This is a genomic window from Curtobacterium sp. MCBA15_001 (genome assembly GCF_001864835.1).
Lineage (GTDB): Bacteria > Actinomycetota > Actinomycetes > Actinomycetales > Microbacteriaceae > Curtobacterium.
Map to the genome: position 1 here is coordinate 40,981 of NZ_MJGI01000022.1, position 54,670 is coordinate 95,650.

Consider the following 54,670-nt stretch of genomic DNA (forward strand, 5'->3'; position numbering starts at 1 on the left):
GACGGCGTGCCAGCCACCGGCCCCGGACCGACGGCGTGCCAGGATCGCAGGCGTGACCACCTCGCCGTACGAGCTGAGCGCCGCGCCCGACGTCCTCGCCCGGCTGCACCCCCGGCTGCGGACGTACTTCGGCCCGGTCCCGCCAGGTCACGTCGGCCGCGGCGAGGGCGTCTTCTCCGTGGTCGGCACCCCGCGCCGCTGGCTGTGGCCCGTCCTGGCGTGCTTCGCCCGCGACGCGGTGATGTTCCCGGTCTGGGAACGGGACGTCTCCTTCACCGTGGAGAACCGCCCGGTGACGGTCCGACGCGGTCGTACCGGACAGGAGGCCCACCCCGCCGTCCGCGCGCACCGCACCTTCCACTTCCGCGCCGGTGACCGCACGATGGTCGACGCCATCACGGCCGAACCGACCGGGCTGGTCGACCACCTCGGTCGCCACGGGCGCGTCAGCGCCCAGCTGCGGGTCGCCGTCGACGCGAGCGGTCCCGATGCCGGCGCACTGCGTCTGGTCTCCACGCACGTGTCGTTCCGGGCGCTGGGACGTGGTCCGGGCTCGCAGGCTCGCCCGGCGCGGCCCGCGCGCCGCTGGCGCGTCGCCGCTGAGCGGGCCGCGCCCGGGCCTGATCGCACCGCGTGTGACGCTCACAGAACGATTCGATGACGAAGCCGACGTGCAACGCGTGTCCCTGGTGCTCATCGCGCCCGTCATCGGCACGCTGTACCGGTACGAGGGGGCGTTCCGGTACGAGGTCGCGCCGGACACAGGACGGGGACGACGATGAACGAGGACAGCACCACCGCGACGAAGGGTCGAGCGGTCATCGCGGGTGCGAGCGGCTTCGTGGGCCGGTACCTGCAGGACGCGTTCCGCGACGAGGGCTACGAGGTCGTGACCATCGGCCGCACCGGCGACGCCGTCTGGGGCAACACGCTCCGCATCCGCGAACTCGTGGACGGCGCCGCGATCGTCGTGAACATGGCCGGCAAGAGCGTCAACTGCCGCTACGGCCGGCGCAACCGTGCGGAGATCCTCCGCTCCCGCGTGGACACCACACTCGAGCTCGCCGAGGCCATCCGCACGGCCGAGCACCCACCGCCGCTGTGGATGAACGCCTCGACCGCGACGATCTACCGGCACGCCACCGACCGCGCGCAGGACGAGGCGACCGGTGAGTTCGGCGAGGGCTTCTCCGTCGGCATCGCCCGCGCGTGGGAGGACGCCCTGTTCGCTGCTGACCTGCCCGGCACCCGCCGGGTCGCGCTGCGGATGGCGATCGTGTTCGGCGACGGCAGTGCCCTCGTGCCGCTGCTCCGGCTCGCGCAGGCGGGACTCGGCGGACCGCAGTACGACGGACCGTGGTTCCCGACGCGCTCCCGGCTGGCCGCCGGCACGTACCACCACGACCGGCACACGCACGGGCGGCAGCGCTTCAGCTGGATCCACATCGAGGACGTCCTCGGCGCGATCCGGTTCATCCGCGACCACGAGGACCTCGACGGCCCGGTGAACCTGTCCAGCCCGAACCCGTCGGACAACCGCACGGTGATGGCCACCATCCGCGACGCGGTCGGGCGTCGCTTCGGCCTGCCGACCTGGCGGTGGATGCTCGAGATCGGGTCGTTCGCCATCCGCACCGAGACCGAACTCGTGCTGAAGAGCCGGTGGGTGGTGCCGACGCGGCTGACCGAGGCGGGCTACCGGTTCCGCCACCCGCTGCTGCGCGGGGCCCTGGCGCAGATCATCGCCGAGCGACGCGAGCACCGGGGCTGAGCTCCGGCGCCGCCGCGCTGGGCGCCGCGCCGGTCGCCGCAGCGGGTGCCGCAGTGCTGGCCGCCGCAGTGCCGACCGACGCCGTGCTGGACAGCGCCGTCCCCCCGGACCGCGACGCCCACAGCACCCCGCCGACGACGACCGCACCCGCCAGCACCTCGACCAGGTCCGGCACCTCGCCGAAGGCCACCCACGACGCCAGCACGCCGACGACCGGCACGAGCATCGAGAACGGGGCGACGGTGCTCGACGGGTAGGTCGCCAACAGCCGCGACCACAGCCCGTACCCGACGAGGGTCGCCACGAGCACGATGTACAGCAGACCCAGGTCGGCGGGGAGCGCGGCCGGGGTGAACACGGTGCCGAGTGCCGACCCGATCCGCGCCGGACCCTCGACCGTGAACGACAGCACGGCGAGCGGGACCGGCGGCACGACCGACCACCACAGCGTCAGGTGCAGCGGGTTCGCAGCACCCGCGCGCCGGGTCGCGACGTTGCCGATCGCCCAACCGAGCGCGCCGCACAGTGCCAGCACGACGGGCAGCAGCGCCGCCGCCTGTGCCCGGTGCACCGCGATGGCCGCCAGTGCCACGACGGCGATCGTGACGCCCGTGACCTGCCGCCCGGTGAGCCGTTCGCGCAGGAACACCCCGGCCAGCACGACGGTGAACGGCGCCGAGGCCTGCAGCACGAGCGAGGCCAGCCCCGAGGGCATGCCGGACGCCATGCTGAGGTACAGGAACGAGAACTGCAGGACCCCGAGCCCGAGGCCGACCAGGACCAGCCGCCCGAACGGGATCTTCGGTCGTGGGACGAACAGCAGCGTCGGGACCGCCAGCAGCGTGAACCGCACGGCTGCCAGCAGGAACGGCGGGAAGTGCTCCAGCGCCAGGGCGGTCGCGGGGAAGTTCAGCCCCCAGACGACGGCGACGAGCAGTGCGAGGAAGCGGTCACGGAGCAGCACCCCTCGATCGTCCCGCGCCGCACGCGGAAGGACCAGCGCACGTTGTTGCAGCGTCGTTGTAGGGTCCCTGCATGATCGGCTTCGACGTCGCCCTGCTGCCCGTCCTGCGCGAGCTGCAGGAACGCGGGTCGGTGACCGCCGTCGCCGCTGCCACCCACCGCACGCCGAGTGCGGTCTCGCAGCAGCTGCAGACCCTGCAGCGCCAGGTCGGTGTGCCGCTGGTCGAACGGGTCGGGCGCGGCGTCCGGCTCACCGACGACGGGGTCGTGCTCGCCGGCCTGGCCTCCGGCGTCGCCACCGCGATCGCGACCGTCGACGCCGCGTGGCAGGAGCACCTCGGCGGTGCCTCCGGGACCGTCGACCTGGCGATCTTCCCCTCGGCGGCGGAGCTGCTCCTGCCGGGCCTGCTGACCCGCATGCGGGACCACCCGGGCATCGACCTCGTGTTGTCGGACGTCGACGTGGACGAGGACGCCTTCGCACCGCTCACGGCCGACCACGACGTCGTCGTCGGCCACCGCCCGGACGGAGCGTCGGCGCCCGACCGGACGACCCTCGACACGGTCGCACTGCTGCGCGAGCCGCTGGACGTCGCCCTGCCGGACGGACACCGGCTGGCCGGGCGGCACCGGGTGCGGGTCGACGAGGTCGTGGACGAGACCTGGATCGGCGTGCCCGAGGGGTACCCGATCGACCGGGTCCTGACCGCGGTCGCTGCGGCGTCCGACGCGCCCCCGCAGGTCGCGTTCCGGACGGTCCACCTGCCCGTGATCGAGAACCTGGTCGCGGCCGGGCACGGCATCGCCCTGGTGCCGCGGTACACGTCGGGCACGCGGGCTCCCGGTCGGTTCCACCTGGCGGAGCTGGCGGACGTTCGCGCCGGTCGGCGCATCGAGGCGCTCGTCCGTCCGGACCGTCGGGTGCGTCCGGTGGTGCGCACCGTCTTGGAGGCGCTGGTCGCCACCGCCGCGGACGTGACCACCTAGGGCGGTGACCTCCGCGGCCGGACCGCGCCGGGCCTCCTGGCCGTCGGTCAGCGGACCTGGAAGGGCGTGCCGAGGGGGAGCGTCTTCGCGAGCGTGGTGATGTCGGCGTTGCGCATCCGGACGCACCCGTGCGAGGCATCGGTCCCGATGCTCGACGCGTCGTCGGTGCCGTGCAGGCCGATCTGACCCGGACCGCCGCCGAAGGAGTTCAGGACGTCGGAGAACGCGGTCGTGCCGTAGGCGTACGGGCCGTACCCGCCGTTCGTCGGCGCGAGCAGCTCCGTGAGCGCGAAGCGACCGGTCGGTGTCGGGGTGCCGCCCGTGCCGGTGGCGACGGCGTACGAGTGCAGCACCGTGCCGTTCCGGTACAGGTCGAGGGTGTTCGTGGCCTCGTCGACCACGATCGCGTACGGCGTCGTCGAGAGCGTGACGGCGCTCGTCGGCACCCACCCGCTGCTGCCGTTCGGACGCTGGGCGAGCTGCACCTGCACCCAGCCGTCGCGCTGGTCGAGCACCCGGAACACCAGGGGCGCTCCGGACGCCTGCGGGTTGGGCAGCTGCTCGGTCCGCGCGCCACCGGGTGTGGCGCTGACCGGCACCGTGGCGCCCTTCGCGGCGGCGACGGTGCTCGACGCCGGCGCATCGACGGGCTCCTGCGGTCCGGACGGCGTCGTGGCCGCGGGGGTCGGCGTCGGCGTGGGGGTGGGCGTCGCCACCGCCGTGCTGGCCGCCGCCACCGGGGTGCGGGAGGGCACAGCGCCGGGGGTCCCCGTCGTGAGCGCCACGGTCGCGATGCCGGCGGCGCACACGACGGCGACGGCAGCGGCGACCAGGGTCGCGCGTCGCCGTCTCGTGGGCTCGTTCGTCGGCACCGGTCAGCCGGTCACGGTGACGTTGCGGGGACGGGGCACGGGCGGGGTCCCTTCGGGATGGCGTTCGGGGAGCATCGTGGTGCGCTCGGGCGGGACGACGACGGTGCCCGGCGGGAGCCGCCGGGCACCGTCGTGGTCCGTGGGGATCAGCCCGTGAAGGTGGCGCGACCCGAGACCGGCACGGCGACCGGAGCCGGTGCCGGCGTCGGCCTCACGACCGGGGTGGTCGGGTCGGCGATGACCGTGACCGGGAACACGACCGCGATGCCCGAGTCCCTGCCGGTGAACGCGATGACGACCTCGCCCTCGGGGACCGCGGTGCCGAACGTCGCCCTGCCGCTGATGGCGCCGTTCGCGTCGGCGGTGAAGGTCTCGCTGGAGGGCAGGACCTCGAGGTCCTGCAGGATCACCACGGGCTGGACGGTCTCGCCGGGCAGGAACCCGGTGGCGTCCACGACGACACCGGTGGTGCCCAGCGACGAGGACGTGGTCGGGTCGGGCACGGAGAGGGTGCCGGAGGCCTCCGGCGTGAAGTAGGTGTCCTCGCCGTTCCACGAGATGCCCACGACCGCGCCTGCGGCGGCCGTCGCGCTGACGCCGTAGCCGTTGATGGTGGCGGCGGGGAACGCAGCCGCGAACTGCGTCTGGAAGTCGGCGAGCGTGGCGGGGGTCCCGGCCGCGATCGTCCCGACCGTCACCGTCGAGACCCAGGTCCCGTCGACGGCCGTCGGGCCGGTCGCCGAGGTCGTCAGGGCTGCGGGCGCGGTGTTGGCCGTCGAGCCCGCGGTGTCGAGGAGCAGCGTGTACCGAGCCGCACCCGATGCGATGAGGTCGGCGGTGCCGAGCCCGAGCCCGTTCTGCGACGCGAGGGCGGTGCTCCGGACGCCGGCCAGGTCGGTCGCGGCGCTCCCGGTCGTGGCGTGTCCGAGCAGCGTGCCGGCGGGCAGCGCGGCGCCGCTCACGCCGAAGGTCGGGGTGCCGCCGACCGAGAACCACGCCGTCGGGTAGGCGCCCGTGGTGTACGCGGTGACGTCAGCAGCACCGACCCACTCGGTGTCGAGGGGAGCGACCGCGGCGCGGGACTGTGCCCCGGTCGGGGTGGCTGCCGTGCTGTGCGGCGAGCTCTGGATGACGGTGGTCTCGGCGGACGCGATGCCGGGCATCGCGATCATGGCTGTGGCGAGGGCTGCCACCGCGGCGGCGGTGACGAGGGTGGGACGGCGCATCGGCTGCTTCCGGGTTCGATCGCCCGACCGGGGCGTGGCGGAGACCCGGTGCTGCTCCGCGGCGCCGCGGTCCCCCCATGGTCCGGGGTCAGCCTAGTGACGAAGCCGACGACTTGTCACCTGAGATCAGACGTCGAGGTGGTCCACCAGCTCGTCCGCCAGCCCCGTGTACGTGGCCGGGGTCAGGTTCGTCAGACGGGCCTTCGCGCCGTCGGAGATGTCCAGCCCGTTGACGAACGCGATGAGGTCCTGCTGGCTGACGCGCTTGCCACGGGTCAGCTCCTTGAGCATCGCGTAGGGGTCCTCGATGTCGGACTGCCCGGCGGTGACCTCGGCGCGGATGACCGTCTGGATGGCCTCGCCGAGCACCTCCCAGTTGCCGTCGAGGTCCTCGGCCAGACGCTGCTCGTTCACGGCGATCTCGCCGAGCCCACGACGCAGGTTGTCGAGCGCGAGCAGCGAGTGCCCCACGGCGACGCCGACGTTGCGCTGCGTGGTGGAGTCCGTCAGGTCGCGCTGCAGGCGGCTCGTGACGAGGGTCTCCGACAGCGTGGAGAACAGCGCCGACGAGATCTCGAGGTTCGCCTCGGCGTTCTCGAACCGGATCGGGTTGATCTTGTGCGGCATGGTCGAGGACCCGGTGGCACCGGCCTGGGGGATCTGCGTGAAGTACCCCATCGAGATGTAGGTCCACACGTCGGTCGCCAGGTTGTGCAGGATGCGGTTGGCGTGCCGGATCCGGTCGTACAGCTCGGCCTGCCAGTCGTGCGACTCGATCTGCGTGGTGAGTGGGTTCCAGGTCAATCCGAGCCCCTCGACGAACTCGCGCGACAGTGTGGGCCAGTCGGCCTCGGGGTCCGCGGCCAGGTGCGCCGAGAAGGTGCCGGTCGCACCGGAGAACTTGCCGAGGTACTCGCTGCCCTCGATCTGCGCCAGGACCCGCTCGAGCCGGTAGACGACCACCGCGAGCTCCTTGCCGAGCGTGGTGGGCGTGGCGGGCTGGCCGTGCGTGTGCGACAGCATCGGCACGGAGCGCAGCTCACCGGCGACCTCGCGCAGGCGGGCGACGACCGCGCGGAAGGCCGGCAGCCACACCTGCTCGGTCGCGTCCTTGATCGTCAGCGCGTAGGACAGGTTGTTGATGTCCTCGCTGGTGCAGGCGAAGTGGGTCAACTCGGCGATCGCGTCAAGCCCCAGGTCGGCCAGACGACGGCGGACGAAGTACTCGACGGCCTTGACGTCGTGCCGGGTCGTGGCCTCGATCTCGGCCAGCTCGGCGATCTGCGCCTGCCCGAAGTCCGTGACGACGGCGCGCAGGGCGGCCTTGTCGTCGACGCTCAGCGGTGACGTGGTGAACATCGCGTGGTCGGTCAGGAAGACCAACCACTCCACCTCGACGGTGATGCGAGCGCGGTTGAGCCCGGCCTCGGAGAGGTGCTCGCCCACCGTGTGCACGACCGGGTAGTACCGCCCGTCGAGCGGGCTGATCGGCTGCGGGGGAAGGGGGGTCATCGTGCTCCCTGGCGGACGGCCGGTTCGATCTGGTGGAAGAGTGCACGGCAGGCCCGCTCGACCGTGGTCAGGACCCGGTCGAACTCGTGTCGGTCCGCGTAGTACGGGTCCGGCACGTCGGCCTGCTCAGGCCAGGCGTCGTCGTACCGCAGCAGGAGCGTCACCTTGGCGGCGTCGTCCATCGTGGGGGCCCACGAGCGCAGGATGCGTTCGTGGGAGCGGTCGAGTGCGACCACCAGGTCGAGGTCCGGGAACCGGTCCGGGTCGAACTGACGGGCGCGATGCCTGGACCCATCGTATCCGCGCGCAGCGAGTGCGGCGATCGTGCGCTCGTCCGCGGGTTCGCCGACGTGCCAGTCGCCGGTGCCGGCGGACTGCACCTGGAAGCGGTCGGACATGCCGGCCTCGTCGACGAAGTGCTGGAACACGATCTCCGCCATCGGGGAGCGGCAGATGTTCCCACTGCACACGAACGAGACTCGGAAGGCCGACGGGGCGCCGGCGTCCGTGGTCATGCCCTCATCATGACGTACGCGCGGGGCTCAGGGGCGCGGGCGGTTCAGCACCGGGCGGACGAACAGCCCGATCACCCACGCTGCGACGGCCAGCACGAAGGCGCCGACGACCCCCCAGCCGAAGGAGTCGACCTGCAGCCCGAAGCCGATCGCGGTCGAGATCCCCGCGACGATGAGCAGCAGGACGGCGTTGACGACGAACGAGATCAAGCCGAGCGTCAGGATGTAGACGGGGAACGCCACGACGCGGATCAGGGTGCCGATGACGGCGTTCACCAGACCGAAGACGAACGCCACCAACAGGTAGGTCAGGACGGTCTCGACGGTGCCGCCGGTCCCGAAGGCCGTGACGGAGACACCGCTGACGATGAGCGTGGTGAGCCACAGCGCGAGTGCGTTGACGACCAGGCGGACGAGGAATCGCATGCGCCCATGATGCCCGGTGTGCCGCTCGGTAGGCTGGGTCGGTGACCGACCAGCCCGTGCGCATCCGTCCCGAGGTGGCCGTCCTGCCTGCCTACAAGCAGGGTCGACAGGCCGCGGCCGACGCCTTCAAGCTCTCCAGCAACGAGAACCCGTTCCCGCCGCTGCCCGGTGTGGTCGAGGCCGTGCAGGCCCAGACCGCGTACAACCGCTACCCCGACGCCTCGGCGATCGCACTGCGGGCCGTCCTGGCGAACCGCTCCGGTGTCACGGTGGACGAGGTCCACGTCGCACCCGGCAGCGTCGCGATCCTGCACGAGCTCGCCCGCGCGGTCAGTGCTCCCGGGGACGAGATCGTGTACGCGTGGCGGTCCTTCGAGGCCTACCCCGGCGTCGTCACCGTCGCGGGTGCGACGAGCGTGCAGGTGCCGAACCGGGCCGACGGCGGGCACGACCTCGACGCGATGGCCGCCGCGGTCACCGAGCGCACCCGCATGGTGCTCGTGTGCTCCCCGAACAACCCCACCGGGCCGACGGTGACCAGCGCTGAGTTCGACGCCTTCATGGCGCAGGTCCCGACGAGCGTCCTGGTCGTGCTGGACGAGGCGTACGCCGAGTTCGTCACCGCTCCCGACGCCGTCCGCGGGGTGCCGCTGCTGGAGCAGTACCCCAACCTCGTCGTGCTCCGGACGTTCTCGAAGGCCTACGGGCTGGCGGGCCTGCGGGTCGGGTACGCGCTCGGCCCGGCATACGTCCTCGACGCGGTCCGTGCCTGCGCCATCCCGCTCAGCGTCACCGCGCAGGGCCAGGCCGCTGCACTGGCGAGCCTGGAGCGCGAGTCCGAACTGCTCGAGCGGGTCGCGCACCTGACCCAGCGCCGCGACCTCGTCGTGAGCGCGCTGCGCGGCCAGGGCTGGGACGTGCCGGACGCCCAGGGCAACTTCGTCTGGCTGCCCACCGGCGACCACACCCCCGTGGCAGCGGAGCAGTTCGAGCGCGCCGGCATCATCGTCCGGGCCTTCGGGACCGAGGGCATCCGCATCTCGATCGGGGAGCACGAGGCTGTCGAGAAGCTCCTCGAAACCGCGCGTGCACTTGTGGAGGGCCTCACAACGGCCGTCCCGACCCGGCCGCTACGCTGACCCGCATGTCCTTCCACGCCGCGGCCCCCGCGACGACCACCGTCCGGCTCCTCGACACCGAGGGCCGGTTCGTGGAGACCGACGAGAACGCCGAGTTCGTCGGCATCGCCAAGGCCCTCCCCGACGAGACGCTGCTCGCCATGCACCGCCAGATGGTGCTCACCCGACGCTTCGACCACGCTGCCGGCAACCTGCAGCGGACCGGTCAGCTCGGCCTGTGGGCACCGAGCCACGGGCAGGAAGCCGCGCAGGTCGGGTCCGCCTTCGCGCTCCGTCCCCAGGACCACCTGTTCCCGTCGTACCGCGAGCACGCCGTCGTCCTGCAGCGCGGCGTCGAGCCGATGGAGATCATCTCGCTCTTCCGCGGCCAGGCCCACGGCAACTGGGACCCGGACGCCCGCGGCAACACGCACGTCTACACGCTCGTGATCGGCGCGCAGACCCTGCACGCCACCGGCTACGCGATGGGCCAGGCCCTCGACGGCGTCGTCGGCACGGGCGACCCCGACGTCGACGAGTGCTCGATCGTGTACTTCGGCGACGGTGCGACCAGCCAGGGCGACGTCAACGAGGCCTACGTCTTCGCCGCGTCGCACAAGGCCCCCGTCGTCTTCTTCCTGCAGAACAACCACTGGGCGATCTCGGTGCCGGTGTCGGTGCAGTCCCCGACGCCGCTGGTCGACCGTCCCCGTGGCTTCGGCATCCCGAGCGTCAAGGTCGACGGCAACGACGTCCTGGCCTCGTACGCGGTGAGCACGGTCGCGACCGAGCACGCCCGCAGCGGCCAGGGCCCGGCGTTCATCGAGGCGGAGACCTACCGCATCGGCGCCCACACCAGCTCGGACGACCCCACGCGCTACCGCGGCGACGACGAGCTCGCTGGCTGGGTCGCCCGTGACCCGATCACCCGGTCCGAGGCGTACCTGCGCAGCCTCGGCGCGACCGACGCGCAGTTCGCCGAGATGGAGGCCGAAGGCGAGCAGATCGCGGCCGACATCCGTGCGAAGACCTCCGCGCTGCAGGCCCCGCCGATGGACGCCATGTTCGACCACGTCTACCGCGAGCCGCACCCGCGCATCGACGAACAGCGCGCCTGGTTGCACGACTACGAGTCCGCCCAGGACGGAGCCCACGCATGAGCACCACCGAGCAGCTCTTCGACTACACCCTCCGCTCCCACCCGGGTGCCGGCGAGGTCCCGACCGACCCGACGCCGAACCTGCCGATGGCCAAGGCGCTCAACGCCGGGCTCGCGGCGGCGATGCAGGCGGACGACAAGGTCCTGCTGATGGGCGAGGACATCGGCCGGCTGGGCGGCGTCTTCCGCATCACCGAGGGCCTGCAGGACCGGTTCGGCGCCGACCGCGTGCGGGACACCCCGCTCGCCGAGTCCGGCATCGTCGGCACCGCGATCGGCCTGGCCCTGCGCGGGTACCGTCCGGTGATCGAGATCCAGTTCGACGGCTTCGTCTGGCCGGCGTTCAACCAGATCACCTCGCAGCTGGCGAAGATGGCGAACCGACTGCCGGCGCACATGTCGCTGCCCGTCGTCATCCGCATCCCCTACGGCGGCCACATCGGCGCGATCGAGCACCACCAGGAGTCCCCCGAGGCGTACTTCGCGCACACCGCGGGCCTGCGCGTGGTCAGCCCGAGCACCCCGAACGACGCCTACTGGATGATCCAAGAGGCAATCGCGTCGAACGACCCCGTCGTCTTCATGGAGCCCAAGTCCCGCTACTGGCCGAAGGGGCAGGTCGACCTGGTCGACGGCCACGTGCCGATGCACACCACGCGCGTGGCCCGCACCGGCACCGAGGTCACCCTCGTCGGACACGGCGCCATGGTCGCGACGCTCATGCAGGCCGCCGACATCGCCGACGCCGAGGGCACGAGCTGCGAGGTCGTCGACCTCCGCTCGATCTCGCCGATCGACTGGGAGCCGCTGCTCGCCTCGGTGCGCAAGACCGGCCGACTGGTCGTCGCGCAGGAAGCCAGCGAGTTCGTCAGCGTCGGCAGCGAGATCGCCGCGACCGTCGCCGAGCGGGCGTTCTACACGATGCAGGCACCCCCGCTGCGGGTCTCCGGGTTCGACATCCCGTTCCCGCAGTCGAAGCTCGAGCACCACCACCTGCCGGACGCCGACCGCGTCCTCGAGGCCGTGGACCGCGCGCTCGCCTACTGACCCGGTCCACCCGGACCATCTCTCCACCGCACGACCGACTGCCGAAGGAGCCGACGTGGCCGTCGCCGAATTCCCCCTCCCCGACGTGGGCGAAGGCCTCAACGAGGCCGAGATCGTCCAGTGGCGCGTCGCGATCGGTGACGACGTCGCGGTCGACCAGGTCCTGGTCGAGATCGAGACCGCCAAGTCGCTCGTCGAGCTGCCGTCCCCGTTCGCGGGCACGGTGACCGGTCTGCTGGTGGCCGAGGGCGACACCGTCGAGGTCGGCCGTCCGATCATCCGGGTCGAGTCCGCCTCGGGTGCTCAGACGGGAGGCCCGGCACCGGTCGCCGACGCCGCCCCCGTCTCGCCTGGGCCCACGCTCGCCGGTACCGGCGCGTCGCGGAGCTTGCGGAGCGACGTGACGGCCGAGCGAGTGGGGAACGTCACCCCCACGGCCCCTGCCGCGGCTGCACCCGTCGCCTCGGCTCCGTCCGTGCCGACGCAGGTCGCCGCGCCCGCGCCGGCCCCCGCTGCGCCGGCCCACGCTGCGCCGGCTCCCGTCGCGGTCGCCCCGGCGCCGGCGCCGGCGCAGGTGCCGGCCTCGCTGCCCGCCGCCGAGGGCGCCGGTGTCGTCGGCACCGACGAGTCCTCCGGCGCCGTGCTCGTGGGCTACGGCTCCGCGACCAGCGCACCCTCGCGCCGCAAGCCGGGCGCCCGCCGGGCCGCAGCGGCCGCGGCGGAGGCGAGCCGGGCCTCCAGTCGGGAGACCGACCTGGACCTGGTCACCGACGACGGCGAGGCGAGCACCGCCGACGCCGTGGCCGCGCAGGGCAAGCGTCCCGCGCGCCCCTCGAGCGTGCCCGCCGCCTCGGCCCTGCCCGTCATCGCGAAGCCGCCGATCCGCAAGCTCGCGAAGGACCTCGGCGTCGACCTGACGACGGTCGAGGCGACCGGACTGGCCGGCGAGGTCACGCGCGACGACGTGATCCGCCACGCCACCCAGGCCACCGTCTTCCGCAACATCGAGACGCCCGAGTGGGGCGACGTCCGCCAGGAGACCATCCCGGTCAAGGGCGTCCGCAAGGCGATCGCGACCGCGATGACCACGTCCGCGTTCACCGCGCCGCACGTGTCGCTCTTCGTCGACGTCGACGCGACCCGCACGATGGAGTTCGTCAAGCGGCTCAAGGCCTCGCCGACGTTCGCCGGGGTGAAGGTCTCGCCGCTGCTCATCATGGCGAAGGCCGTGATCTGGGCGGTCCGCCGCAACCGCTCGGTGAACTCGTCGTGGACCGACCGCGAGATCATCGTCCACCACTTCGTGAACCTCGGCATCGCCGCGGCGACCCCGCGTGGGCTCATCGTGCCGAACATCAAGGACGCGCAGGACATGTCGCTGTTCGAGCTGGCGAAGGCGCTCGAGGCGATGACCCTCACCGCCCGTGACGGCAAGACCAGCCCGGCCGAGATGGCCGACGGCACGATCACCGTGACCAACATCGGTGTCTTCGGTATGGACACCGGCACGCCGATCCTCAACCCCGGGCAGGTCGCCATCGTCGCGATGGGCACCATCAAGCCGAAGCCGTGGGTCGTCGACGGCGAGGTCCGCTCGCGCATGGTGACCACGATCGGTGCTTCGTTCGACCACCGCGTGGTGGACGGCGACGTGGCGTCCCGGTTCGTGCACGACGTGGCCTCGGTCATCGAGGAGCCCGCGCTCCTGCTCGACTGACGGGTCGTCAGTCCTGCGCTCGTGGCTCGAGGGCTGCGCGGAACAACCGGACTGCGAGCACGGCGTCGAGCGCCAGTTCCTCGGCGTCCTGTGCGCTCCCGGCCGCGAGGGCGGTCGTGACGAACGTGGCCGTTCCGTCGCTCATCGCGGTGTCGAAGAGCGAGCAGACCCCGAGGACGGCACCCCAGCGATCCCGATCGACAGCCGGGTCGAGGACGGCCGCGACCGCGGCGGCGGCGCGGCCGGGATCCGCACGCGAGGCGTTGACGAGCACCCAGGCGAAGTCGTAGAGGTCCTTGTCCGCCCGACGCCAGTACGCGGCCGCTCCCTTCGCTGCGACGTACCCACCGATGTCGGCCATCCGGACGCGTTCGCCGAGCACGCTCGCGACATGGGCATCCCGGAGCGCCGGACCGGGACCGCGGAGGTTCTTGACGGTGAGGGTCGTCGTGCCCGGGAGCGCGATCTCCTGGTCGAGGTTGTCCGAGACGTCGGAGAGGAACTCGACGACCACCGGGTAGCCGTCCACGTCGGCGACCCATCGCCACCCGACGTTCGGCGACGCCGGCACGAAGCCGGCGCGGTCGAGTGCACGTTCGAGCCAGCCGTGGTCGTCGTCGTCGCGGTCGTACTCGAGGCCGATGTCGAGGAGGAGGTCGACGTCGTTCGTGCCCTGGTGCGGTTCATCGGCGTCGACGAGGTACTCCGGAACGAGCCCGCCGATGAGCACGAGCTCGGTCGAGTGGTCCGCAGCCGCGTGGAGGAGGGCCGCGAGCGCGCGCTCCGCGAGGCGTCGTGCGTCGCGGTCACGCGGTCGGCCGGACTCCGTCACGCGAACACCGACAGCTCGACCGAGCGGTAGGCGTCGGCGGCTTCCTGGTCGCGTTCGGAACCCGCGAGCAGGTCGGCGTAGACGCGGATCGGCGATGCTTCGCGTCGACCGTCGACGACGCGGCTCGTGTTCGCCACGGCGGACGGCGCGGGGCGGAGACGGATGCTCCCGGCAGGTGCGGGGAGCATCTGGGCGCGTGCGGCCGCGGCATCGAGCGCAGGTCCGTCCATGTCGACGTACGCGGTCACCGGGCGCATGCCCGTCAACATCGGTCGGACACGTTCCGAGACCGCGCTGCCGGTCAGGATCAAGCCCGAGCCGAACAGCGAGGCGAGTTGCTCCTCGATCCGCGTCGGGTTCCGGTCCAGGACGTGGAACGAGGCCCACGTCGACGGCAGCCGGCGTTGCCATCCGCTCCACGAGTCCAGCAGGCCGCTCGGGTCCGCGACTGCGCGGCTCCGTGGCTCGGGCCCCGGTTCAGTCCATCCCGACGTGTCGAGCCCGGCGAGCGTGCCCGAGACGGACCCGAGCGAGCGACCGGAGAGACGGGACAACGTCTCGACATCGGCGACCCGCGGGCGTCCGTCCTGCCATGCGGCACCACCCGCGACGATCTCGAGCAGGACCTCGGCCACGTCGGCTCGCGCCGCCGACCACCGGAAGTCGACGCTCGGGGCGGGCGGCGCGGCGCGGGCGTCTCGTGCCACCCAGATCGTGCCGATGTGGAGGGAGGCTGCACCATCCAGTCCGAACCACGAGACGCCGAGTTCGTCGAGGAGTCGTCGTGAGCCGTCGGACAGTGCCTGTGCGCAGACGACCAGGACCGTGTCGTCCGCCTTGCGGGTGGTCCGGCCGAGTGCTGCTGCGACGTCTCGCGGGAACCCGAGGCCGGCCCAGCGGAGATCGATCCGCGCACGAGACCCGTCCGGGAGCTCTGCGATCGGGAGGCCGAGTGCGTCGTCCGCTTCGACGATCTGAAGGGCTCCGGCCGGTACGGTGCGTCGGAACGCATCGAGGAGCATGGTTTCAGTCATCGGCACCATTTCACTGTACAGTGAAAAAGCCACCCGAGTGAAACAGGTACCGTCGTTCTGCCGAGTCAGCAGGCAGTCGCGTGGTGTTCACGCAGATGTCGGTGGACGGGGCGATGATCGACCCATGGTCCACCAGCTCCTGAGCGCCCTGCAGGAGATCCGAACGGATCGCCTCCTGCTGACCCCCGTCACGCCGACCGACATCGACGCCGTGCACGCGGTGTACGCCGACGCCCGGACCTGGGCCCACCTGCCGAGCGGTCGACACGTCTCGCGCGACCAGACCGTCGACCTGGTGCAGCGGAAGATCGGGGGCCGCGTCCGCCACGGGCTGGGCTCGTGGACGGTCCGCGACGCGGAGACCGGGGCCGTCATCGGCGTCGGCGGGGTCGACATGACCGCCGGCGGGGTGTGGAACCTCGGGTACCGGCTCGCGCCGGAGTCCTGGGGCAACGGGTACGCGACCGAGATCGCCCGCGCGGCGATGACCGCGGCGCACGATGCGGCTCCCGACGTGGCGGTCACCGGTCGGGTGTTGACGAACAACCCGGCGTCGGCGCGGGTGCTCGCGAACGCGGGACTGGCGCTGGTGTGGCAGGGGACGACCGCGGCGCCGACCCCGGACGGCGTGGAGCGCCAGGTGTGGGCCGACCGGGTCCTCAGCGACGCGCAACACGCCTGGCTGGTCGCGAACGCCTGACGCGGTGCGCCTGCAGCGCCGCCGCGCGCTGCGCCGGGCGCAACGCCGCCGCGCGGTGCGCCTGCAGCGCCGCCGCGCGCAGTGCCGGGCGCAACGCCGCCACCCGCTGCGCCGTCAGCGCCGCCCCTCGGCCAGCGCGCCGACCAGCGCCGCAGCGACCGTCGCCAGCCCGAGCACGACCGCGGCCACGACGCACTCGCTGCCCGGACTGAACGACAGGACGGCGACCATCACCAGCACGGTGACGCCGAGCGTGCCGAGCCGGATGAGCTGCGCTGCGTTCGCGTCACTCATCCGCGGGCACTCCCCGGAGCGGTGAGCAGCAGGTCGGCCTCGCGCGGCAGCTCCTGCACGAGCGACCAGTGCACGGTGTTCCAGTCGTGCCCGCTGCCCGGCGCGAAGGCCACCGTGGTGTGGATGCCAGCGCGTTCGGCGGCCTTCCCGATGCGCTGCGCCGACGCGGTGAACGCGTGGTCGGTCGATCCGGCGGTCAACCACAGGGACTTGTCGGTGAACGGGGCGTTCGCTGCCATCAGAGCACTCGGGGCCGCGGCACGCCACCGTGCGAGCGACCCGCCGAAGGCCTCGTCCGCGCTGTTCTGCGGGGAGCGGTCGACGGGGGCCAGCTCGCTCGAGACCGCCAGCGCGGCACCGAAGCGGTCCGGGTACCCGGACAGGAACTGGGTGGCGCAGGTCGCGCCCTGCGAGAACCCGACGAGTCCCCAGCCGCGGTGGTCATCCGTCACGCGCAGGTGGCTCGTGACCCACGCCGGGACGTCCTGGGTGATGTACGTCGCGGCATTGCCGATCATCGAGTCGACGCACATCGTGTTGTGGCCGGGCACGGCGAGCTGGTCGGCGGAGACCACGATCGGCGCGATCCCGTGGTGTGCGGCGGCGTACTGGTCGAGCACGCCCGCGATGCCGCCCGCGGTGAACATGTCGCTCGGCGACCCGGGCTGCCCGGACAGCGAGACGATCACCGGCAGCGTCGGTGGGTCGGCGGTCAGGGCGGCCGGCGGCAGGTACACCACGGCGGGTCGGGCGGGGAAACCCGAGCGCGTGCCCGGGATGCGCACGGTGCCGATCCGACCCACGGCGGGCATGCCGACCGGCGGCGTCCACGCGGGAGCGGGCGCCGGTGTGGCCGCCACGGTCTCGACCCCCGACTCGGACCCGAGGTCGAGCGGCGGGAACGGGTCGGTCTGCACCAGGGCGTTGAGCGTGGGGTAGGCCGCGTAGTCGACGTTGATGCCGAGCGCGGGTGCCAGCAGTGCGAGGGGCACGAGGACGGCAGCGAGGACCCGCCGCCCCCGGCCCCCCTGCACGATGCCGGTCACCGCCAGGGCGACGCCGGCGAAGGCCAGCGCCACCCACATCCGCGTGACGTCGGTCAGGACGACGTCGAAGGCGTTGAGCAGGTCCCCGACGACCCAGCAGGCGAGGTACCCGAGGACGGCGCCGCCCGCGGTCACCGCAGCGCGGAGGCCCGTCCGCCGCCAGCCGCTCCGGCTCGACAACCCGGTCCGGAGCGCCGGCAGCAGCACGGACAACGCCGCGACGCCGAACAGCACGTCGACGGGGACGAGCTTCGTCGGGACCTGCAGCCGGGTCCCCATCAGCCAGTGGAACGGGTCGGTCATCAGCTCCGCGCCTCGGCGGCCGCTCGGTGCGCGCGGCGCAGTTCCCAGAGGTGCCGCGGTCGGAGGCCCGGCAGGTAGGCGCCTGCCAGCGCCCGCGCGACCCGGGGCACGTGCAGCGGCGTCGGGACGACGAGCCAGAGCGGTTCGTGCTGTGCGCCGAACTTCTCCTTGAACCGCTGCAGCGAGCGGAAGCCGTACGCGGGTTCGAGCACGCGGGCGAGCAGTCGTGATCCGCGGTCGAGCACGGCGTGGGACGCGGGGTCGTGCGCGGCGAGCGGCGTACCGGACAGGCTCAGCGTGGACAGGCCGGCTTCGCGCGCACGGATCGCGGTGCGGGCGATCAGGAACTCGACCACGCCGGGCATCCCGCCCTCGCCGCGGCGCATCACGTCGAGCGTGTAGCCCGTCAGCGTGCCGCAGGAGTACACGGGGAGCCAGCTCGTCACCGCGGTCACCCGGCCCGACGCGTCGATCGCCAGCGCGAGGCGCACGTCCGGGTCGTCGAGCTCGCGGAACCCGCCGAGGGTGAACCCCATCTCCGGCAGGCGACGGTCGGCCGCCCAGCGGGTGCAGATCAGTTCCACCTCGGCTCGCTGTCCGGCGTCGAGCTGTCCGAAGCGCGTCCACTCGTCGCGGACCCCCTCGCGGTCGGCACGGTTCGACGCGGTGCGCAGGTCCTGCCGCCGCTTGCCGCGCAGGTCGAAGGTGGTGACGTCGAGCACGGCCTCCACACCGACGGGCAGGGCGGTCCACCCCTCGGGCGCCAGGATGGCGCGGACCGGGTCGTGCACGCTCGTGAAGGCCGGGATCCAGCCGTTCTCGGCGCAGTGCGCGGCGAAGGCCGCGATGACGGCGGCGCGGTCGTCGGCCCCGCAGACCGGGTCCGACACCGTGAGGGCGACGTCGCCGCGCACCCGGTACGCGACGGCCCCGAGGCCGTCCGGGTGCGACCACACCGCGTTGCCGCGCCAGGTGCCCATGTGGCCGAGTGACCCCGCGTCCCCGCCGCGGAGCATCGCGAGCAGGTCGGCGGACCCGGTGGCGGCGCGGAACGGCGCGCGCACGAGTCGTCCCCGCAGGACCAGGATCGCGAGCAGCACGGCAGCGGGCACCAGCCAGGCGCCGAGCAGCGTCACCTGCCACTCGACCTCGTCCAGCCCGAGTCCCTGCCACTGCACGGCGGCGTCGGTCACGGGTTCGATCAGGAACGCGTCTGCCAGCACCGCCGTCAGGACCACGAGCACGCCGACCGCCACCACGATCCCGGCACGGCGACCGCGGTGCACGAGCCACGCCGCGACCAGCAGCAGCACCCCGACCAGCACGACGGCGCGGTCGCTCATCGCGTCGGCGAACGGCGAGAGCACGCCGTCCGGGTCCGGCACGACCAGGGTGACGAGGGAACCGCCGCCCAGGGCGACGAGCGTGGCCACGACGACGGTGCGCGGGGTCAGCTGGTCGCGGGACACCGGACGGGAGGCCCGGTGCACCACGAGCGCACCGGCTGCAGTCCCGAGCAGCGCGGCGAGGGCCCGGGTGACGTCCGACCCGTGCCCGGCGAACAGCAGGAGCGTCAGGGTCACGGTCCACAGGACGGTCCGGACCCGCCACCGGCGCTGGGCGGGCATGCCCGCCGAGGCGGCGGCGAACAGGGCGACTGCGACGACCGACGGGGCGAGCAGGGGCTGGCCGTGGACCTCCTCCGCGTGCGCCTCACCGAGCGCGGTGCCCACGGTCACGGCGAGCTGGGTGCCGAGCACGGCCGCCGTCGGTACGAGGACACCGAGCAGGGCGGTCCGCACCGATCCGAGCGAGCGCTCGGCGACGGCTGCGGCGAGCACGGTCGCGACGAGCGCCAGGCACGCGACCGGCGGGTGGTGCGGGAAGTCCGGCTCGGCGTGGGTGAGCCGCGCGGCGACGACCAGGACGAGGAGCACGCCCGTCACGACGAGGGTCACCGGCCAGCGACGGAGCCGTACGAGTTCGAGACGGAGCCGGGCGAGCGCGGGACGGATGGGCACGGTCTCACTACAGCGCGTCCGCGAGCCGGCGGCATCGACCAGGGGGGTGAACCACGATGGCCGGTCGGCCATGTCGGGGTGGCCGCAGGGAGGATGTCTCACGGACTCGGCGGGAGGTGCTCGACGGGCAGGCGCAGGTGGAGCGCGAACCCGCCGTCCGGGGTCGGACCGCTCTCGAGCAGGCCACCGAGCAGCGACGCGCGTTCCGCGAGCCCGATCAGACCCAGGCCGGAGCCGGGCAGCTCGAGCCGCTCGGACGTCGGCGGGCCGTTCACGACACGGACCAGCACGACCCCGTCGACGACCTCGCCCGACACCCGCACCGCGGCACCGGGGGCGTGCTTGCGGACGTTCGTCAGCGCCTCCTGCACGAAGCGGTAGACCGCACGCTGCACCGGCTGCGCGAGCGTCTCCGGCAGGGCGACGGTGCTCGCGGTGTCCAGGCCCGACGCCGCCACCAGCCGTTCGAGGTCGGCCAGCACCGGCTGCGGCGCGATCTCGCGGTCGGTGCCGCCCGCGGCGCGGAGCACCTGGACCATCTCGCGCAGCTCCTGCAGCGTGACGACGCAGAGCTGCCGGATCGTCCGGGCGAAGCCGCGCTCCGCCTCGTCCCGACCGGCCATCTGCATCCCGCCGGCCTGCACGGCGATGAGCGTCACCTGGTGCGAGACCACGTCGTGCATCTCGCGCGCCAGCAGGGCCCGCTCGCGGGACAGCGCCACGGCCGCGGCCTGTCGACGCTCCTCGGCGCGAGCGGTGTCCCGTTCTGCCAGTCGCTCGGTCAGCCGGTGCCGTGTCTGCGCGAGCAGCCCGATCGACAGGGGGCCGAGGGCGAAGATCAGCGCGTAGATGATCGAGACGATGACGTCCTCGAGGTTCTGCGGCGGACCGACGAACCCGCCGAAGCCGACGAACTCGACCACGGCTGCCAGGAGCATCACCCACCGTCGTTCGGTGCGCTGCCCGATCGTGAACAGCGCCACGACCGAGGCCACCACCGCGGAGCCGATGAACAGCCCCGGCACGGTGAGCGCGAACGCCGTGACGGGCAGCCGTCGACGCAGGAGCAGGGCCGCGGCGGCGAGCAGGGACATCGCGGTCTCGAAGGTCGTCGCACCCGAGATGTCGAGCACTGCGTCGCCGACGGCGGCGGCGACGAAGAACGCGTCGACCAGCCACCACGGCGGTCGGTGACCCCGGATCCAGACGAAGCCGGCGTCGACGACGTCGTCGAGCCTCCTGTCCGTCGACCGGAGCAGGTGCGCGAGGCGGGAGCTACGCACGGAGCAGCCCGGCCGCGGCCGCGCGCAGGGCGAGCTGGACGCGACTGGCGACGCCGAACGCCGCGAGCAGGGCGCGGACGTCCTCCTTCACCGTGCCCGTGCTGACCCCGAGCCGAGCGCCGATCTCGGGGTTGCTGACCCCGTCGGCGACGAGCTGCAGGACCGCGCGCTCCCGGTCGGTCATCGGCGGGGCCTCGGCCGCGGTGACGGACGGGGCGAAGAGCCGCGCACGGTCGAGCTCGGACGCCAGGACGACGCCGCCGGCTGCCAGGACTCTCACGTACTGCGCGAGCCCCTCGGGGTCGGTGTCCTTGAGCAGGAACCCCGCTGCCCCGAGCTCCATCGCGCGGCCGAGGTGCTCGGCGGCGTCGAACGTCGTCAACATCGCGACGGCAGGGGGTTCGGGCAGGGCCGTGATCGTGCCGAGCAGGTCGAGGCCGTCGATCCGCGGCATGCGGACGTCGAGCAGCACGACGTCGGGGCGGTGGGCGGTCACGGTGGCGATCGCGTCGACGTCCGAGGTCGTCGCCACCACCTCGATGTCGGGCGCCGCGCCGAGGATCAGCTCGAAGCCGTACCGGACCAGCGCTTCGTCGTCGACGATCACCACGGAGATCACGGGGCACATCCTGGCATGGCTCCTCGCGGACACATCGACGTGTTGCTCAGGGATCGCTACTGTGATGGGACTGGTCATGTCCGCACAGGACCACCCGGCCGACCACTGCAGACCCCGACGGAGCACGAGGAGACGATGACGAGCCGCATCACCGAAGGCGCCGAGCCGAAGCACCAGCAGCTGCGTCGGATCCTGCTCGACCTGGCGACCGTGCGGCTGGCTCCCGGAGCGGCGATCCCGTCCGAACGCCAGCTCATCGCGGAGTACGGCGTCTCACGGATCACCGTGCGCGAGGCCCTGGGGCAGCTCGTGAACGAGGGCTACCTGGAGCGCGTCCGCGGCAAGGGTACCTTCGTCGCGCACCGCCCGGTCCAGTCGACCCTGCACCTGGCGTCGTTCACCGAGGAGATGCGTGCGATGGGTCACGTGCCGACCACGGTCGTCCTGGTGCGCGAGGAACGCATCCCGCCGCCCGACACGGCCGCGGCGCTGCGGCTGGGGGAGACGGACACGGCGATCCACCTGAAGCGGCTGCGCATGGCCGACGGGGCGCCGGTCTCGATCGACGACGCGTGGCTCGTCGCGGACGTGTTCCCCGGGCTGCTCGACCAGGACCTGTCCGGGTCGGTGTACTCGATCGTGGCGAACGTGTACGGCATGCCCATCGACCGGGCGCAGCAGACCGTCGCCGCCAAGCCCGCGGCCGACGACGTCGCGACGCTGCTCGGCACGAAGACGGGCGCTCCCGTGCTCGAGTTCGACCGGGTGTCGTACTCGGGGGACCGGCCCGTCGAGCACGCGATGTCCTGGTACCGCTCGGACCGCTACCGCGTGCAGATGGAGGTCACGGCGACCCGCGCCGTCGCGTAGCGCCGTGCCGCCGCACCCGCGAAAGCGACAGTTCGCCGCGGGACGTCGGCGGAGAACTGTCGCTTTCGCGAGGGGATGTGCGACGGCGGGGCCGGCGTCACACCGTGTAGAGCGTGTCCCCGTCGGCCAGGGTCGAGCCGACCGTGTCCTGCGCGACCGAGTCCGGCGCAGACCCGAGCACCACGACCGGGCAGACGGGCGAGTACCCGGCCTCGGTGATGGTCGCCGGGGTGAACCGGACGACGGGGTCTCCGGCGTTGACGGGGTCACCCTCGGCGGCGAGCAGCTCGAAGCCGGCGCCCGCCATCTTCACCGTGTCGATGCCGACGTGCACGAGCACGTCCGTCCCCGCCGCACCCTGCAGCGCGAACGCGTGCGGGTGCAGCTTGACGATGGTGCCGTCGACCGGGGCCACCGCGGTCACGGAGCCCGCGACACCGGTCGGGTCGACCGCGACCCCGGCGCCCACGAGCTGCTCGGCGAACACCGGGTCCGGCACGTCGGCCAGTGCGACGACCGGACCGGCGAACGGCGTGCGGACCGCCGTCACAGTTCGTCCTGGATGTCCTGCGCGAGGTTGTCGGCGACCGGGCCGACGATGACCTGCCAGCCGGTGCCGCCACCGACGACGGCCTGGGCGCCCGCCGTCTTCAGCGCGTCCTTGTCCACCAGGTCGCCGTCCTCCACCTCGACGCGGAGGCGCGTGATGCAGCCCTCGACCTCTTCGATGTTGGCGGCGCCACCGAGTGCGGCGATGATGTCGGCTGCCTTGATGTCGGCCATCGTGTTTCCTCCTCGTTAAGGGTGATCGCTCAGGTTGACATGCTTGCCGTCGTCACGGAGACTACGGACTGGTCATGACCGGACAGGACCGGACCTGGCGACACCGCCGAGGTTACCTGCGCCGCCCGCACGACTCAACTCACCCCGACAGCTCCACCCGATGACGAGAGGACCTCCGATGAGCACTGCTGCCACCACGGATGCGCCGGAGAAGAAGACGCCGAAGAAGCAGAGCAAGCTCTTCGCCAACGCGCAGCGGCTCGGCCGGAGTCTGCTGCTGCCGATCGCGGTCATGCCGGCCGCCGGCATCCTGCTCCGCCTCGGCCAGTCCGACATGCTCGGTGCCATCCCCGGCTTCGAGCAGGGCGCCACGATCATCGCGGCCGCGGGCAACGGTGTCTTCACCTGGCTGCCACTGCTCTTCGCGGTGGGCATCGCGATCGGCTGGGCGAAGAAGTCGGACGGCACGACGGCGCTCGCCGCGGTCGTCGGCTACATGGTCATGTACCAGGTCTTCGCCGCCATGTCGCCGATCGTGCTCGCCGGCGTCAAGGACGCGAACGGCGACCAGGCCACGATCAACTTCGGCGTGCTCGGCGGCATCGTGATGGGGCTCGTCTCCGCGGTCCTGTGGCAGCGGTTCCACCGCACGAAGATGCCCGACTTCCTCGGCTTCTTCTCGGGCCGCCGTCTCGTGCCGATCCTGACCGCCGCCGCCGCGCTGGTCATCGCCGTGCTGATGTCCTTCGTCTACCGCTACTTCGACATCGCGCTGTCCGCCGCCGGCCAGGCCGTCGCCGACAACGCCGTGATCGGCGGCGGGATCTTCGGGTTCGTCAACCGCATGCTCATCCCGGTCGGCCTGCACCAGCTGCTCAACTTCTTCCCGTGGTTCCAGCTCGGCAGCTTCACCAACGCCGCAGGCGACGTCGTCCACGGCGACATCCCGCGCTTCCTGGCGGGCGACCCGAGTGCCGGCATCTTCCAGACCGGCTTCTTCCCGATCATGATGTTCGCCCTGCCCGCCGGTGCCCTGGCGATCTGGCGCAACGCCAAGCCGCAGAACCGCAAGCTCGTCGGCGGCATCATGCTCTCCGCTGCCCTGACGTCCTTCGTGACGGGCATCACCGAACCGCTCGAGTACTCGTTCATGTTCGTGGCGTTCCCGCTCTACGTCATCCACGCCCTGCTGACGGGCACCTCGCTGGCGCTGGTCAACGCCCTCGGCATCCACGACGGCTTCTCGTTCTCCGCTGGCGCGATCGACTACGTGCTCAACTTCGGCAAAGCGGACGGGGCGATCTGGCTCATCCCGATCGGCCTCGGCTACGCGGTCGTCTACTACTTCCTGTTCAGCTTCGTCATCAAGAAGTGGAACCTGCGGACCCCCGGCCGCGAGGAGGACACGATCGCCGAGAACACGATCGACGCGGCCACCAAGGCGTAGTCGCGACCGTCCACGGTCTGGAGGCGCGGTGCCAGCTGGCACCGCGCCTCCCGTCTGTCACCACTCTCGTCGTGATTTTGACAACCGTTATCAACTAGCGCTAGCGTCGTCGACATGCAGAACCGTCGCCTCCTCGCCCTGCCCCTCGTCGTCGGCGCCGCCGCGCTCGCCCTGACGGGCTGCGCGACCTCGTCCGCGTCGTCTGCCGACAGTGGCGGGAAGGTCGCGGTCGTCGCCTCGACCAACGTGTACGGCTCGATCGTCCAGTCGATCGGCGGCGAGCACGTCAGCGTCACGAGCATCCTCGACGACCCCTCGCAGGACCCGCACTCGTTCGAGTCGAGCGCGCAGACCCAGCTCGCCGTCTCGAAGGCCGACCTGCTCATCGAGAACGGCGGCGGGTACGACGACTTCATGACCACGCTGTCGAAGTCCTCGGGCACCAAGGCCGACACGATCAACGTCGTCAAGCTGTCCGGGCTCGACAAGGCGGGCGACTCCGAGTTCAACGAGCACGTGTTCTACAGCTACCCGACGATGGTGAAGCTCGTCGGTGACGTGACGGACCGCCTCGCCACGCTCGACAGCAAGGACGCGGACACCTTCCGCGCGAACGCCAAGGCCCTGACCACGAAGCTCCAGGACCTCGAGTCGCAGACCGATGCGGCCAAGCAGTCCGACGCGGGCACGAAGGTGGCCTACACCGAGCCGGTGCCGGGGTACCTGTTCGACGCGATGGGTCTGGAGAACGTGACGCCCGAGGCCTTCTCCGAGGCGATCGAGGAGGGCAACGACGTCCCGCCGGCCGCGCTCAACGACACGATCAAGCTCTTCTCCGGGCACACCGCGAAGCTGCTGGCGTACAACGAGCAGACCTCGAGCCCGGAGACCGAACAGGTCAAGAAGGCGGCCGACCAGGCAGGCATCCCGGTGGTCGGTGTCACGGAGACGCTCCCGAAGGGGGAGGATTACGTCTCGTGGCAGCAGGCGAACATCGACGCGGTGAAGGCGGCACTGGCGAAGTGACCACCGTCCAGGACCAGACGCGGACCGCCGCTGCCCCGGGCAGCGGCGGTTCCGCCGTGCTCGCACTGCGTGACGCCGGTCTGGCGTACGGCACGCGCCGGCTCTGGGACGGCCTCGACCTCGACGTCGCGCCGGGGGAGTTCCTGGCCGTGCTCGGACCGAACGGTGCCGGCAAGACCTCACTGCTGCGGACCGTGCTCGGCCAGCAGAGGCTGACCAGCGGCTCGATGACGTTCCTCGGGCAGCCCGTCCGTCGCGGACACCGCCGGATCGGCTACGTCCCGCAGCAGCGGCTGATGGAGTCCGGCACCCCGCTCCGCGCCCGCGACATGATCGCGCAGGGCGTGACCGGGCACCGCTGGGGCATCCGGCCCGAGCGCGCCGCCGAACGCGAGCGCATCGACCGGATCATCGACGAGGTCGGCGCCACGGCGTTCGCGGACGCCCCGGTCGCCGAGCTGTCCGGCGGTGAGCAGCAGCGCACTCGGGTGGGACAGGCCATCGCGGCCGACCCTGCTCTCCTGCTCTGCGACGAACCCCTCATCTCGCTCGACCTGCGGCACCAGCGCGGCGTCACGGAGCTCATCGACCGGCAGCGTCGGCAGCAGGGCGCGGCCGTGCTGTTCGTCACGCACGACGTCAACCCGATCCTCGACGTCGTCGACCGGGTCCTGTACATCGCCGGCGGGCGGTTCCGGATCGGCTCGCCGGACGAGGTCCTGCGTGCCGACGTCCTCTCCGACCTGTACGGCACCCCGGTCGACGTCGTCCGGACCATGGGCCGCATCGTGATCGTCGGCGGCTCGGAGTCCGCGGGCGAGCACCACCACTGCGAGGCGGACCCGCACACGCCGGGTCCCGACGAAGGGCGGCTCTGATGGACGTCTGGTCCACGGTCTTCTCGTTCCAGGACTGGCCCGAGCTCGTCGCCCTGGTGCAGAACTCGATCTGGGCCGGCGCGGTGCTCGGCATCGTCGGCGGTCTGGTCGGGCCGTTCGTCGTCGCCCGGAACATGCCGTTCGCGGTGCACGGGATCAGTGAGCTCTCCTTCGCCGGCGCCAGTGCCTCGCTGCTGCTCGGGGTGAACGTCGTCACCGGGTCGTTGGTCGGGTCGGTGATCGCGGCGCTGCTCATCGGGCTGCTCGGCTCACGGGCCCGCGACCGCAACTCGATCATCGCCGTGCTGATGCCGTTCGGCCTGGGCCTCGGCATCCTGTGCCTGGCGCTCTACAAGGGCCGGGCAGCCAACAAGTTCGGCCTGCTGACCGGGCAGATCGTCTCCGTCGACAACCCGCAGCTGACGTTCCTGATCGCGATCAGCGCCGTCGTGGTCGTCATCCTGGTGGTCATCTGGCGTCCGCTGATGTTCGCGTCCGTCGACCCCGACGTGGCCGCCGCAGCCGGGGTGCCGGTGCGGACGCTCGCGCTGGTGTTCATGCTCGCGCTCGGGCTCGCGACCGCCGTCTCGGTGCAGATCGTCGGGGCTCTGCTGGTGCTCTCGCTGCTCGTGACGCCGGCAGCGGCGGCGCTCCGGCTGACGGTCCACCCCGTGCTGGTGCCGGTGCTGTCGATGGTCTTCGCGGTCGTGTCGGTCGTCGGCGGAATCCTGCTGGCGCTCGGGGGCGGGCTGCCGATCAGTCCGTACGTCACGACGATCTCGTTCGTCATCTGGGTGGTGTGCCGGGTCGTCGGAGCACGCCGGGAACGTCGGGGGCGGGACCGGGTCGCCGTCCGCGAGCACCAGGCCGCACCGCAGGAGGTCGCCGCATGAACGCCGTGAACGAGCCCGCCGCCGTCCAGAAGCCCGCTGCCGCGAAGCCCAAGCGCAACACGTGGCAGCGCGAAGCCGTCCGCGGGGCGCTCGACGCGACCGAGGGGTTCGTCAGTGCCCAGGCCCTGCACGCGCACCTGCGCGACGGCGGCTCGACCATCGGCCTGGCCACCGTCTACCGTGCGCTCGCCGACCTGGCGAACGACGGCGACGCCGACTCGCTGCAGCAGGACGGTGAGTCGCTCTACCGTGCCTGCACGACGGACAAGCACCACCACCACCTGATCTGCCGGACCTGTGGTCGCACGGTCGAGATCCAGGCGGACCCCGTCGAGCGCTGGGCCCAGCAGGTCGCCGCCGAGCACGGGTTCACGAACGCCAGCCACGTCGTGGACATCTTCGGCGAGTGCGCGGCCTGCACGGCGTCGCGCACCCGGACGTAGCGAGCAGCGGGGCGGGGCCGAGCCGGGCCTCCAGGCCGGGAATTGCGACACGCCCGGCCTTCGGGTATCGTTGGCCGCTGGTCCGCGCCCGCGTGGACCCGTTGTTCAGCCCTCCGACCGTCGCGAACGCCGCGGACCGGACGGGCGGCACACACACCCCCCTCGCATCCCGCCGTCTGGTGGTCGTGCGCGTGTGTGCCAGGCAAGTGACCTTGGGTGCGACCGATCTGGTCGCACGGTAATCATCAGGAGGAAACCATGGCAGCAGTGTGCCAGGTGACCGGAGCCACCCCCGGCTTCGGACACAACATCTCGCACTCGCACCGCCGGACGAAGCGTCGCTTCGACCCGAACGTGCAGAAGAAGACGTACTACGTGCCGTCGCTTCGTCGGAACGTCTCGCTCACGCTGAGCGCGAAGGGCATCAAGGTCATCGACGCACGCGGCATCGAGTCCGTCGTCAAGGACCTCCTCGCCCGTGGGGAGAAGATCTGATGGCCAAGAAGGGTCAGGACGTTCGTCCGATCATCAAGCTCCGCTCCACGGCGGGCACCGGGTTCACCTACGTGACCAAGAAGAACCGTCGCAACAACCCGGACCGTCTCGTGCTGAAGAAGTACGACCCGGTGGTCCGCAAGCACGTCGACTTCCGTGAGGAGCGCTAAGCATGGCGAAGAAGAGCAAGATCGCGAAGAACAACCAGCGCGCCGAGATCATCGCGCGCTACGCCGACCGTCGTCTCGAGCTGAAGAAGGCCCTCGTGGACCCGAACGGCACCGACGAGTCGCGTGAGGCCGCTCGCGTGGGGCTGCAGAAGCTCCCCCGCGACGCCTCGCCGATCCGCTACCGCAACCGCGACGCCATCGACGGCCGCCCCCGTGGCCACCTCGGTGAGTTCGGCATCAGCCGTGTCCGCTTCCGCGACATGGCCCACCGTGGCGAGCTGCCGGGCATCACGAAGAGCTCCTGGTAAGCACGCACCACGTCGAACGCCCCGTCACCCTCACCGGTGGCGGGGCGTTCGTGCGTCCCGGGGCTGTTCCTGGACGCACGGTCCGATCCCGGTTCGATCGGGGGACATCTTCGTCACATGCGTCCCACCAGCCTCGTTGATCCCGCGACAACCCCGGAAATCCGGGCGAGTCGGCGGTGTTCACCCGGACCGGCTGGTAGGTTCAACTCCGGTTCCGCAGGGCTTCAGGGTCTGTGGATCCACGCTCGGGGCACCCGCCCAGGGCAACGGACGTCACGTGCGTCCGACCGATACGCAAGAAGTCCGAGGAGGACATCCAATGGCTGACAAGTCACTGAACCGCACCGAGCTCGTCGCTGCCGTCGCGCAGGAGTCCGGCCAGAGCCAGGCCACCGTCAACGGCGTCGTCGACGCGCTGTTCAGCGTCGTCTCGGGCTCCGTCGCCGACGGCACGAAGGTCACGATCCCCGGCTGGATCGCCTTCGAGAAGACGCACCGCGCCGCCCGCACCGGCCGCAACCCGCAGACGGGTGAGGCCATCGAGATCGCCGCGAGCGACTCGGTCAAGGTCAGCGCCGGCTCGAAGCTCAAGGCCGCGGTCAAGTAGGACTGTTGCACTGCACGAAGGGGACGGCACGCGCCGTCCCCTTCGTCGTTCCCACTCCGCCCTCCACAGGTCCGCGGCGTCGGTGCCGAGCGGTAACGGGCAGCGCCTAGGCTTGACGGGTGAACCGGATCGCGCGCATCGCCGGGCCAGCCGTCCTGGTCCTCGTCGCGTTCGTGTCGCTCCTGCTGGCCCTGGTCATCGGTGGGGGTGCCGACGCGGCGCTCATCGCCGACCCCGGCATCGCGGTCCGCTTCGGGTTGCCGATCGCCCGGGTCGTCGTCGACCTGGCGGCCGCCGCCACGATCGGCGGACTCGCCCTGGCGACCGTCGGCCTGTCCCGCTCCGCGCCGGAGTGGAACCGCGCGATCGACGTCGCCGCAGCGTCGGCGGGCGTCTGGACGGTCGGCTCCGCCGTCGCCACCTTCTTCACGTTCCTCAGCGTCGCCGGCTCGCGGATCAGCCTCGACGAGCAGTTCGGCCAGTCCATGGGGGTGTTCCTCACCGGGACCGACCTCGGGCTCGCGTGGCTCGTCACCGTGCTCATCGCCGCGGCCGTCACGGTGCTCTGCTTCGCGGTGCGTGGCCGCGGCATGGTCGCCCTGACTGCCGGCGTCGCGATGGTCGGGCTGGTCCCGCTCGCACAGCAGGGGCACGCCGCGGGCACGGCCAGCCACGATGCCGCGGTGACGGCGCTCGGCCTGCACCTGGTCGGCGCCGCACTCTGGGTCGGCGGACTGCTGCTGCTGACGCTGATCCGGTCCGTGGTGCCCGCCGAACGGCTCGGAGCCGTGGTCGCGCGGTACTCCAGCATCGCCCTCGGGTGCTTCGTCCTGGTCGCGGTGTCCGGGGTCGCGTCCGCACAGATCCGTGTCGGGGCCTTCTCGAACCTGTCCACCCCCTACGGCGTGCTCGTCCTGGTGAAGACCGCGGCCATCGTCGCGCTCGGTGTCCTCGGCGTCCTGCACCGTCGTCGCACGATCACCGCGCTGACGGCGACCCCGCAGCGGGCTCGCCCCTTCTGGACGCTCGTCGTCGTGGAGCTCGCGGTGATGGGTGTCGCCTCCGGGTTCGCCGCCGCACTCGGGCGGACCGCCACCCCCATCGACCAGATCGCCCCGAGCAAGACGAGCGACCCCTCGCCAGCTGAGATCCTCACCGACGACCCGCTCCCCGCAGCGCCCGGGGCGTGGGGATGGCTGACCCAGTGGAACCTCGACCTGGTCTGGCTCATGCTCGCGGTGCTGCTCGCCGCGACCTACATCGCCGGCCTCGTGCGACTCCGACGCCAGGGGACCTCCTGGCCATGGCACCGGGTCGTCGCCGCCGCGGTCGCGGTCGTCTGCCTGGCCGTCGCCACCTCGGGGGCGCTCCACACCTACGACCGCTTCCTGATGTCCGCGAACGTCGGTGCGCACGTGCTGCTCGGCGTCGTCGTCCCGGCGCTCGCCTGGGCGGCCGCGCCCGTGCGGCTCATCCGTGCCGCGGTGCACCCTCGCACCGACGACAGCACCGGCGTGCGCGAGTGGACGGGGCTGCTCGTCGACAACCCCACCGTCCGGTACCTGGTGCAGCCCTTCCCGGCGTTCCTGCTGCTGGCGGGCATCTGGTGGGCCTTCTACGGCACCCAGGCCGTGCGCTGGTCGGCGGGGGACCCGATCGGTCGGACCCTGGTGGACGTCCTGTTCCTGCTGGTCGGCGTGCTCGCACTGCCGACGCTCCTCACCCCCGTCGCCGCGGCCGCCCGGGCGGCCTCGCGGTCCGCGTTCCTGGTCCGGGTCGTCGGTGCCGCGGTGGTCGCCGCTGGCATGGTGTCGCTCGGCGTCGCGATGCAGGGCGCGCTCGGGCTCCTGCAGGCATCGTGGTTCGGCGCGATGGGACGCACCTGGGGGCCTTACCCGGTGACGGACCAGGCGCGTGCAGGCGTCGTGCTCGTCGTCGCGGGCGTGCTGCTGCTCGTGAGCGTGGTCGCCGTCGGAGCCGTTCGCGTGCAGCGCGACCGCGCGGCGCGCGGCGACAGCGGCCCCGAGCGCGGCTCCGTCGTCGGCCCCGGCGGCGGAGCCGACGTCAGCCCCGTCGTCGGCGCCGACCGGAGCACACCGTGAGCGTCGAGCTGAGCGCCGAGCAGCGCGCCGTCTTCGAGTACATCGAGTCCACCCGTGACCACGTTTTCATCACCGGGCGCGCCGGGACGGGGAAGTCCACGCTGCTGAACCACCTGTCGTGGCACACCGAGAAGCAGGTCGTCATCTGCGCGCCGACCGGTGTCGCCGCGCTGAACGTCGGCGGGCAGACCATCCACTCGCTGTTCCGGCTGCCGATCGGGCTCATCGCCGACGCCGAGCTCCGCCAGGGCCCCGAGACCCGCAAGCTGCTCAACACCATGGACACGCTCGTCATCGACGAGGTCTCGATGGTGAACGCCGACCTGCTCGACGCGATGGACCGGTCACTCCGCAAGGCCCGGGGCCGCCAGTTCGAGGCGTTCGGCGGGGTGCAGGTGGTCATGTTCGGCGATCCGTACCAGTTGCCGCCGGTCCCGGGCGACGGGGACGAGCGCGCCTACTTCACCGACCACTACCGGTCGCTGTGGTTCTTCGACGCCAAGGTCTGGCTCGAAGCCGAGCTCAACATCATCGAACTCGCCACGGTCCACCGCCAGCGCGACGACGCCTTCGCCGCCATGCTCACCGCGGTGCGCCACGGGCGGGTGACCGCGGACATCGCGACCCGCCTGAACGAGGCCGGCGCGCGTCCCGCCCCGGACGACGCCATCACCCTGGCCACGCGCAACGACACGGTCGCCCGCATCAACAAGGCGGCGCTCGAACGACTGCCCGGCAAGCTCCGGACCGCCCGTGCGGACGTCAACGGCGACTTCGGCGGGCGGAACTTCCCGGCGGACGAAGCCCTCGAGCTCAAGCCCGGCGCGCACGTGATGTTCCTGCGCAACGACCCCGACCAGCGCTGGGTGAACGGCACGCTCGGCGTCGTGCAGACCATCCGCGACACCGTGTGGGTCGACGTGGACGGGGAGTCCTTCGAGGTCCAGCCGTCGGTGTGGGAGAAGTTCAAGTACTCCTACGACGCCGACAAGAAGGAACTCAAGAAGGACACCGTGGGGGAGTTCCAGCAGTTCCCGCTGCGCCTTGCCTGGGCAGTGACGATCCACAAGTCGCAGGGCAGCACCTACGACCGAGCGGTCATCGACCTGGGCAACCGGGTGTTCAGCGCCGGGCAGACGTACGTGGCGCTGTCGCGGCTGACCTCACTCGACGGGCTCTACCTGACGCGGCCGCTCCGCCCGTCCGACATCATCGTGGACCTCGACGTCCGCCGCTTCATGTCCGAGGCACCGCGGGTGGTCGCGACCCAGCTCGAGGCCCCGAAGCACGACAGCTGACGGACGCGGGGACGCGGGGACGCGGGGACGCGGCGACGCCCGCCTGCCGGAGCGGCAGACGGGCGTCGTGGAGCGCGGTGCGACTCAGCCGCGCGCGGCCTTGAGGGCCGCGATGTTCTGCTTGTCGGCGCCGAGCGCGGTGAGCACCAGCACGACACCGACGATCGCGTTGAAGACGTTGTCGGCGGTGTTCATCGCGAAGACGTTGGCCGAGGTGTTCATGAACACGAAGCCGTAGACCGCCAGCACCACGAGGACGACGCCGACGACCAGGTTGGCGTTGCGCGACCCGACCGTGTTGCCGAGCCCGACGATGAACAGCAGCGCTGCCAGCAGGACCCAGATCATCGTCGAGGCGGGGTTCACCAGGAAGGCGTTCCAGAGCAGCCCACCCTTGTCGCCGAAGAAGGCAGCGCCGTGCTCGCCCGCGAAGAAGAAGCCCAGGACGCCCCAGATCGCCAGGAGCGTGCCGGCCGTCAGCGCGAGCCCACGGTTCGGCGAGGCGATGATGCTCGGTTCCTTGACTGCCACTTCGGTCTCCTCTTCTCGTGCCACCAGGGCCGACGGTGCTGCCGTGCGGTACGACTGCGTGGTCGCCGGTGCGGTCCGCGTGGACGCACCCCGCGACGGGGCCGCCGGTGCCCCTGCGGTGCCCGGTGCGACGGAGCCCGTTCGCGCCTGGTTCCCAGCGTCCGACCGGCGTGCCAACGGTATCGTGTCCCGGCCCGACCGGCCCAATCGGAGGCTCGTCACCACGCGCACGACGAGCCCGGCGATGACCACACCGAGGAGGAGGACGCCTGTGACCCGCACACCAGATCGCAGTGCGCCGCCGTCGCGAGCTGCCCGCGGGCCGAGCGTGTCGCGTCGGCTGCGGTGGGGGGTGCTGGCCGGTGTGGGGTTCGTGATCGTGCCTCTCGTGTACGCCGTCGCCGTGCTGACGCCGGTCGGTCAACGGGTCGAGGACTCCGCACTGGGTGGCGTCCGTGAGACCGACCTGTTCGGGTCGGACACCGCCCTGAACGTCATCTCGGTCCCGGTGGTCCTGCTGCTCGTGGTCGTGATCGCCGCCGTGGCGCTCGCCCGGAGGCGGCTCGCCGTGGGCCTGGCGGCGGGGCTCGTGGTGCTCGCGTCCGCGGGCACGTCGACCCTTGTCAAGCGTATCGCCGTGCGCCCGGAGATCGCCCAGTCCACGACGCCGAACTCGTTCCCGTCCGGGCACGCCACGATCGCGCTCGCGGCGTTGTTCGCGGTCCTCATGGTCACGCCGCGCCGCTTCCGTCCGCTCGTCCTGCTCATCGGCGCGGCCTACGCCGTCTTCGTGGCGAACCAGACCGTGGTCTACGGCTGGCACCGCGTGAGCGACATCGTCGGTGCCTGCGCCGTTGCGCTCTTCTGGCTCGGCATCGTCCGCGCCGTCGGCCCCCGGGTCGACCGGGGGGAGCGCGGCGACCGGGACGGACGTCGTGGTCCGCGCCGCGTCGTCACGGCGGTCCTGGCCGTCTCGGTCGGGGTGACCGCGGCGGTGGGGATCGCGGCCGTCGTCGTGGCGCTGGCGAGCGGGGCGGGGCACGACCACGACGCGCTGCTCGTGGCGGGCCGGATGGCGTCGTCGACGAGCGTGCTGCTCGTGGTCACCGTCGTGTGGCTCGCCGACGGCATGCACCACGTCGACGCGACGACGGACACCCGGGGCACGCCGACCCCGGTCTAGACACGGGCCGCTGCGCCGATGCGCGTCACACCGCGTGCAGTGACCGCAGGATCCGGCGGGCGATACGGGCCTCTTCGTCCGCGCCGGCGTCGTGCCGCACGGACCGGACGGGCACCCCGAGCACGACCGCGATCTCCGACGGTGCCACGTGCAGGTCCGACAGTTCCGCCACCAGCCGGTCCCGCTCAGCGGCGACCGACTCCTCGACCGCGCGGGCTGCGTCGCGGAGCTCCCGGGCCCGGGTCGCGGCTGCGCGGACGGTGTCCATCCGCGCCATCATGTCGGCGTCCCCGAACCGGTACTCGATGCAGGGGTCGACGCCGACGAACTCGTGCACCATGCTGCGGTGCTGCACGACCACCTCGTCGAGCCACGACCCGTGGTGCTCGATGGCGGGGTAGTCCTCGCAGCGGACCACCCACTCGTCGTCGACGAGCCGTGCGGTCGAGGTGATCGTGGTCACGCTGACACCTCCGTGGGGTCCTGATCGAGACGCCTGGTGAGGGCGTGCTCTCGACGCTACCCGGCCGCGGGTGCTGTCAATCGTCGCGGAGTGGCACCCAACCAGGGGACACGGCGCCTGGGCGGCCTGGCGGGAATGCACCGGCGTGCGCTACGTTGTACCCGTCAGTTCGATGCAAACGCATAGAACATCGTCCCGCGGATGCGGGACCGGAGCCGCAGGAGGCGACCACCATGCAGTTCGGGATCTTCACGGTCAGTGACGTCACGACCGACCCCACGACGGGCACCACGCCGGACGACACCCAGCGTGTGCGCGACATCCTGACGATCGCCGAGCACGCCGACCAGGCCGGCCTCGACGTGTTCGCCACGGGAGAGCACCACAACCCGCCGTTCGTGGCCTCGAGCCCGACGACGATGCTCGGCTACCTGGCCGGTCGGACGAAGCACATCACGCTGTCCACGTCCACCACCCTCATCACCACGAACGACCCGGTGCGGATCGCCGAGGAGTACGCGATGCTCCAGGTCATCTCCGACGGCCGCATGGACCTGATGATGGGCCGCGGCAACACCGGCCCGGTCTACCCGTGGTTCGGGCAGGACATCCGGCAGGGCGTGAACCTGGCGATCGAGCACTACGCGCTGGTCCGCCAGCTGTGGGAGAACGACGTCGTGGACTGGCAGGGCCGCTTCCGCACGCCGCTGCAGGGCTTCACGTCGACGCCGCGCCCGCTCGACGGAGTCGCGCCGTTCGTCTGGCACGGCTCGATCCGCACGCCGGAGATCGCGGAGCAGGCGGCGTACTACGGCGACGGGTTCCTGCACAACAACATCTTCTGGCCGATCCAGCACACCGAGCAGATGGTCGCGCTGTACCGCCAGCGGTACGAGCACCACGGGCACGGCAGCGCCGACCAGGCGATCGTCGGGCTCGGCGGGCAGTTCTTCGCCCGCAAGAACTCGCAGGCCGCCAAGGCCGAGTTCCGCCCGTACTTCGACAACGCCCCGGTCTACGGCCACGGCCCGTCGATGGAGGACTTCACCGAGCAGACCCCGCTGACGGTCGGCTCGCCGCAGGAGGTCATCGACCGCTACGCGACGATGAAGGACCACGTCGGGCACTACCAGCGCCAGCTGTTCCTGGTCGACCACGCCGGGCTCCCGCTCAAGACGGTGCTCGAGCAGATCGACATCCTGGCCGAGGACATCGTCCCCGAGCTCCGGAAGATCAACGAGGAGGGTCGCCCGGCGCACGTGCCGGCGAACCCGCCGACGCACGCCGAGCGCGTGGCCGCCGCCCGCGCCGCGGGTGCGGTCGGCAGCGACCACGTCGCCGCGGTGGACGCGTTCACGGGCGCGTCGGTCTGATCCGCACCAGCTGACGGACAGGAGGCCCGGTGCCAGCTGGCACCGGGCCTCCCGTCCGTCCCGACGTGCGTTCAGGGCCGGCGGGGCGCAGCGGGCTTGGCGGGCAGCAGCTTCAGGCCGACCACGCACCCGACGATCCCGGCGATGAAGAGCAGGCGGAGGACCGTGACGGGCTCCGCCCCCGTGGCCATGCCCCACAGCACGGTCAGTGCCGCACCCGTGCCGGTCCAGACGGCGTAGGCCGTGCTGATCGGGATGTGCCGGAGCACGTAGCCGAACGCACCCAGGCTGACGACGATCGTCGCCGCGAAGACCAGCGTCGGCTGCAGGCGCGAGAACCCCTGGCTCTCGCCGAGCGCCGTCGCCCAGACCGTCTCGAGCGCCGCGCTGACGAACAGCACCACCCAGGCCACCTAGCTCACCACCTTGAGACCGACGACGCAGGCGACCAGGCCGAGCACGAGGGCCACCCGGCCGAACGACGCTGCCTCCTGCCGACGGGCGATCGCGACGAGCACCGTCAACGAAGCGCCGATCCCCACCCACACCGCGTAGGCCGTGCCGACCGGGATCGCGGTCATCGCGTACGCCAGGCCGGCCATGCTCGCGGCCATGCCGAGGACGAACACGATCGTCGGCACCACCTTCTTGAAGCCGTTCGACGCGCCGAGTGCGGTCGCCCACACTGCTTCGAGCACGCCGGACAGGACGAGGACGACCCAGGTCATGACAGTTCCTCCGGATGGGGAGACGGATAGTCGCACGACTGTGCGACAACACTGTTCTAGCACAGAGTCGCACAGTCGTGCCAGAATGATCGGATGACGCGCAGCATCGAACTCGAGGAACGGCGCCGGATCGTGTCCGAGGCAGCCTGCCGTGTCCTCGCGCGCGACGGCCTGCGTGCCGTGAGCGTCCGGAACGTCGCCGCCGAGGCCGGACTGCCGCCGAGCACGGTGCGGTACACCTTCCCGACGCAGGCGAGCGTGCGCGAACACGCTCTGGACCTGGTGTTCGACGGCACGGCTGCCCGCATCGATGCGCTGCCCGCAGACCTGCGCGGCACCGAGTACGCCCACGCCGTGCTCGTCGAGCTGCTGCCCCTCGACCACGAGCGCCGCATCGAGCTCGACGTCTACCTGGCGCTCGGCACGGCGGCCCTGACGGACGCCGAGCTCCGGCCCTTCCACGACCGCGTCGTCGCCGACATGCAGGACTGGTGCGGTCGGGTCCTCCGGGCAGTGGGCGTGCCCGAGGCGGACATGGCGTACGAGGCCTGCCGGTTGCACGCGCTGGTGGACGGGCTGGCGATGCAGGTCGTCCGGCTGCCGGCCGGCGCCGACGCCGCCTGGGCGACGGACCTGCTCGACCGCCACGTCGCCGGACTCACCCCGGGCTGAGCGCACCCGAACCCGCCGCCGCGCGCGGGCTGACGGGCTCGCGCTGCACCGGACGCCTATCCTGTCCCGGTGACGACGCGCACCACCACGCCGCCGCAGCAGCGCAGCCGGACCCTGACCGGCCCCGGTCTCGTGCTGCTCGCCGTCGTCGTGCTCCTCGGCATCCGGCTGCTCACCCCGGCCGTCGGCACCGCGGGGCTGCCCGACGTCGTCCAGGACTTCCTGACCCTGGCGATCAGCGTCGTGATCGAGTCGCTGCCGTTCGTCGTGCTCGGCATCGTGCTGTCCATCGTCGTCGAGGTGTGGGTGCCGCACGGTGCCCTCGAGCGCATCCTGCCGTCCCGCCCGATGCCCCGCCGCGCGGTCATCTCGCTGATCGGCATGCTCTTCCCCGTGTGCGAGTGCGGCAACGTGCCCCTGGCCCGCGGCTTGATGCTCCGCGGGTTCACGCCAGCCGAGGCCGTCACCTTCCTGGTCGCTGCCCCGATCCTCAACCCGCTCGTCATCGTCAGCACCGCGCAGGCGTTCGGCTGGTCCGGGTGGATCCTGCCCGTCCGGATCGTGGGCGGCTTCGTCGTCGCGAACCTGGTCGGGTGGATCGTCGCCGCACACCGTCGTCCGGCGGACCTGCTGCTGCCGGCGTTCGAGGCCCGCTGCCGCGCAGCCGTCGGCGCCGCCACACCGCGGAACCGCTGGCGGGAGAGCGCTGCACAGTTCGGCGGCGAGACGGCCACGATGATGCCGGCACTGTTCGTCGGAGCCGGTCTGGCCGCGGCGATCCAGGTCGCGGTGCCGCGCAGCACCCTCGTGGCGATCGGCAGCAACCCGGTGCTCTCGGTCCTGGCGATGATGCTGCTGGCGATGACGGTGTCGCTCTGCTCGAACGTCGACGCCTTCTTCGCGCTGTCCTTCGCCTCGACGTTCCTGCCCGGGGCGATCACGGCCTTCCTGATCATCGGGCCGATCATCGACGTCAAGATGATCGCGCTGCTCCGCACGACCTTCCGCACGCGCTTCCTGGTGCTGCTGTCGGTGGTCTGCGTCCTGTTCGCCGCTGCCGTCGGGTTGGTGATGAATGTCCTCGTCTGACACCGCGCACACGCGCCGAGGTCCGGCCCTGCTCGGCCTCGGTTCCGTCCTCGCCGTCGCGCTGTGCACGCTCTGGCTCGCCGTCTCAGGGCACCTCGACCTGTACATCAACCCGCGGTACGCGGTCTTCACCGTGGTGCTCGCCGCCGTGGCCGTGCCGGCATCCGTCGCCGGGCTGGTCGTGGTCGCACGGGGCGCGGGGCACACCCACGACCATGCGGGTCCGGACGACGACGCTGCGTCCCGGCCGGGAGGCCCGTCCCACGTCCTGCGCATCGCCGCCGGTGGGGTCGCGGTCCTGGTCACCGTCGGGGTCACCGCCGCCATGCTGGTGCTGCCCCCGGCCACGTTGTCCGCGCGGACCGCCCAGCAGCGGAGCGTCGACTCGGCCACGCTGTCGAACGCCACCGGCTCGGGCCCCGCCGTCTCGCTGCTCGGCAGTGGGTCCGTCGACACGTCCGGGTACGGCGTGAAGGACTGGGCCGCGGTCATCCGCCAGACCACGGACACCGGGTCGGTGCTCGGCAAGCGGGTGTCGCTCACCGGGTTCGTCGTGCCCGGGTCCGGGGACTCGTTCACGCTCACCCGCTTCGTCATCAGCTGCTGCGCCGTCGACGCACAGCCCGTCGGCCTCGGTGTCACCACCGACGGCGCGGTGCCGGCGGAGAACCAGTGGGTGCGGGTCACCGGGGCGCTGGCGGCCAACCCCGACCAGGCCTCCGACGTGCGGATCGTCATCCGGGCGGCGGAGGTCGAGCGGATCGCACAGCCCGAGGACCCGTATGAGTACTGAGACCCGGCGCCCCGTCGCCACCCGCTTCCGACGCCGGTTCGTCGCCGTGGTCGTGGTGCTCGTCGTCGTCGCCGCGGCCGCCGCGGTGGTCGGGTCGCAGCAGGGCCCGAGGCTGAAGGACGTCAGCTACGACGCGACGGGCATCGTCTCCCGCCCCGCACAGCGCGTGATCATCACCGCGAACCAGGCACTGCAGCGGGTCTCCGCCCGCGACGTCCGGGTCAGTCCCGCAGCCGAGCACACCGTGACATCGAGCGGCAACACCGTCGCCGTCGAGTTCGCCGGCCCGCTCGACTACGACCGCGACTACACGGTCACCGTGGCCGACGCCCGGGCTCCCGGACAGGCGGCGACCGCCGACCTGCGTGCCACGATCCGCACGGGCAGCACCGACGTCCTCGCGCTCGTGCCGGCAGCGGACGGCGGCCAGGACCGCATCCTCCGTCGGTCGCTCGACGCCTCGGGCGCGACCACCGTGTACCGGGGCACGGGCATCACGGGCTACGTCCGTCTCAACCGCTCCCTGGTCGTCCTGAGCGACACCGCGGTGGGGGACTCCCGGATCGACATCGTGCCACTGCGGAACGGCGTCACGGACCCGGACGCCCCCGTCGAGCACCTGACCCTGCCGAGCAGCCGCGGGTCGGCGTCGGCGCTGCACGCGTCGGACGACGGCGCCTCGTTCGGGTTCCGGTACGCGGACACCTCGACCGGTCAGTCGCGCGACGTCGGGCTGTACGTGGTGGACCTGACCGGCACACACCTGCCGCAGCCGATCGCGGCGGACGGCAGACCGACGACCGGCGCGGTCCCGATGACGGTGACCCAGTGGGCGTACGTCCCGCGCACCGAGAGCGCCCTGGTCCGCACCGGCTCGGACGAGCTGTTCCTGGTCGACATGAGCGGACGCGTCCCCGCCGTCCGACTGGGCTCGGCCACCTACCTGCACGGCTTCGTCGGCACCGGCACCACCGCCGTGGTGGAGTCCGGCACCGGCATCCAGCGGCTCGACCTGACGGACGGCAGACGCACCGACATCACGGCACCCGCGGGCAGCACCGACGCGCCGTACCTCGGCCGCATCGCGCAGCTGACGGACGAGACCTACCTGCGGACCGTGGGATCGGTCCGCTCCGACGGGACGATCGCCAGCCGCATCGTGCGTGTCGACGGCACCAGGGCCTCCCGGCTGCCCGTGTCGATCCCGGACGACGCGACGCTCACCGCGGTCTGCCCCTCGCCGAACGGGCAGTTCGTCGCGGTCGAGACCCGCTCGAGCGGCGCGTCGCTGGTCAGCGTGGTCGACGCCGCGAGCGGTGCGCTCGAAGCATCACTGGCCGGTGAGGACGTCGACTGGTGCGGTGCCCTGCCGAGCGGTGACGAGGTCGGCTAGCGTCGAGGACGTGCATCAGGCGTTCGTCGAGCGGTGGGTCGTCGGGTGGGCGCGGTCCCGGCGCCTGGACGTGCAGGCCGACGGCGAGGGCTGGCGCGTGCTGGTCGGCGCCGAGACCCGCCACGAGGAGTACGTCGTCGCGGAACCCTCACCGGCCGAGGCGGTCCGGTTCGCCCACCTGGTCGAGCCCCGGTTCACCAGTTGGCTGACCGTCGTGGGCGGGATCGACCCGCAGGCGCTCGTCGCGTTCGGTCGGCTCGACCGCATCGCCCGTGTCGAGACCGTGATGGAGGCGCCGCTCGCGTCCGTCCCGCTGCCGTCGGACGTGGTGGTCGAGGCCGCCGGCGACGTCGCACACGTCCGGGTCCTGGTCGACGGCACCGTCGCCGCACGGGGGCAGGTCGCCGTGGTGGGACGCGATGCCGTGTTCGACCGCATCGAGACGGAGCCGGCGTTCCGTCGTCGTGGCCTCGGTCGGCGCGTGGTCGACGGGCTGACGGCGTGGTCGGTCGCGCAGGGGGCTGACGTCGGGCTGCTCTTGGCGTCGGAGCAGGGGCGGACGCTCTACCGCTCGGCCGGGTGGCGCGACGTCGCGCCGGCGGTCACGTACCGCGGCTTCGCCTGAGCGGCGCGGTCTTCTCCGCGAAAGCGACGGTCTTCTCCGCGAAAGCGACAGATCTCCCTGCGTGCCCGCTCTCGAACCCACGAAAGCGACAGATCTCCCTGCGTGCCGCTCTCGAACCCACGAAAGCGACAGATGTGCGTACGTGCCCCCTGTCTCATCCGCGAAAGCGACAGATCTCCGCGGACTTCCGGCGGAGATCTGTCGCTTTGCGGGTGGGGACTACGCGAGCGTCGCGGCGTCGATCACGAAGCGGTAGCGCACGTCCGAGGACAGCACGCGCTCGTAGGCCTCGTTGACCTGGTCGGCGCTGATGAGCTCGGTCTCCGGCAGGATGTCGTGCTCGGCGCAGAAGTCGAGCATCTCCTGGGTCTCCGCGATGCCACCGATCGCCGAGCCGGCCCAGCTCAGGCGGCGCGGAATGAGCGCGAACGCCGGGACCTCGAGCGGCTCGGACGGAGCGCCGACGTTCACGAGCGTGCCGTCGACCTGCAGCAGGCCGAGGTACGCCTTCATGTCGAGCTTCGCCGACACCGTGTTGATGATGAGCTCGAACGAGCCCGCCAGCTGCTCGAACGTCGCAGCGTCCTTGGTGGCGTAGTGGGCCTTCGCGCCGTAGCGGAGCGAGTCGGCTTCCTTCGACGTGGTCTGCGACAGGACGGTGACCTCGGCGCCCAGGGCGACGGCGATCTTCACGGCCATGTGACCGAGGCCGCCCATGCCGACGACGGCGACCTTCGAGCCGGGGCCGACCTTCCAGTGGTGCAGCGGCGAGTAGGTGGTGATGCCGGCGCACAGCAGCGGCGCGACCTTCTCGATGTCGAGCGACTCCGGCACCTTCAGCACGAAGTCCTCGTTCACGACGACGGCCTGCGAGTAGCCGCCCTGCGTGATCGAGCCGTCGGCGGGGTCGACGCTGGCGTAGGTGCCGATGTTGCCCTTGAGGCAGTACTGCTCCTGGCCGGCACGGCACTGCTCGCACTCGCCGCAGGAGTTCACCATGCAGCCGACGCCGACACGGTCGCCGACCTGGTGCTTGGTGACGTTGGCGCCGACCTCGGTCACGTGGCCGACGATCTCGTGGCCGACGACCTGCGGGTACTGGATCTGACCCCACTCGCCGCGGACGGTGTGGATGTCCGAGTGGCAGATGCCGGCGTAGGCGATGTCGATCATGACGTCGTCGGGGCCGACGTCGCGACGGGTGATGGTGGTCTTGACGAGCGGCTCGGTGGCAGACGGTGCCGCGTACGCGTTGACGGTTCGCATGGGTCTCCTCGTGGGGATGCGGGGTGGGGCCGGGTGCGACCCGCATCCATCCTGCTGGAGCGCTCCTGCACGTGGGAGGCACCGACAGGGCACCCCGGAGTGGGGTGGCGTGGTCGACGTCCCATTCGCGCAACGGCTTTGGCGGTGGGCAGGCTCGGCCGTAGCGTTGCCGTCACACACCCGGTCGACACCGAATCCGTCGCCACGATGCCGTCCGCGACCTGCGGATCCCTGGCACAGCGGAACGACCCGGTCAGCAAGGGGCTTCACCGCCCACGAAGGGCTGGTCCACATGACCGCCACAGCACTGCTCCCCGCCCACGAATGGCACCGCCGCGGCCTGCGCTCGCCGGCCGAGATCACCGCACTCGTCGAAGCACGTCTGGTCCACTTCCTCGACGCCGACGAGCCCACGTACGCCGACTTCCTCGGCGAGCGGGTGGCCTGAGCCGCAGCGTCCGCGTCGGCGGCTGGCCGCTCGGTCCGACCGCGTCGGCGCCCGCCCCGACCGCCTAGCTCTTCGGCGTCCGCGCGAAGAACAGCGCGACCGCACCCAGCGCGACCCCGACGACGATCGCCACCCACGCCAGCGCACCGAACGCGCCGTCGGCCGGACTGACCAGCAGCACGATCCCGGCGATCACCAGCACCGCGGCCGCGACGAGGGCGAGCACGTGCGGGCGGCGGATCCAGGTGCGTGCCATGGCGCTGAGCGTACGCTCAGCGGATGTGCTCGACGCGGGCGGCGAGTCGACGTCCGGCGATCCGGGCGAACCGGAGCGGGTCGGCCATCGCGTCGTCCGGTTCACCGGTGGTCTGTGTCGCGATGACCGTCAACGAGGCCGCCGCGACGAAGTCGTCCACCGGCGCGTCGACGGCCCCCGCGACGAGCATCGTCGGACGCCCCGCGGCCAGGCGGCGCACGACCGAGGGCACCTTGCCCGCTGCCGACTGCCCGTCGTAGCACCCCTCGCCGGTGACGACCACGTCCGCCGTGGTGATCGCGGCCGGCAGCCCCACCACGTCCGCGACGCCGTCCGCCCCGCCTGCCAGGGTCGCGCCCCACACCAGCAAGCCGAAGCCCGCGCCACCGGCCGCGCCCGCGCCCGGGGTGGTCGGGTCGACGTCCGGGAACCGGGCAGCCCACCGCGTCAGCCGGTCCTCGTGCACGGCGACCCGGTCCGCCGTCACGCCCTTCTGCGGACCGAAGACCGCGGCGGCACCCGACGGACCGAGCAGCGGCGAGGTCACGTCGGTCAACACCGTCACGCCGCGCGGCGGCAGCGGACGGAGTCGCGTGCGGTCGAGGTCGTCAGCCGACGCCGCGTCGAGCAGCGATCCGCCGTCCGGCGCCGCGCCGACCGGGAGCCCCAGCGCCGCCAGCAGCCCCGCGCCGCCGTCGGTCGAGGCGCTCCCGCCGATGCCGAGCACCAGCCCCGTCGCGCCCGCGTCGAGCGCGGCCGCGATCGCCTGGCCGAACCCGGTGGTCTGCGCCCGGTCGGGTTCAGGTGACGACAGCAGGGGCAGTCCGCTCGTCGCCGCGAGCTCCACCACCGCGCGGCCGTCCGGCAGGGACAGCCACCAGCTGTCGACCGGGTCGCCGGCGGGCCCGGTGACGGTGACGGGGACCCGGCGGGCGTCGGGGAACGCGGTCGCGAAGGCGTCCAGCGTGCCCTCGCCGCCGTCGGCCATCGGCACGACGGTCACCAGGTCGTCCGGGCGTTCGTCGGCCCAGCCCGTGGCGATCGCGGTGGCGACGGCCGCAGCGGTGGCGGTCCCCTTGAACGAGTCCGGAGCGATCACGACGTGCACGGGGCAACGCTAGCCGGGCAGTCGGAACCGTGGGTGCGCGTCGCCGCCGGTCGCCAGGTCCGCCAGCATCTGCCCGAGCAACGGCGCGAACTTGAACCCGTGGCCCGAGGACCCCGTCGCGACGGTGACGGGTCCCCGCCGGTCGAGCACGAAGTCCTCGGAGGGCGAGTTGTCGTACAGGCAGCTGATGAGCTCCGGTGCCGCAGCGTCCACACCCGGCACGAACCGCGCCACGTAGGCCTGCAGCTGCACGACCTGCTCCGGCAGCGGCGTGGTGTCGCGGTGGTCCGGGTCGACGACGGGTCCGGTGCCGTGGAACCCGACCTTGACGCCCTCGCCCGGCGTGAGCAGGCCGTAGACGTCCGGCCCGTCGAGCTGCCAGTGCACGAAGCTCGGCCACGCCGCGTCCGGCAGGTGGCTGGGGAAGTGGGCGGGTTGCTCCTGCGTGACGCGGATGGCCGGGAGGCCCGACCCGCGTCCGGCGAGCGCCGCACCGACCACGGCGGGGGCCCACGACCCCACCGCCGCCACGACGCTGGCTGCGGTCACCGACGTGGTGCCCTCCGCGCCGTCGAGGGTCAGGGTGACGGTGTCACCGTGGTCCTGCAGGTCCGCGACGCGGGTGCCGAACCGGAGCTCGGCACCGTCCGCGGCGGCCAGGTCGAGGAGCGCCTCGATCGTGTCCGCGGATCGGATGCGCCCCGCGCTCGGGTGCGTCAGGACCGCGCCTTCGAACGACAGGCCCGGCCACCGTGCTGCCGCCTGGTCCGGCGTGAGTCGCTCGTGCGCGATGTCGGCGTCGGTCAGCGCCGCGGCGATGGCGTCGATCTGCTCGGGCCGGCCGTGGTCGACCGCGCCGGTGAGGTCGAGCAGGGTGCGTCCGCTCGCGGCTTCGAGGGCGCGCCACGCGTCGAGTGCCTGCTGACAGAGTGCGACGTACTCGGCGTCCGCGTAGCCCATCCGGAAGATGCGGCTGCCGCCGTGCGACGAGCCGCGGTCGTGTCCGCGGCCGAACTGCTCGACCAGCAGGACGCGCTCGCCGCGGGCAGCGAGTGCGCGGGCCGTCGCTGCCCCGACGACACCGCCGCCGATGACGACGTGGTCGGGGGCTGCGGTCATCCGGCGATGCTACCGGCAGCGGGAGTCGTGGAGCATGCTCGAGTGGTGTCCTCGAACCACGCGATGGAGTCGTCCGCCGCCTGCACGCTGGTGGTCGTGCCGACCGAGCCGCGCTCGGGTCCGACGTGGGTGCTGCTCCACGGGTCTGACGGGTCCGAGGCGGACCTGCTGCCTGTGGCCGAGCGCCTGGCGCCGAGCGCGGTGAAGGTCGCTCCTCGCGGGACCGTGGAGACACCGGAGGGGTTCGCGTTCTTCCTCCGCGGCGCCGATCGTCGCATCGACGAAGCCGACCTCCGGGTCCGTGCAGAGCCACTGGTGACCCGCATTCGGTCGGCACAGGCCGCGCACGCCTCGGACGGACGCCTCGTCGTGTTGGGGTTCTCGAACGGCGCGGTCATGGCCACCGCGTTGATCGAGCTGCACCCCGAGCTGTTCGCGGCGGCCGTGCTGGTGCGGACGCAGCTGCCCTTCCCCGGCGTACCGCGCCCTGCGGTGCCGTCGATCCCCGTCCTCGTGCTCGATGGTCGTGACGATGCTCGGCGGAGTCCCGAGGCCGGGCGCGACGTCGCGAGGCGCCTCCGAGACGCGGGCGCGCGAGTCACCCACGTCGTCCTTCCCGTCGCGCACGGGATGACCGCCGCCGACGAGCGCCGCATCGCGAACTGGCTTGCCTGGGAGCAGCGCTGAACGACGCGTGGACGACCTGTGGAGCGAGTGACGGGAATCGAACCCGCGCTACCAGCTTGGGAAGCTGGAGTTCTACCATTGAACTACACTCGCGTGCCCGCTCAGCGGGACTCGACCACTGTAGCGGATCCTGGGCTGTGAGCGAGCCGACCGGCCGCGGTGCGCCGATCCGGCGGACGCGCCCCGAGCCTCCCGTGTCTCTTCTGTGAGCCGGGCCGCCGGACGGACAGCCGTCGGGGGCGTGTGTAGCGTCCAGGGGGTTCCAGCGACCCCGACCGAGGAGGACCACGGATGGTCAGACATCCCCTCATCGACGACGTCGTCGGCTCCGCGATCGTGGTCGACTCCGGCTCGCAGGTGGTGTGGCTGACCGAGGCGCTGTCCTCGTTGCTGGCACGTGCTTCCGACGCTGGTCGGACGGTCGTGCTCCGGACGGAACCGGGCGCGGCGCTCACGCCCGCGCTCCGTCATGCACTCGGCGCGCACGGTGCTGCCTGGGCGGTCACCGAGCCCGACGGGTCGCTGCGGGACGGGCGGACCGGGGTGCGGACCGCGCGGCTGGAGGACTTCGTCGAGCACGGGCCGGAGCTGCTCGGGCCCCCTGCTGCGGAGCATCCGGTCGCCGACGGCTCCGTGCGACAGATGAGCATCGACCTGACCCTCCGGCACCATGCCGAGCGGGCGATCGACATCGGTTCGGCGATCGAGGCACTGTGCCACACGGTCGGTGCGTGCCCGGACCGGTGGGGAACGGTCGAACCGCTCGCCCTGCCGTGGGACCGGTGGGTCGTCACGCAGTACGCCAAGCACGAGGCGCCGGGCATCAGCACGTCCTACGCTGTGGGCGAGGGCTTCTCGGCGACGATGACCGCGCACCTGACCGACACCGTCGTGATCGAGACGATGTCCGCCGTGCTGACCATCCCCGACGAGGGCACCGATCCCCAGCTGGCCGAACGGCTTCTCGACGCCGTGCACCGCGTGGCCGAGGACGTCGTCCCGGTGTTCGGCGTGGTCATGGAACGTCGTGGGGACACCGATCACCTGGTCCGCGCCGTCGCGCACGGCGAACCGTCCCCGCTCGCGGTGATCGTCGGGCCGGAAGCCGTGTCGTTCCTGGACCGCGGTGACGTCTGGCCGCCGCCGCACACCTCCACCTCGACGTTCGGGGGTCGCGACGCCGACGACGACCACGGGCTCATCGTCCGGCTCGAGGACGGCTGGACCGCGCTCGAGTCCTTCCTCGACCGCATCGACGAGGACCGCTTCCTGCAGCTCGTCGGTGGCGCCCCGCTCGACCCGGCGCATGACGAAGGCACGCTCGACGGACACGTCGGCGCGAGCCTGCCGGGCGGTCACGGTGCCGCGTGACGTGACCCTGCTCTGCCGTGGGGCGGTGGAGCCGCGCGAGGTCGCCGAGGCCCTGCTGCTGCACGACGACTCGTGGGGTGTCCGCGCGCTCGACGACGGACCCATGCTGCAGGTGTGCCGCGACGCGACGCACCCGGTCATCACCGTGCTCGGCGTCCGTCGCGTGGACTCGCTCGACGAGGTCGTGCGCATCCTGCCGGGCGCCCCGACGTTGAACGTCCCGCTGTGGTGGGTCGACACGGTGACGCCGACCGGTGCGGACGGCGAGTCGGGGATCAGCGCTGCGCTCGAGGCCGCGCTCGACCTGGACGCGGTCTGCATCGTCCACGGGGACTAGGGCGGCGCGGTCGTGCTCGGCGCGGTGCCTCGCACGGTGCGAGGTCTGCGGCCAGTCGGAGCGCACGGTGCGAGGTTCTGCACACGGTGCGAGGGCTGCACCCTCCCACGATGTACGAATCCTCGCACCGTGCGACCCGGTCCCGCCACCGCCGGCCGCCGTCGCCGCCCGCCGCCCGGCGCCGCCGCCGCCGCGTCAGTCGCGGTCGCGCATCGCCGCGAGGCGCTCGTTGTACGCCTTGAGCTCCGCGTCGCCGTCGCGGTCGGCCTGCCGGTCCATGCGCTTGGCGTCGCGCTTGTCCGACTTCACCCAGTTGCGCACCACGAGCAGCGCGACGAAGACCATCGGCAGCTCCGAGGCCCCCCACGCGATGCCGCCACCGGTGTGCTGGTCGGCGAGCAGCCCGACGTCGTTGGTCTGCCCGAGCGCGTGGAACCAGTCGGCCGCGTAGACCGACTGCGAGGTCATCACCGCGACGCCGAAGAACGCGTGGAACGCCAGGGTCGCCAGCAGCGCGATGATGAGGATCGGGTAGGCGGGGCGCTTCGGGCCCGGGTCGATGCCGACGAACACCCAGAAGAACAGGTAGCCGCTCAGCACGAAGTGGACGACCATCGCGACGTGCCACTCGTGCGACTGCATCGCGAACTGGAACGCCGGCGTGAAGTAGAACACCACGAGCGACCCGGCGAAGATCACCCCGGCGACGGCCGGCTTCGCCATGAACTGCATGTAGCGCGAGTGCACGAACAGCATCAGCCACTCGCGGGCACCGCGCGAGCCGTCGTTGCGCACGGGCAGGGTCCGCAGCGCCAGCAGCACCGGGCCGCCGAGCACCAGGGGCAGCGGCACGAACATCATCAGCAGCATGTGCTGGATCATGTGCGACGAGAAGTGGATCATGCCGTAGACCGACGGCCCGGCCGAGGTCGTCCAGATGAAGACCGCGCAGCCGACCAGCCACGAGATCGTGCGTCCGACGGGCCAGGCGTCACCGCGCTGCCGGAGCTTCCGCACGGCGAACAGGTACCACCCGGCGCCGACCACGGCCAGGGCGAGCCAGACCCAGTCGATGTGCCACTGCGTCAGGAACGTGTGCAGGGTCTGGGTCGGCGGGTACGGGTAGCCGATCAGTCCGGAGCGGGTGTCCTCGCCGGTCTCGGGGGTCTGCGGGATCGGGGGCTGGCTGCGCGACACGGCCACCGAGACGCCGATCGCGACCGCCATGAACACGACCTCGGCCAGGGCGAACCGGGTGAACGAGCGACGGTCGAGCGGGGAGCGCAGGAGCGCCGGCACGAGCTTGCGGCGCTGGACGACCCCGGCGAGCCCGAGCAGCACCAGGATGACGGCCTTGACGGTGATGAGGGCGCCGTAGGTCGTGGTGACGAGGTCGAGCGGCCCGGTCAAGCGGAGCGAGGCGTTGACGATGCCGGAGAACGCGACGGCGGCGAACGACCACCCGGCCAGGGTCGAGTACCGGGCGACGACGCGGCCCGTCGCGCCCTTGGTCTTCGTGCGCAGCAGGAGCACGGCGACCAGACCACCGGCCCAGACGCACACCCCGAGCAGGTGGATCGCGAGCGAGTTCACCGCGTTCGCGTGCTCGAGCGACCCGGCGGCGTGGCCGGACAACGCGAGGGGGAGCAGCGCGAAGAGCCCGGCGACGGTGGCCACCGCGAGCGTCGTCACCCGGGTGGCGAACGCGGCCAGCACGGTCGCGATGAGGATCGCCGCCGCGGAGACCACGAGGGACTGCCCGATCTCGACCTGGAACGCGAAGACCATGAAGTTGCGGGCGAACAGCGGCGAGGTGATCGAGGACCCCAGGGTGTTCGCACCGGTGAAGACGATGCCGACGACCGCGGCCAGGAACCAGACGGCCCCCGTCGTCGCCGCCCACCGCACGGCGCGGTGCTGCACGCTCGACATCGCACCGTGGTCGGCCTTCTGCGCCGGCAGGGCGAACGCCGCGACGATGAGCAGCCCGATCGTCAGCGCCGCCATCGTGTCGTGGACCGCGCGCGCGACCGGCAGGCCGTACTGCACCAGGTCGCCGGCCGACACGAGCTGCTGGTCGGCGGTGAAGGCCCCGGTCACCGTCATGCCGACGATCGAGCACGCGACCGCCAGCGGCACGGCGATGGCGAGCACGGTCGCGACGGTGGACGTGCGCGCGGTGACGGGCGCGGACTCCGGACCCGCGCCTCCAGGCTGTCGTTCGGAGGTGGTGACGGTCATCAACCCAGTTCCAGGGACGGTTGCGTCCGCGATTCCGCGGACCCTCCATGGTAGGCGCTGCTGCCTGGGGGCTGGACTGGCGTCTTGCAGGCTGGCTGGGGTCCGCCTCAGGCTCGGGCTGACGACCCCCGCAGGTCGCGGATCCGCCCCTGGTCGTCGAAGTCGACGCTCAGGCTGCCGTCGGACAGGGTCATGGTCCGGCCGTCCCACGGGACGCCGCGGAGCTGCGCCCAGGTCCCGACGGCGCGACGGTGGTCGTTCACCTCGATGGTCTGCAGCGCCTCGCCGAACACCCGCAGCATCCGCGGAACGCTCGGCGGGTCGAACAGCATCCCCTCGAGCAGCATCCAGACGCGCGTGCCGCCGCCGACCTCGCCGCTGTAGCTGAACCAGGTGCCGCTCGCCAGGCGGGCAGCGATCGACAGGCTCCAGCCGAGTTCGTAGCCCGCTTCCGGCCCGCCGTCGCCGAAGGGCACCTCGGCCTGCACCAGCTCGGGTACGTCGTGCTGCTCGCCGAACGCCCGTGTGGTCAGTGCGGCCGTGAGCACCTGCGGGGCGAACTGGGTCGGGTTGCCCCACCCCCACAGCCAGCTCCGGGGACCCGGCGCTGCCGACCCGAGCAGCTGCACCGGGAAGGTGGCCGGCTGCGGCCCGGTGATCCGGAACTCGCCGGCAGCCAGGTCGACGTCCCAGTGGTCGTGGTCACCGAGGCGGTCGGCCATGGCCAACTGCGCCTCGTGGGCCAGGAAGACCCCGTCGGTGATGAGTGCGTCCAACCCCCGAGAACGTGTCATGACGACGACCCTAGTCCGCGGCGGTGTCGGTGCGGTGCTCCCAGATCCCCTCGCTGCCGACGCCGACGAACCCGACCGCCTCGTTGACGTCGAGCATCGGCCGGTTCTCCTCGGCGTTGAACGTCACGATCGACGGGTGGCCCGCGTGGTCGCGCTCGATCGTCTCGATCCCGACGACCTTGAGCAGCCAGCCGAGGCGGTGCCCCCGGTGCTCGCGCAGGACCAGTGTGTCCCACTGGAACACGGGCTGCGCCAGGTCGTGCGGGACGGACAGCTGGCTGAACCCGGCGAGCGTGGTGTTCTCCACGTCCTCGACCGCGATCGTCAGCAGGGTGCGGGGCGCCGTCAGGAGCTGCGCCTCGTGTTCGCGGAGGCGCTCGACGGTCCAGACGTCCTCGGGCTCGTCCATGCCGCCCTGCGGAGCGTCAGTGCTCATGCGGGTCTCGAGCAGGGCGATCGACGCCTCCCACTGCGCCGGCGTCGTCCCGGTCCAGGTGTGCACGCGGTAGCGGTCCCCGGCGGCGGCCGCGGCGTCGGCGTGGACGCACTCGACCCGGTCGCGCTCGGCGGGGAGCGCCAGGCGGCTGATGCGGTTGACCTGCCCGAAGCGCCAGCCGCGGGCGGTGAGGAACCGCACGCCGGCCTCGTCGGCGGGCACGGCGCCGAACCCGGTCGGTGCCGGCAGGTAGCCGGGGCCGTCCCCGGGGCCGACCTGCCGCGACACGGCGTAGGTCTTCCACTGCGTGCGACCTTCGGCCCGGGCGACGCCCTCCAGGTGGTCGGCCAGCAGGGTGCCGACGCCGCGTCGGCGGCGTCCGGGGTCGACGCCGAGGGACAGCCAGCAGTTCGTGGTGCCCGGCGCGGACTTCGAGTCGTAGGCACCGGCAGCGACCACAGCTTCATCGTCGTCCCGTACGACGAAGAGTCGGCTCGGCGCCTCGGGGTCGTGCTGGTGGGGCAGCTGCTCCTCGGCCTTCCACGCGAGCTCGGCCAGCCCGTGCACGGCGATCTCGGAGCGGTTCGACACGTCGACCCACTCCTGGAACGCCCGGACCTTCCCGGGGTCGTCCGTCATGGTGGCGGGCACGTCCAGTTCGATGACGCGGTACACGATCGGTTCCTTCCGCTGACCGCGCGGTGCAGGGCAGCCGAGCAGCATATCGGTGCCGGACCCGCCCCGCTAGGATCCTTCCGTGCTCCTCTCCGACCGCGACATCTCCGCGCAGCTCGCAGCAGGCCGGATCGGCCTCGACCCGTACGACGCCTCGCTCATCCAGCCGTCGAGCATCGACGTCCGGCTGGACAAGTACTTCCGGCTGTTCGACAACCACAAGTACCCGCACATCGACCCCGCGACGGACCAGCCCGACCTGACGCGCCTGGTGGAGACCGACCCGGACGAGGCCTTCGTGCTGCACCCGGGCGAGTTCGTCCTCGGCTCGACGTTCGAGGTCGTCACGCTGCCCGACGACATCGCCGCGCGGCTCGAGGGCAAGAGCTCCCTCGGCCGTCTCGGGCTCCTCACGCACTCGACCGCCGGCTTCATCGACCCGGGCTTCTCTGGGCACGTGACGCTCGAGCTGTCGAACGTGGCGACCCTGCCGATCAAGCTCTGGCCGGGCATGAAGATCGGGCAGCTGTGCTTCTTCCAGCTCTCGAGTCCCGCAGACAAGCCCTACGGCTCGGCCGAGTACCAGTCGCGGTACCAGGGCCAACGCGGCCCGACGGCGTCGCGGTCCGCGCAGGCCTTCACCCGCGCGGACGTCTCCCGCCGCAGCTGATCCCGGGGCCGGGGAACCGGCGGGCAGAACGATCGGTGCGCCGGACCTGTTGAATTTCGCATGTTGTGTATCGTTGCGCCATGTCCGCAGTCCTGCCTCGGCCCCTCCAGCGTCCCTCGGCCGCCGAGCTCATCCGTGACGCCCGGCTCCGCGCGGAGCTGACGCAGGTCCAGCTCGCCCATCGCGCCGGGGTCACCCAGAGCGTGATCAGCACGTACGAGAACGGCCGACGCGAACCGTCCCTCGCGGCGCTGCAGCGGCTCCTGCTGGCCGCGGGCTTCGCGACCGTGATCGACCTGGAGCCCGTCGACGAAGGGCCCTCACTCCGCGAACGGGTGCAGCGCCACCGCCAGGAGCTCCTCGACCTGGTGACCGAGCACGGGGCGGCGAACCCGCGGCTGTTCGGCAGCGTCGCCCGTGACGAGGACGGCCCGGACAGCGACGTCGACCTGATGGTCGACCTGCTGCCCGGTCACGGCATCTTCGCCCTGATGCGGATCCAGGACGCGGCCGAAGCGGTCCTCGGCGTGCGGGTCGACGTCGTCGTCGCGGACGGCATGGGGGCCGACGTGGTCCGGTCGGCGGTCCCGCTGTGAACCGCGACGTCGGCGACCGCCTGGACGACGTCATCCGCGCCTGCGGGGTCATCGCCCGCTACGTGTCGGAGACCGACCTGCCCGAGGATCTGGTCTACGACGCAGTGCGGATGCGCCTGGTCGAGATCGGCGAGGCGGTGCGCATGCTGCCGAGCGCGGTCACCCGAGCGGAGCCGGACATCCCGTGGTCGCGCGTCTCGCTGCTGGGGGAGCGACTCACGCGTCGCTACTTCGACACGACGCCGGCGATCGTGCTCGGGACCGCGCGGGTCGACGTGCCGCACCTGTGCGCGGCGGCGCGCCGCCTGCGCGCGCAGCAGCACTGAGCGCGACCACGATCGGACGGGAGGCACGGCGCCAGCCCGCCCCGCGCCTCCCGTCCGGCAGCCCGCCGGAACGAGGACAGGGCCCCGTCCGCTCGCGCGGACGGGGCCCTGTCGGGTGGGACGAGGATCAGCCCTGCTTGGCGAGGTCCTCGAGGGTCGAGTTGCCCTTGTAGGCCTCGACGGCGTTGTCCTTGGTGACGAGGACCGGGGTCAGCTCGATGGCCGGCACCGTCTTCACACCGTTGTAGTTGTTGGTCTTGTCGATCTTGGTGTCGGGCTTGTCGCCCTTGGACAGGGTCGAGACCAGGTCGACGGCCGCCTGGGCCTCTTCCGTGGTGTTCTTGTAGATCGTCGAGTACTGCTCGCCCTGCATGATGAGCGGGATCGAAGCGGTCTCCGAGTCCTGCCCGGTCACGACCGGGTTCTCCTTGCCGGCGGCCTTGGTCGCGGTGAGGATGGCGCGGGCGAGGGTGTCGTTCGGCGACAGGACGCCGTCGAGCTTGGTGTCACCCGTGTAGTACTGCGACAGCAGGTCGGTCATGCGCGACTGGGCCTTCTGCGCGAGCCAGCCCTGCGTGTTCACCTTGGCGAACGTGGTCTGACCCGAGACGACCTTGAGCGTGCCGTCGTCGATCTTCGGCTGCAGGACGCTCATCGCACCGTTGAAGAACACGGTCGCGTTGGCGTCGTCCGGCGAACCGGCGAAGAGCTCGACGTTGTACGGT

At 72.0% G+C, this 54,670-nt stretch carries 62 protein-coding genes and 1 tRNA gene (1 of these 63 cut by a window edge); 35 read left to right on the forward strand and 28 right to left on the reverse strand.

The features are described 5' to 3' along the window. Positions 1-52: 52 nt before the first annotated feature. From BIU90_RS08710 to BIU90_RS08715, 3 genes are read left to right on the forward strand one after another with little or no spacing between them, the layout of a single operon-like run. Complete coding sequence (locus tag BIU90_RS08710; protein ID WP_071299847.1) at positions 53-661, forward strand: DUF4166 domain-containing protein; 609 nt, start codon at positions 53-55, stop codon at positions 659-661. Further along, a complete protein-coding gene (locus BIU90_RS19010; protein ID WP_254786992.1) occupies positions 624-782 on the forward strand; it encodes a DUF4166 domain-containing protein in 159 nt (52 codons plus the stop codon). The genes BIU90_RS08710 and BIU90_RS19010 overlap by 38 nt, the downstream gene beginning before the upstream one ends. Next, complete coding sequence (locus tag BIU90_RS08715) at positions 779-1,771, forward strand: epimerase (protein ID WP_071299848.1); 993 nt, start codon at positions 779-781, stop codon at positions 1,769-1,771. Before BIU90_RS19010 ends, BIU90_RS08715 begins: the two co-directional genes overlap by 4 nt. On the opposite strand, the gene BIU90_RS08720 is transcribed toward BIU90_RS08715, so the two are convergent. After that, positions 1,740-2,735 (reverse strand): EamA family transporter, encoded by a 996-nt coding sequence (locus BIU90_RS08720; protein ID WP_083403814.1) that lies wholly within the window; start codon positions 2,733-2,735, stop codon positions 1,740-1,742. The two genes, BIU90_RS08715 and BIU90_RS08720, sit on opposite strands and share 32 nt — an antisense overlap. 71 nt (positions 2,736-2,806) lie before the next feature. Here BIU90_RS08720 and BIU90_RS08725 point away from each other — a divergent pair, with 71 nt between their 5' ends. Next, the gene (locus BIU90_RS08725) at positions 2,807-3,721 is read left to right on the forward strand and encodes a LysR family transcriptional regulator (RefSeq protein WP_071299849.1); all 915 of its coding nucleotides are present in this window, start codon (positions 2,807-2,809) and stop codon (positions 3,719-3,721) included. A 47-nt stretch (positions 3,722-3,768) separates the two neighbouring features. Here the strand turns inward: BIU90_RS08725 and BIU90_RS08730 are convergent, their stop codons facing one another. The 5 genes from BIU90_RS08730 to BIU90_RS08750 form a co-directional block, all read right to left on the reverse strand. Next, complete coding sequence (locus BIU90_RS08730; RefSeq protein ID WP_254786987.1) at positions 3,769-4,593, reverse strand: L,D-transpeptidase family protein; 825 nt, start codon at positions 4,591-4,593, stop codon at positions 3,769-3,771. A gap of 146 nt (positions 4,594-4,739) precedes the next feature. Beyond that, the gene (locus tag BIU90_RS08735) at positions 4,740-5,819 is read right to left on the reverse strand and encodes a hypothetical protein (protein ID WP_071299850.1); all 1,080 of its coding nucleotides are present in this window, start codon (positions 5,817-5,819) and stop codon (positions 4,740-4,742) included. A gap of 126 nt (positions 5,820-5,945) precedes the next feature. Continuing rightward, the gene (gene purB / locus BIU90_RS08740; protein ID WP_071299851.1) at positions 5,946-7,331 is read right to left on the reverse strand and encodes an adenylosuccinate lyase; all 1,386 of its coding nucleotides are present in this window, start codon (positions 7,329-7,331) and stop codon (positions 5,946-5,948) included. Beyond that, on the reverse strand, positions 7,328-7,846 hold the full coding sequence (locus BIU90_RS08745; protein ID WP_071299852.1) for a low molecular weight protein-tyrosine-phosphatase: 519 nt from the start codon (positions 7,844-7,846) through the stop codon (positions 7,328-7,330). Before BIU90_RS08745 ends, purB begins: the two co-directional genes overlap by 4 nt. 27 nt (positions 7,847-7,873) lie before the next feature. Next, a complete protein-coding gene (locus tag BIU90_RS08750; RefSeq protein ID WP_071299853.1) occupies positions 7,874-8,272 on the reverse strand; it encodes a phage holin family protein in 399 nt (132 codons plus the stop codon). A gap of 41 nt (positions 8,273-8,313) precedes the next feature. Between BIU90_RS08750 and BIU90_RS08755 the strand changes: the two genes are divergently transcribed. The 4 genes from BIU90_RS08755 (at position 8,314) to BIU90_RS08770 (ending at position 13,313) form a co-directional block, all read left to right on the forward strand. Next, positions 8,314-9,411 (forward strand): histidinol-phosphate transaminase, encoded by a 1,098-nt coding sequence (locus BIU90_RS08755; RefSeq protein WP_071299854.1) that lies wholly within the window; start codon positions 8,314-8,316, stop codon positions 9,409-9,411. Between the two features lie 5 nt (positions 9,412-9,416). Next, positions 9,417-10,550, forward strand: a complete 1,134-nt coding sequence (locus tag BIU90_RS08760; protein ID WP_071299855.1) for a thiamine pyrophosphate-dependent dehydrogenase E1 component subunit alpha — start codon at positions 9,417-9,419, stop codon at positions 10,548-10,550. 86 nt (positions 10,551-10,636) lie between these two features. Further along, positions 10,637-11,596 (forward strand): alpha-ketoacid dehydrogenase subunit beta, encoded by a 960-nt coding sequence (locus BIU90_RS08765; protein ID WP_071299971.1) that lies wholly within the window; start codon positions 10,637-10,639, stop codon positions 11,594-11,596. A 55-nt stretch (positions 11,597-11,651) separates the two neighbouring features. Further along, entirely contained in the window at positions 11,652-13,313 is a 1,662-nt protein-coding gene (locus BIU90_RS08770) for a dihydrolipoamide acetyltransferase family protein (RefSeq protein WP_071299856.1), read from the forward strand. A 7-nt stretch (positions 13,314-13,320) separates the two neighbouring features. Here BIU90_RS08770 and BIU90_RS08775 read toward each other — a convergent pair whose 3' ends face one another. After that, entirely contained in the window at positions 13,321-14,145 is an 825-nt protein-coding gene (locus BIU90_RS08775) for a hypothetical protein (protein WP_071299857.1), read from the reverse strand. Further along, positions 14,142-15,179 carry a hypothetical protein gene (locus tag BIU90_RS08780; RefSeq protein ID WP_139195196.1) on the reverse strand — a complete coding sequence of 346 codons (1,038 nt, stop codon included), beginning with the start codon at positions 15,177-15,179 and terminating at the stop codon, positions 14,142-14,144. Before BIU90_RS08780 ends, BIU90_RS08775 begins: the two co-directional genes overlap by 4 nt. 124 nt (positions 15,180-15,303) lie before the next feature. Between BIU90_RS08780 and BIU90_RS08785 the strand changes: the two genes are divergently transcribed. Beyond that, positions 15,304-15,879 (forward strand): GNAT family N-acetyltransferase, encoded by a 576-nt coding sequence (locus BIU90_RS08785; RefSeq protein WP_071299859.1) that lies wholly within the window; start codon positions 15,304-15,306, stop codon positions 15,877-15,879. Between the two features lie 114 nt (positions 15,880-15,993). Here BIU90_RS08785 and BIU90_RS08790 read toward each other — a convergent pair whose 3' ends face one another. The 5 genes from BIU90_RS08790 to BIU90_RS08810 all read right to left on the reverse strand — a co-directional run bounded on the left by BIU90_RS08790 (position 15,994) and on the right by BIU90_RS08810 (position 21,445). Next, the gene (locus tag BIU90_RS08790) at positions 15,994-16,173 is read right to left on the reverse strand and encodes a hypothetical protein (RefSeq protein ID WP_071299860.1); all 180 of its coding nucleotides are present in this window, start codon (positions 16,171-16,173) and stop codon (positions 15,994-15,996) included. Continuing rightward, positions 16,170-17,522 carry an esterase family protein gene (locus BIU90_RS08795; RefSeq protein WP_254786988.1) on the reverse strand — a complete coding sequence of 451 codons (1,353 nt, stop codon included), beginning with the start codon at positions 17,520-17,522 and terminating at the stop codon, positions 16,170-16,172. The genes BIU90_RS08790 and BIU90_RS08795 overlap by 4 nt, the downstream gene beginning before the upstream one ends. Then, the gene (locus BIU90_RS08800; protein WP_071299861.1) at positions 17,522-19,543 is read right to left on the reverse strand and encodes a bifunctional lysylphosphatidylglycerol flippase/synthetase MprF; all 2,022 of its coding nucleotides are present in this window, start codon (positions 19,541-19,543) and stop codon (positions 17,522-17,524) included. The genes BIU90_RS08795 and BIU90_RS08800 overlap by 1 nt, the downstream gene beginning before the upstream one ends. A 98-nt stretch (positions 19,544-19,641) precedes the next feature. Beyond that, entirely contained in the window at positions 19,642-20,826 is a 1,185-nt protein-coding gene (locus BIU90_RS08805) for a sensor histidine kinase (protein ID WP_217640907.1), read from the reverse strand. After that, entirely contained in the window at positions 20,819-21,445 is a 627-nt protein-coding gene (locus BIU90_RS08810; protein WP_217640908.1) for a response regulator transcription factor, read from the reverse strand. The genes BIU90_RS08805 and BIU90_RS08810 overlap by 8 nt, the downstream gene beginning before the upstream one ends. A gap of 135 nt (positions 21,446-21,580) precedes the next feature. On the opposite strand from BIU90_RS08810, the gene BIU90_RS08815 reads away from it, so the two are divergent. Next, on the forward strand, positions 21,581-22,315 hold the full coding sequence (locus BIU90_RS08815; protein WP_071299863.1) for a GntR family transcriptional regulator: 735 nt from the start codon (positions 21,581-21,583) through the stop codon (positions 22,313-22,315). Between the two features lie 97 nt (positions 22,316-22,412). Here BIU90_RS08815 and BIU90_RS08820 read toward each other — a convergent pair whose 3' ends face one another. Both BIU90_RS08820 and BIU90_RS08825 read right to left on the reverse strand, forming a co-directional pair. Further along, positions 22,413-22,865: a PTS glucose transporter subunit IIA gene (locus tag BIU90_RS08820; RefSeq protein ID WP_071299864.1), complete on the reverse strand. Its 453-nt coding sequence runs from the start codon at positions 22,863-22,865 to the stop codon at positions 22,413-22,415. After that, positions 22,862-23,098: a PTS transporter subunit EIIB gene (locus tag BIU90_RS08825; protein ID WP_071299865.1), complete on the reverse strand. Its 237-nt coding sequence runs from the start codon at positions 23,096-23,098 to the stop codon at positions 22,862-22,864. Before BIU90_RS08825 ends, BIU90_RS08820 begins: the two co-directional genes overlap by 4 nt. A gap of 178 nt (positions 23,099-23,276) precedes the next feature. On the opposite strand from BIU90_RS08825, the gene BIU90_RS08830 reads away from it, so the two are divergent. The 11 genes from BIU90_RS08830 to BIU90_RS08880 all read left to right on the forward strand — a co-directional run bounded on the left by BIU90_RS08830 (position 23,277) and on the right by BIU90_RS08880 (position 32,765). Beyond that, the gene (locus BIU90_RS08830; protein ID WP_071299866.1) at positions 23,277-24,545 is read left to right on the forward strand and encodes a PTS transporter subunit EIIC; all 1,269 of its coding nucleotides are present in this window, start codon (positions 23,277-23,279) and stop codon (positions 24,543-24,545) included. 114 nt (positions 24,546-24,659) lie between these two features. Then, entirely contained in the window at positions 24,660-25,571 is a 912-nt protein-coding gene (locus tag BIU90_RS08835; RefSeq protein ID WP_071299867.1) for a metal ABC transporter solute-binding protein, Zn/Mn family, read from the forward strand. Beyond that, entirely contained in the window at positions 25,568-26,449 is an 882-nt protein-coding gene (locus tag BIU90_RS08840; RefSeq protein ID WP_071299868.1) for a metal ABC transporter ATP-binding protein, read from the forward strand. The genes BIU90_RS08835 and BIU90_RS08840 overlap by 4 nt, the downstream gene beginning before the upstream one ends. Then, positions 26,449-27,342 (forward strand): metal ABC transporter permease, encoded by an 894-nt coding sequence (locus BIU90_RS08845; protein ID WP_071299869.1) that lies wholly within the window; start codon positions 26,449-26,451, stop codon positions 27,340-27,342. The genes BIU90_RS08840 and BIU90_RS08845 overlap by 1 nt, the downstream gene beginning before the upstream one ends. Continuing rightward, a complete protein-coding gene (locus BIU90_RS08850) occupies positions 27,339-27,785 on the forward strand; it encodes a Fur family transcriptional regulator (RefSeq protein ID WP_071299870.1) in 447 nt (148 codons plus the stop codon). The genes BIU90_RS08845 and BIU90_RS08850 overlap by 4 nt, the downstream gene beginning before the upstream one ends. A gap of 258 nt (positions 27,786-28,043) precedes the next feature. Further along, a complete protein-coding gene (gene rpmB, locus BIU90_RS08855) occupies positions 28,044-28,280 on the forward strand; it encodes a 50S ribosomal protein L28 (RefSeq protein ID WP_071299871.1) in 237 nt (78 codons plus the stop codon). Continuing rightward, positions 28,280-28,450: a 50S ribosomal protein L33 gene (gene rpmG, locus BIU90_RS08860; protein ID WP_056123557.1), complete on the forward strand. Its 171-nt coding sequence runs from the start codon at positions 28,280-28,282 to the stop codon at positions 28,448-28,450. The genes rpmB and rpmG overlap by 1 nt, the downstream gene beginning before the upstream one ends. 2 nt (positions 28,451-28,452) lie before the next feature. Beyond that, positions 28,453-28,758, forward strand: a complete 306-nt coding sequence (rpsN, locus tag BIU90_RS08865) for a 30S ribosomal protein S14 (RefSeq protein ID WP_071299872.1) — start codon at positions 28,453-28,455, stop codon at positions 28,756-28,758. A 319-nt stretch (positions 28,759-29,077) separates the two neighbouring features. After that, positions 29,078-29,365, forward strand: a complete 288-nt coding sequence (locus tag BIU90_RS08870) for an HU family DNA-binding protein (protein WP_071299873.1) — start codon at positions 29,078-29,080, stop codon at positions 29,363-29,365. 119 nt (positions 29,366-29,484) lie between these two features. Beyond that, a complete protein-coding gene (locus BIU90_RS08875; protein ID WP_071299874.1) occupies positions 29,485-31,467 on the forward strand; it encodes a cytochrome c oxidase assembly protein in 1,983 nt (660 codons plus the stop codon). Continuing rightward, positions 31,464-32,765, forward strand: coding sequence for an ATP-dependent RecD-like DNA helicase (locus BIU90_RS08880; RefSeq protein WP_071299875.1), 1,302 nt, complete (start codon positions 31,464-31,466; stop codon positions 32,763-32,765). The genes BIU90_RS08875 and BIU90_RS08880 overlap by 4 nt, the downstream gene beginning before the upstream one ends. An 84-nt stretch (positions 32,766-32,849) precedes the next feature. On the opposite strand, the gene BIU90_RS18665 is transcribed toward BIU90_RS08880, so the two are convergent. Beyond that, positions 32,850-33,296, reverse strand: a complete 447-nt coding sequence (locus BIU90_RS18665; protein WP_175470170.1) for a DUF4383 domain-containing protein — start codon at positions 33,294-33,296, stop codon at positions 32,850-32,852. A gap of 379 nt (positions 33,297-33,675) precedes the next feature. Between BIU90_RS18665 and BIU90_RS08890 the strand changes: the two genes are divergently transcribed. Beyond that, the gene (locus BIU90_RS08890) at positions 33,676-34,479 is read left to right on the forward strand and encodes a phosphatase PAP2 family protein (RefSeq protein WP_175470171.1); all 804 of its coding nucleotides are present in this window, start codon (positions 33,676-33,678) and stop codon (positions 34,477-34,479) included. A gap of 25 nt (positions 34,480-34,504) precedes the next feature. On the opposite strand, the gene BIU90_RS08895 is transcribed toward BIU90_RS08890, so the two are convergent. Then, the gene (locus BIU90_RS08895) at positions 34,505-34,942 is read right to left on the reverse strand and encodes a hypothetical protein (RefSeq protein WP_071299878.1); all 438 of its coding nucleotides are present in this window, start codon (positions 34,940-34,942) and stop codon (positions 34,505-34,507) included. A 233-nt stretch (positions 34,943-35,175) separates the two neighbouring features. On the opposite strand from BIU90_RS08895, the gene BIU90_RS08900 reads away from it, so the two are divergent. Next, positions 35,176-36,315: a CE1758 family FMN-dependent luciferase-like monooxygenase gene (locus BIU90_RS08900; RefSeq protein WP_071299879.1), complete on the forward strand. Its 1,140-nt coding sequence runs from the start codon at positions 35,176-35,178 to the stop codon at positions 36,313-36,315. Positions 36,316-36,386: 71 nt separating this feature from the next. Here the strand turns inward: BIU90_RS08900 and BIU90_RS08905 are convergent, their stop codons facing one another. Both BIU90_RS08905 and BIU90_RS08910 read right to left on the reverse strand, forming a co-directional pair. Then, a complete protein-coding gene (locus tag BIU90_RS08905) occupies positions 36,387-36,719 on the reverse strand; it encodes a multidrug efflux SMR transporter (protein ID WP_368086273.1) in 333 nt (110 codons plus the stop codon). A gap of 9 nt (positions 36,720-36,728) precedes the next feature. After that, positions 36,729-37,043 carry a multidrug efflux SMR transporter gene (locus BIU90_RS08910; protein WP_071299881.1) on the reverse strand — a complete coding sequence of 105 codons (315 nt, stop codon included), beginning with the start codon at positions 37,041-37,043 and terminating at the stop codon, positions 36,729-36,731. Positions 37,044-37,136: 93 nt separating this feature from the next. Between BIU90_RS08910 and BIU90_RS08915 the strand changes: the two genes are divergently transcribed. The 5 genes from BIU90_RS08915 to BIU90_RS08935 all read left to right on the forward strand — a co-directional run bounded on the left by BIU90_RS08915 (position 37,137) and on the right by BIU90_RS08935 (position 41,615). Beyond that, entirely contained in the window at positions 37,137-37,715 is a 579-nt protein-coding gene (locus tag BIU90_RS08915; protein ID WP_071299882.1) for a TetR/AcrR family transcriptional regulator, read from the forward strand. A gap of 69 nt (positions 37,716-37,784) precedes the next feature. Further along, positions 37,785-38,804, forward strand: coding sequence for a permease (locus BIU90_RS08920; RefSeq protein ID WP_071299883.1), 1,020 nt, complete (start codon positions 37,785-37,787; stop codon positions 38,802-38,804). Then, the gene (locus BIU90_RS08925; protein WP_071299884.1) at positions 38,791-39,597 is read left to right on the forward strand and encodes a TIGR03943 family protein; all 807 of its coding nucleotides are present in this window, start codon (positions 38,791-38,793) and stop codon (positions 39,595-39,597) included. The genes BIU90_RS08920 and BIU90_RS08925 overlap by 14 nt, the downstream gene beginning before the upstream one ends. After that, positions 39,587-40,990 carry a hypothetical protein gene (locus BIU90_RS08930; RefSeq protein WP_071299885.1) on the forward strand — a complete coding sequence of 468 codons (1,404 nt, stop codon included), beginning with the start codon at positions 39,587-39,589 and terminating at the stop codon, positions 40,988-40,990. Before BIU90_RS08925 ends, BIU90_RS08930 begins: the two co-directional genes overlap by 11 nt. Positions 40,991-41,000: 10 nt before the next feature. Continuing rightward, positions 41,001-41,615, forward strand: a complete 615-nt coding sequence (locus tag BIU90_RS08935) for a hypothetical protein (RefSeq protein ID WP_071299886.1) — start codon at positions 41,001-41,003, stop codon at positions 41,613-41,615. 219 nt (positions 41,616-41,834) lie between these two features. Here the strand turns inward: BIU90_RS08935 and BIU90_RS08940 are convergent, their stop codons facing one another. Further along, on the reverse strand, positions 41,835-42,881 hold the full coding sequence (locus BIU90_RS08940; RefSeq protein WP_071299887.1) for an NAD(P)-dependent alcohol dehydrogenase: 1,047 nt from the start codon (positions 42,879-42,881) through the stop codon (positions 41,835-41,837). 292 nt (positions 42,882-43,173) lie between these two features. On the opposite strand from BIU90_RS08940, the gene BIU90_RS18670 reads away from it, so the two are divergent. Continuing rightward, positions 43,174-43,329 (forward strand): hypothetical protein, encoded by a 156-nt coding sequence (locus BIU90_RS18670; RefSeq protein ID WP_175470172.1) that lies wholly within the window; start codon positions 43,174-43,176, stop codon positions 43,327-43,329. 64 nt (positions 43,330-43,393) lie between these two features. Here the strand turns inward: BIU90_RS18670 and BIU90_RS08945 are convergent, their stop codons facing one another. The 3 genes from BIU90_RS08945 to BIU90_RS08955 are packed head-to-tail and all read right to left on the reverse strand — an operon-like array spanning position 43,394 to position 45,812. Then, entirely contained in the window at positions 43,394-43,585 is a 192-nt protein-coding gene (locus BIU90_RS08945; protein ID WP_071299888.1) for a hypothetical protein, read from the reverse strand. 16 nt (positions 43,586-43,601) lie between these two features. Next, positions 43,602-44,693 (reverse strand): glycerate kinase, encoded by a 1,092-nt coding sequence (locus tag BIU90_RS08950; protein WP_071299889.1) that lies wholly within the window; start codon positions 44,691-44,693, stop codon positions 43,602-43,604. Positions 44,694-44,702: 9 nt separating this feature from the next. Beyond that, positions 44,703-45,812: an FAD-dependent oxidoreductase gene (locus tag BIU90_RS08955; RefSeq protein WP_071299890.1), complete on the reverse strand. Its 1,110-nt coding sequence runs from the start codon at positions 45,810-45,812 to the stop codon at positions 44,703-44,705. Between the two features lie 45 nt (positions 45,813-45,857). Between BIU90_RS08955 and BIU90_RS08960 the strand changes: the two genes are divergently transcribed. After that, a complete protein-coding gene (locus BIU90_RS08960) occupies positions 45,858-46,499 on the forward strand; it encodes an alpha/beta hydrolase (RefSeq protein WP_139195198.1) in 642 nt (213 codons plus the stop codon). Between the two features lie 19 nt (positions 46,500-46,518). Here the strand turns inward: BIU90_RS08960 and BIU90_RS08965 are convergent. After that, positions 46,519-46,592, reverse strand: a tRNA-Gly gene (locus BIU90_RS08965). Between the two features lie 198 nt (positions 46,593-46,790). Between BIU90_RS08965 and BIU90_RS08970 the strand changes: the two genes are divergently transcribed. Both BIU90_RS08970 and BIU90_RS08975 read left to right on the forward strand, forming a co-directional pair. Then, positions 46,791-47,870 carry a DUF6177 family protein gene (locus tag BIU90_RS08970; protein ID WP_071299892.1) on the forward strand — a complete coding sequence of 360 codons (1,080 nt, stop codon included), beginning with the start codon at positions 46,791-46,793 and terminating at the stop codon, positions 47,868-47,870. A 1-nt stretch (position 47,871) separates the two neighbouring features. Continuing rightward, entirely contained in the window at positions 47,872-48,207 is a 336-nt protein-coding gene (locus BIU90_RS08975) for a hypothetical protein (protein ID WP_139195199.1), read from the forward strand. Positions 48,208-48,402: 195 nt separating this feature from the next. Here the strand turns inward: BIU90_RS08975 and BIU90_RS08980 are convergent, their stop codons facing one another. The 3 genes from BIU90_RS08980 to BIU90_RS08990 form a co-directional block, all read right to left on the reverse strand. After that, positions 48,403-50,448, reverse strand: a complete 2,046-nt coding sequence (locus BIU90_RS08980; protein ID WP_071299894.1) for a cytochrome c oxidase assembly protein — start codon at positions 50,446-50,448, stop codon at positions 48,403-48,405. Positions 50,449-50,555: 107 nt separating this feature from the next. Beyond that, positions 50,556-51,242, reverse strand: a complete 687-nt coding sequence (locus tag BIU90_RS08985) for a DUF6882 domain-containing protein (RefSeq protein WP_071299895.1) — start codon at positions 51,240-51,242, stop codon at positions 50,556-50,558. Positions 51,243-51,252: 10 nt separating this feature from the next. Next, entirely contained in the window at positions 51,253-52,353 is a 1,101-nt protein-coding gene (locus tag BIU90_RS08990; protein ID WP_175470173.1) for a GNAT family N-acetyltransferase, read from the reverse strand. 82 nt (positions 52,354-52,435) lie between these two features. Here BIU90_RS08990 and dcd point away from each other — a divergent pair, with 82 nt between their 5' ends. The 3 genes from dcd to BIU90_RS09005 all read left to right on the forward strand — a co-directional run bounded on the left by dcd (position 52,436) and on the right by BIU90_RS09005 (position 53,945). Continuing rightward, on the forward strand, positions 52,436-53,023 hold the full coding sequence (dcd, locus tag BIU90_RS08995) for a dCTP deaminase (protein WP_071299897.1): 588 nt from the start codon (positions 52,436-52,438) through the stop codon (positions 53,021-53,023). An 80-nt stretch (positions 53,024-53,103) separates the two neighbouring features. Further along, entirely contained in the window at positions 53,104-53,619 is a 516-nt protein-coding gene (locus tag BIU90_RS09000; RefSeq protein ID WP_071299898.1) for an XRE family transcriptional regulator, read from the forward strand. Then, positions 53,616-53,945 (forward strand): DUF86 domain-containing protein, encoded by a 330-nt coding sequence (locus BIU90_RS09005; RefSeq protein WP_071299899.1) that lies wholly within the window; start codon positions 53,616-53,618, stop codon positions 53,943-53,945. Before BIU90_RS09000 ends, BIU90_RS09005 begins: the two co-directional genes overlap by 4 nt. 127 nt (positions 53,946-54,072) lie before the next feature. On the opposite strand, the gene BIU90_RS09010 is transcribed toward BIU90_RS09005, so the two are convergent. Beyond that, on the reverse strand, positions 54,073-54,670 hold the 3' portion of the coding sequence (locus BIU90_RS09010; RefSeq protein WP_071299900.1) for a sugar-binding protein. Its footprint extends 509 nt past the window's final position; only the last 598 of its 1,107 coding nucleotides appear in the window; its start codon lies off the right edge, out of view; the stop codon is at positions 54,073-54,075.

Excerpts from the sequence above, each read along its gene's own strand:
- BIU90_RS08735 (WP_071299850.1), bottom strand. The coding sequence starts at position 5,819 with ATGCGCCGTCCCACCCTCGTCACCGCCGCCGCGGTGGCAGCCCTCGCC.
- BIU90_RS08745 (WP_071299852.1), bottom strand. The coding sequence starts at position 7,846 with ATGACCACGGACGCCGGCGCCCCGTCGGCCTTCCGAGTCTCGTTCGTG.
- BIU90_RS08900 (WP_071299879.1), top strand. The coding sequence starts at position 35,176 with ATGCAGTTCGGGATCTTCACGGTCAGTGACGTCACGACCGACCCCACG.
- rpmB (WP_071299871.1), top strand. The coding sequence starts at position 28,044 with ATGGCAGCAGTGTGCCAGGTGACCGGAGCCACCCCCGGCTTCGGACAC.
- BIU90_RS08930 (WP_071299885.1), top strand. The coding sequence starts at position 39,587 with ATGAGTACTGAGACCCGGCGCCCCGTCGCCACCCGCTTCCGACGCCGG.
- rpmG (WP_056123557.1), top strand. The coding sequence starts at position 28,280 with ATGGCCAAGAAGGGTCAGGACGTTCGTCCGATCATCAAGCTCCGCTCC.
- BIU90_RS08825 (WP_071299865.1), bottom strand. The coding sequence starts at position 23,098 with ATGGCCGACATCAAGGCAGCCGACATCATCGCCGCACTCGGTGGCGCC.
- BIU90_RS08970 (WP_071299892.1), top strand. The coding sequence starts at position 46,791 with ATGGTCAGACATCCCCTCATCGACGACGTCGTCGGCTCCGCGATCGTG.
- BIU90_RS08785 (WP_071299859.1), top strand. The coding sequence starts at position 15,304 with ATGGTCCACCAGCTCCTGAGCGCCCTGCAGGAGATCCGAACGGATCGC.
- BIU90_RS08985 (WP_071299895.1), bottom strand. The coding sequence starts at position 51,242 with ATGACACGTTCTCGGGGGTTGGACGCACTCATCACCGACGGGGTCTTC.
- BIU90_RS08795 (WP_254786988.1), bottom strand. The coding sequence starts at position 17,522 with ATGACCGACCCGTTCCACTGGCTGATGGGGACCCGGCTGCAGGTCCCG.
- BIU90_RS08850 (WP_071299870.1), top strand. The coding sequence starts at position 27,339 with ATGAACGCCGTGAACGAGCCCGCCGCCGTCCAGAAGCCCGCTGCCGCG.
- BIU90_RS08845 (WP_071299869.1), top strand. The coding sequence starts at position 26,449 with ATGGACGTCTGGTCCACGGTCTTCTCGTTCCAGGACTGGCCCGAGCTC.
- BIU90_RS08725 (WP_071299849.1), top strand. The coding sequence starts at position 2,807 with ATGATCGGCTTCGACGTCGCCCTGCTGCCCGTCCTGCGCGAGCTGCAG.
- BIU90_RS18670 (WP_175470172.1), top strand. The coding sequence starts at position 43,174 with ATGACCGCCACAGCACTGCTCCCCGCCCACGAATGGCACCGCCGCGGC.
- BIU90_RS08915 (WP_071299882.1), top strand. The coding sequence starts at position 37,137 with ATGACGCGCAGCATCGAACTCGAGGAACGGCGCCGGATCGTGTCCGAG.
- purB (WP_071299851.1), bottom strand. The coding sequence starts at position 7,331 with ATGACCCCCCTTCCCCCGCAGCCGATCAGCCCGCTCGACGGGCGGTAC.
- BIU90_RS08830 (WP_071299866.1), top strand. The coding sequence starts at position 23,277 with ATGAGCACTGCTGCCACCACGGATGCGCCGGAGAAGAAGACGCCGAAG.
- BIU90_RS08870 (WP_071299873.1), top strand. The coding sequence starts at position 29,078 with ATGGCTGACAAGTCACTGAACCGCACCGAGCTCGTCGCTGCCGTCGCG.
- BIU90_RS08945 (WP_071299888.1), bottom strand. The coding sequence starts at position 43,585 with ATGGCACGCACCTGGATCCGCCGCCCGCACGTGCTCGCCCTCGTCGCG.
- BIU90_RS08925 (WP_071299884.1), top strand. The coding sequence starts at position 38,791 with ATGTCCTCGTCTGACACCGCGCACACGCGCCGAGGTCCGGCCCTGCTC.
- rpsN (WP_071299872.1), top strand. The coding sequence starts at position 28,453 with ATGGCGAAGAAGAGCAAGATCGCGAAGAACAACCAGCGCGCCGAGATC.
- BIU90_RS08780 (WP_139195196.1), bottom strand. The coding sequence starts at position 15,179 with ATGACTGAAACCATGCTCCTCGATGCGTTCCGACGCACCGTACCGGCC.
- BIU90_RS08750 (WP_071299853.1), bottom strand. The coding sequence starts at position 8,272 with ATGCGATTCCTCGTCCGCCTGGTCGTCAACGCACTCGCGCTGTGGCTC.
- BIU90_RS08940 (WP_071299887.1), bottom strand. The coding sequence starts at position 42,881 with ATGCGAACCGTCAACGCGTACGCGGCACCGTCTGCCACCGAGCCGCTC.
- BIU90_RS08790 (WP_071299860.1), bottom strand. The coding sequence starts at position 16,173 with ATGAGTGACGCGAACGCAGCGCAGCTCATCCGGCTCGGCACGCTCGGC.
- BIU90_RS08765 (WP_071299971.1), top strand. The coding sequence starts at position 10,637 with ATGGCCAAGGCGCTCAACGCCGGGCTCGCGGCGGCGATGCAGGCGGAC.
- BIU90_RS08955 (WP_071299890.1), bottom strand. The coding sequence starts at position 45,812 with ATGACCGCAGCCCCCGACCACGTCGTCATCGGCGGCGGTGTCGTCGGG.
- BIU90_RS08835 (WP_071299867.1), top strand. The coding sequence starts at position 24,660 with ATGCAGAACCGTCGCCTCCTCGCCCTGCCCCTCGTCGTCGGCGCCGCC.
- BIU90_RS09000 (WP_071299898.1), top strand. The coding sequence starts at position 53,104 with ATGTCCGCAGTCCTGCCTCGGCCCCTCCAGCGTCCCTCGGCCGCCGAG.
- BIU90_RS08980 (WP_071299894.1), bottom strand. The coding sequence starts at position 50,448 with ATGACCGTCACCACCTCCGAACGACAGCCTGGAGGCGCGGGTCCGGAG.
- BIU90_RS08910 (WP_071299881.1), bottom strand. The coding sequence starts at position 37,043 with ATGACCTGGGTCGTCCTCGTCCTGTCCGGCGTGCTCGAAGCAGTGTGG.
- BIU90_RS08815 (WP_071299863.1), top strand. The coding sequence starts at position 21,581 with ATGACGAGCCGCATCACCGAAGGCGCCGAGCCGAAGCACCAGCAGCTG.
- BIU90_RS08715 (WP_071299848.1), top strand. The coding sequence starts at position 779 with ATGAACGAGGACAGCACCACCGCGACGAAGGGTCGAGCGGTCATCGCG.
- BIU90_RS08760 (WP_071299855.1), top strand. The coding sequence starts at position 9,417 with ATGTCCTTCCACGCCGCGGCCCCCGCGACGACCACCGTCCGGCTCCTC.